The sequence below is a fragment of the Sphingomonas sp. LaA6.9 genome (assembly GCF_022601895.1).
GTDB lineage: Bacteria > Pseudomonadota > Alphaproteobacteria > Sphingomonadales > Sphingomonadaceae > Sphingobium_A.
This window is the reverse complement of sequence record NZ_JAKVIO010000024.1, coordinates 1-57,671: the sequence shown is the minus strand read 5'-3', so window position 1 is coordinate 57,671 and position 57,671 is coordinate 1. Positions and strand designations below refer to the sequence as shown.

45 protein-coding genes and 2 tRNA genes (1 of these 47 running past the window's edge) are annotated in these 57,671 nt (G+C 64.0%); 24 read left to right on the top strand and 23 right to left on the bottom strand.

The genetic code is table 11. The features are described 5' to 3' along the window. Positions 1-1,658, bottom strand: the 5' portion of a protein-coding gene (gene recQ, locus MKI88_RS13065) for a DNA helicase RecQ (RefSeq protein WP_241631826.1). It extends 100 nt beyond the left edge of the window; the window shows 1,658 of its 1,758 coding nt (coding positions 1-1,658); the start codon lies at positions 1,656-1,658; its stop codon lies beyond the left edge, outside the window. A gap of 45 nt (positions 1,659-1,703) precedes the next feature. Beyond that, positions 1,704-3,506 carry an ABC transporter ATP-binding protein/permease gene (locus MKI88_RS13060; protein WP_241631825.1) on the bottom strand — a complete coding sequence of 601 codons (1,803 nt, stop codon included), beginning with the start codon at positions 3,504-3,506 and terminating at the stop codon, positions 1,704-1,706. 740 nt (positions 3,507-4,246) lie between these two features. On the opposite strand from MKI88_RS13060, the gene MKI88_RS13055 reads away from it, so the two are divergent. Next, positions 4,247-5,989 (top strand): hypothetical protein, encoded by a 1,743-nt coding sequence (locus MKI88_RS13055; RefSeq protein WP_241631824.1) that lies wholly within the window; start codon positions 4,247-4,249, stop codon positions 5,987-5,989. A 45-nt stretch (positions 5,990-6,034) separates the two neighbouring features. Here MKI88_RS13055 and MKI88_RS13050 read toward each other — a convergent pair whose 3' ends face one another. The 5 genes from MKI88_RS13050 to MKI88_RS13030 form a co-directional block, all read right to left on the bottom strand. Next, positions 6,035-6,286 (bottom strand): GlsB/YeaQ/YmgE family stress response membrane protein, encoded by a 252-nt coding sequence (locus MKI88_RS13050; RefSeq protein WP_241631823.1) that lies wholly within the window; start codon positions 6,284-6,286, stop codon positions 6,035-6,037. A 225-nt stretch (positions 6,287-6,511) separates the two neighbouring features. After that, positions 6,512-7,714 (bottom strand): acetyl-CoA C-acyltransferase, encoded by a 1,203-nt coding sequence (locus MKI88_RS13045; RefSeq protein WP_241631840.1) that lies wholly within the window; start codon positions 7,712-7,714, stop codon positions 6,512-6,514. Between the two features lie 117 nt (positions 7,715-7,831). Continuing rightward, positions 7,832-9,895, bottom strand: a complete 2,064-nt coding sequence (locus tag MKI88_RS13040; protein ID WP_241631822.1) for a TonB-dependent siderophore receptor — start codon at positions 9,893-9,895, stop codon at positions 7,832-7,834. A gap of 197 nt (positions 9,896-10,092) precedes the next feature. Next, positions 10,093-11,043, bottom strand: coding sequence for an isopenicillin N synthase family oxygenase (locus tag MKI88_RS13035; protein ID WP_241631821.1), 951 nt, complete (start codon positions 11,041-11,043; stop codon positions 10,093-10,095). 222 nt (positions 11,044-11,265) lie between these two features. Then, positions 11,266-11,341, bottom strand: a tRNA-Ala gene (locus MKI88_RS13030). Between the two features lie 169 nt (positions 11,342-11,510). Between MKI88_RS13030 and MKI88_RS13025 the strand changes: the two genes are divergently transcribed. Further along, the gene (locus MKI88_RS13025) at positions 11,511-12,500 is read left to right on the top strand and encodes an NADP-dependent oxidoreductase (RefSeq protein WP_241631820.1); all 990 of its coding nucleotides are present in this window, start codon (positions 11,511-11,513) and stop codon (positions 12,498-12,500) included. Between the two features lie 28 nt (positions 12,501-12,528). On the opposite strand, the gene MKI88_RS13020 is transcribed toward MKI88_RS13025, so the two are convergent. Next, on the bottom strand, positions 12,529-13,395 hold the full coding sequence (locus MKI88_RS13020; RefSeq protein ID WP_241631819.1) for a neutral zinc metallopeptidase: 867 nt from the start codon (positions 13,393-13,395) through the stop codon (positions 12,529-12,531). A 104-nt stretch (positions 13,396-13,499) separates the two neighbouring features. Here MKI88_RS13020 and MKI88_RS13015 point away from each other — a divergent pair, with 104 nt between their 5' ends. The 4 genes from MKI88_RS13015 to MKI88_RS13000 all read left to right on the top strand — a co-directional run bounded on the left by MKI88_RS13015 (position 13,500) and on the right by MKI88_RS13000 (position 17,543). Then, positions 13,500-14,642 (top strand): patatin-like phospholipase family protein, encoded by a 1,143-nt coding sequence (locus tag MKI88_RS13015; protein WP_241631818.1) that lies wholly within the window; start codon positions 13,500-13,502, stop codon positions 14,640-14,642. 15 nt (positions 14,643-14,657) lie between these two features. Then, positions 14,658-15,443 carry a 3-hydroxybutyrate dehydrogenase gene (locus MKI88_RS13010; RefSeq protein WP_241631817.1) on the top strand — a complete coding sequence of 262 codons (786 nt, stop codon included), beginning with the start codon at positions 14,658-14,660 and terminating at the stop codon, positions 15,441-15,443. 130 nt (positions 15,444-15,573) lie between these two features. Continuing rightward, complete coding sequence (locus tag MKI88_RS13005; RefSeq protein WP_241631816.1) at positions 15,574-16,215, top strand: DUF4893 domain-containing protein; 642 nt, start codon at positions 15,574-15,576, stop codon at positions 16,213-16,215. Between the two features lie 17 nt (positions 16,216-16,232). Continuing rightward, positions 16,233-17,543 carry an amidohydrolase gene (locus tag MKI88_RS13000; protein ID WP_407073354.1) on the top strand — a complete coding sequence of 437 codons (1,311 nt, stop codon included), beginning with the start codon at positions 16,233-16,235 and terminating at the stop codon, positions 17,541-17,543. Here the strand turns inward: MKI88_RS13000 and MKI88_RS12995 are convergent. Both MKI88_RS12995 and MKI88_RS12990 read right to left on the bottom strand, forming a co-directional pair. Further along, on the bottom strand, positions 17,533-18,657 hold the full coding sequence (locus MKI88_RS12995) for a glycosyltransferase family 4 protein (protein ID WP_241631814.1): 1,125 nt from the start codon (positions 18,655-18,657) through the stop codon (positions 17,533-17,535). The two genes, MKI88_RS13000 and MKI88_RS12995, sit on opposite strands and share 11 nt — an antisense overlap. Positions 18,658-18,817: 160 nt before the next feature. Next, positions 18,818-19,603, bottom strand: a complete 786-nt coding sequence (locus MKI88_RS12990; protein ID WP_241631813.1) for a transglutaminase-like cysteine peptidase — start codon at positions 19,601-19,603, stop codon at positions 18,818-18,820. Positions 19,604-19,875: 272 nt separating this feature from the next. Here MKI88_RS12990 and MKI88_RS12985 point away from each other — a divergent pair, with 272 nt between their 5' ends. Next, positions 19,876-20,880, top strand: coding sequence for a DUF1254 domain-containing protein (locus MKI88_RS12985; protein WP_241631812.1), 1,005 nt, complete (start codon positions 19,876-19,878; stop codon positions 20,878-20,880). Between the two features lie 36 nt (positions 20,881-20,916). Here MKI88_RS12985 and MKI88_RS12980 read toward each other — a convergent pair whose 3' ends face one another. From MKI88_RS12980 to MKI88_RS12970, 3 genes are all read right to left on the bottom strand, one after another. Further along, positions 20,917-21,390: a hypothetical protein gene (locus MKI88_RS12980; protein WP_241631811.1), complete on the bottom strand. Its 474-nt coding sequence runs from the start codon at positions 21,388-21,390 to the stop codon at positions 20,917-20,919. Between the two features lie 136 nt (positions 21,391-21,526). Continuing rightward, positions 21,527-23,299, bottom strand: coding sequence for a tetratricopeptide repeat protein (locus tag MKI88_RS12975; RefSeq protein WP_241631810.1), 1,773 nt, complete (start codon positions 23,297-23,299; stop codon positions 21,527-21,529). Positions 23,300-23,564: 265 nt separating this feature from the next. Further along, a complete protein-coding gene (locus MKI88_RS12970) occupies positions 23,565-25,166 on the bottom strand; it encodes an isocitrate lyase (RefSeq protein WP_241631809.1) in 1,602 nt (533 codons plus the stop codon). A gap of 170 nt (positions 25,167-25,336) precedes the next feature. Here MKI88_RS12970 and MKI88_RS12965 point away from each other — a divergent pair, with 170 nt between their 5' ends. Continuing rightward, positions 25,337-26,722 (top strand): short-chain fatty acyl-CoA regulator family protein, encoded by a 1,386-nt coding sequence (locus MKI88_RS12965; protein WP_241631808.1) that lies wholly within the window; start codon positions 25,337-25,339, stop codon positions 26,720-26,722. Between the two features lie 57 nt (positions 26,723-26,779). Here the strand turns inward: MKI88_RS12965 and MKI88_RS12960 are convergent, their stop codons facing one another. Both MKI88_RS12960 and MKI88_RS12955 read right to left on the bottom strand, forming a co-directional pair. Beyond that, positions 26,780-27,733, bottom strand: coding sequence for an aldo/keto reductase (locus MKI88_RS12960; protein WP_241631807.1), 954 nt, complete (start codon positions 27,731-27,733; stop codon positions 26,780-26,782). Further along, entirely contained in the window at positions 27,730-28,794 is a 1,065-nt protein-coding gene (locus MKI88_RS12955) for a mannose-1-phosphate guanylyltransferase/mannose-6-phosphate isomerase (RefSeq protein WP_241631806.1), read from the bottom strand. The genes MKI88_RS12960 and MKI88_RS12955 overlap by 4 nt, the downstream gene beginning before the upstream one ends. 159 nt (positions 28,795-28,953) lie before the next feature. On the opposite strand from MKI88_RS12955, the gene MKI88_RS12950 reads away from it, so the two are divergent. From MKI88_RS12950 to MKI88_RS12900, 11 genes are all read left to right on the top strand, one after another. Then, positions 28,954-30,342: a TIGR03013 family XrtA/PEP-CTERM system glycosyltransferase gene (locus tag MKI88_RS12950; protein ID WP_241631805.1), complete on the top strand. Its 1,389-nt coding sequence runs from the start codon at positions 28,954-28,956 to the stop codon at positions 30,340-30,342. A gap of 11 nt (positions 30,343-30,353) precedes the next feature. Then, positions 30,354-32,438: an XrtA/PEP-CTERM system histidine kinase PrsK gene (gene prsK / locus MKI88_RS12945; protein ID WP_241631804.1), complete on the top strand. Its 2,085-nt coding sequence runs from the start codon at positions 30,354-30,356 to the stop codon at positions 32,436-32,438. Beyond that, positions 32,435-33,805, top strand: a complete 1,371-nt coding sequence (prsR, locus tag MKI88_RS12940) for a PEP-CTERM-box response regulator transcription factor (RefSeq protein WP_241631803.1) — start codon at positions 32,435-32,437, stop codon at positions 33,803-33,805. Before prsK ends, prsR begins: the two co-directional genes overlap by 4 nt. A gap of 31 nt (positions 33,806-33,836) precedes the next feature. Next, a complete protein-coding gene (locus MKI88_RS12935; RefSeq protein WP_241631802.1) occupies positions 33,837-34,658 on the top strand; it encodes an ATP-binding protein in 822 nt (273 codons plus the stop codon). Between the two features lie 81 nt (positions 34,659-34,739). Then, positions 34,740-34,958 (top strand): translation initiation factor IF-1, encoded by a 219-nt coding sequence (gene infA, locus MKI88_RS12930; RefSeq protein ID WP_003049127.1) that lies wholly within the window; start codon positions 34,740-34,742, stop codon positions 34,956-34,958. Between the two features lie 16 nt (positions 34,959-34,974). Continuing rightward, complete coding sequence (locus MKI88_RS12925; RefSeq protein ID WP_241631801.1) at positions 34,975-35,547, top strand: nucleoside triphosphate pyrophosphatase; 573 nt, start codon at positions 34,975-34,977, stop codon at positions 35,545-35,547. Then, positions 35,540-36,541 carry a ribonuclease gene (locus tag MKI88_RS12920; protein ID WP_241631800.1) on the top strand — a complete coding sequence of 334 codons (1,002 nt, stop codon included), beginning with the start codon at positions 35,540-35,542 and terminating at the stop codon, positions 36,539-36,541. The genes MKI88_RS12925 and MKI88_RS12920 overlap by 8 nt, the downstream gene beginning before the upstream one ends. Further along, positions 36,447-36,728 (top strand): DNA gyrase inhibitor YacG, encoded by a 282-nt coding sequence (locus tag MKI88_RS12915; protein ID WP_407073353.1) that lies wholly within the window; start codon positions 36,447-36,449, stop codon positions 36,726-36,728. The genes MKI88_RS12920 and MKI88_RS12915 overlap by 95 nt, the downstream gene beginning before the upstream one ends. A 39-nt stretch (positions 36,729-36,767) precedes the next feature. Next, positions 36,768-36,843: transfer RNA gene (locus tag MKI88_RS12910), tRNA-Phe, on the top strand. Positions 36,844-36,964: 121 nt separating this feature from the next. Next, complete coding sequence (locus tag MKI88_RS12905; protein WP_241631798.1) at positions 36,965-37,366, top strand: Arm DNA-binding domain-containing protein; 402 nt, start codon at positions 36,965-36,967, stop codon at positions 37,364-37,366. 2 nt (positions 37,367-37,368) lie between these two features. Then, positions 37,369-38,298: a HEPN domain-containing protein gene (locus MKI88_RS12900; protein ID WP_241631797.1), complete on the top strand. Its 930-nt coding sequence runs from the start codon at positions 37,369-37,371 to the stop codon at positions 38,296-38,298. A gap of 302 nt (positions 38,299-38,600) precedes the next feature. Here MKI88_RS12900 and MKI88_RS12895 read toward each other — a convergent pair whose 3' ends face one another. Next, positions 38,601-39,956 carry a globin-coupled sensor protein gene (locus tag MKI88_RS12895; protein ID WP_281063740.1) on the bottom strand — a complete coding sequence of 452 codons (1,356 nt, stop codon included), beginning with the start codon at positions 39,954-39,956 and terminating at the stop codon, positions 38,601-38,603. A gap of 554 nt (positions 39,957-40,510) precedes the next feature. Further along, positions 40,511-41,536, bottom strand: coding sequence for an IS110 family transposase (locus tag MKI88_RS12890; protein WP_241631795.1), 1,026 nt, complete (start codon positions 41,534-41,536; stop codon positions 40,511-40,513). Between the two features lie 373 nt (positions 41,537-41,909). On the opposite strand from MKI88_RS12890, the gene MKI88_RS12885 reads away from it, so the two are divergent. Next, positions 41,910-42,455 (top strand): Crp/Fnr family transcriptional regulator, encoded by a 546-nt coding sequence (locus MKI88_RS12885; protein WP_241631794.1) that lies wholly within the window; start codon positions 41,910-41,912, stop codon positions 42,453-42,455. Positions 42,456-42,665: 210 nt separating this feature from the next. Here MKI88_RS12885 and MKI88_RS12880 read toward each other — a convergent pair whose 3' ends face one another. Next, the gene (locus tag MKI88_RS12880; protein ID WP_241631793.1) at positions 42,666-44,837 is read right to left on the bottom strand and encodes an EAL domain-containing protein; all 2,172 of its coding nucleotides are present in this window, start codon (positions 44,835-44,837) and stop codon (positions 42,666-42,668) included. Between the two features lie 937 nt (positions 44,838-45,774). Next, positions 45,775-47,370 carry an AMP-binding protein gene (locus MKI88_RS12875; protein WP_241631792.1) on the bottom strand — a complete coding sequence of 532 codons (1,596 nt, stop codon included), beginning with the start codon at positions 47,368-47,370 and terminating at the stop codon, positions 45,775-45,777. A 245-nt stretch (positions 47,371-47,615) separates the two neighbouring features. On the opposite strand from MKI88_RS12875, the gene MKI88_RS12870 reads away from it, so the two are divergent. From MKI88_RS12870 to MKI88_RS12860, 3 genes are read left to right on the top strand one after another with little or no spacing between them, the layout of a single operon-like run. Continuing rightward, on the top strand, positions 47,616-48,635 hold the full coding sequence (locus MKI88_RS12870; RefSeq protein WP_241631791.1) for a VOC family protein: 1,020 nt from the start codon (positions 47,616-47,618) through the stop codon (positions 48,633-48,635). Beyond that, positions 48,632-49,471, top strand: coding sequence for a fumarylacetoacetate hydrolase family protein (locus MKI88_RS12865; protein ID WP_241631790.1), 840 nt, complete (start codon positions 48,632-48,634; stop codon positions 49,469-49,471). The genes MKI88_RS12870 and MKI88_RS12865 overlap by 4 nt, the downstream gene beginning before the upstream one ends. 1 nt (position 49,472) lies before the next feature. After that, complete coding sequence (locus MKI88_RS12860) at positions 49,473-50,978, top strand: bifunctional 3-(3-hydroxy-phenyl)propionate/3-hydroxycinnamic acid hydroxylase (protein WP_241631789.1); 1,506 nt, start codon at positions 49,473-49,475, stop codon at positions 50,976-50,978. A gap of 92 nt (positions 50,979-51,070) precedes the next feature. Here MKI88_RS12860 and MKI88_RS12855 read toward each other — a convergent pair whose 3' ends face one another. Further along, the gene (locus MKI88_RS12855) at positions 51,071-53,149 is read right to left on the bottom strand and encodes a TonB-dependent receptor (RefSeq protein ID WP_241631788.1); all 2,079 of its coding nucleotides are present in this window, start codon (positions 53,147-53,149) and stop codon (positions 51,071-51,073) included. Between the two features lie 308 nt (positions 53,150-53,457). Between MKI88_RS12855 and MKI88_RS12850 the strand changes: the two genes are divergently transcribed. Then, complete coding sequence (locus tag MKI88_RS12850; RefSeq protein ID WP_241631787.1) at positions 53,458-54,138, top strand: TetR/AcrR family transcriptional regulator; 681 nt, start codon at positions 53,458-53,460, stop codon at positions 54,136-54,138. A 483-nt stretch (positions 54,139-54,621) separates the two neighbouring features. Here MKI88_RS12850 and MKI88_RS12845 read toward each other — a convergent pair whose 3' ends face one another. From MKI88_RS12845 to MKI88_RS12835, 3 genes are all read right to left on the bottom strand, one after another. Further along, a complete protein-coding gene (locus MKI88_RS12845) occupies positions 54,622-55,248 on the bottom strand; it encodes a TetR/AcrR family transcriptional regulator (RefSeq protein ID WP_241631839.1) in 627 nt (208 codons plus the stop codon). 158 nt (positions 55,249-55,406) lie between these two features. Next, positions 55,407-55,961 carry a DUF4136 domain-containing protein gene (locus MKI88_RS12840; RefSeq protein WP_241631786.1) on the bottom strand — a complete coding sequence of 185 codons (555 nt, stop codon included), beginning with the start codon at positions 55,959-55,961 and terminating at the stop codon, positions 55,407-55,409. Between the two features lie 96 nt (positions 55,962-56,057). Continuing rightward, a complete protein-coding gene (locus tag MKI88_RS12835) occupies positions 56,058-57,608 on the bottom strand; it encodes a DHA2 family efflux MFS transporter permease subunit (protein ID WP_241631785.1) in 1,551 nt (516 codons plus the stop codon). Positions 57,609-57,671: the final 63 nt, after the last annotated feature.

The window sequence follows — 57,671 nt, the reverse complement described above, 5'->3', positions numbered from 1 at the left end:
GGGCGGACCTGCGCGATCTCGCGCAGGGTCGAATCGTGGAAGATCACATAGGGCGGCACATCCGCCTCCTGCGCGAGCTCGCGACGCTTCGTGCGCAGCGCCTCGAACAATGGATCGCCCACGGGATTGGCCTCCGCATAGCGCTTGCGCCGTTCGCGCCGCGGCGGCAGCACCAGCCGCACCGATGCGTCGCCCTTGAGCACCGAGCGCGCCTCCGGGCCAAGCTCAAGCCCGCCATGCTCGTTGGTCCTGAGCGCATCACGGACGAGGAGCGCGCGCGAGACGGGCTTGATCAGCGCCACCTCCTCGCCGTCGACGATGCCGAAGACCGAAAGCGCGTCATGTCCGCGCTGGCGCACCTTGTCGTTCGACTGGCCCGTCAGCACCGCCTCGATATGCCCGGCGCCGAAGCTCTGCCCCGTGCGATAGACCGCCGAGAGGAACTTGCGCGCGGTCTCGGTGGCGTCGATCGCATTGGGGGGCGTCAGGCAATGGTCGCAATTGCCGCAGCGTTCGGGGGGCTGCTCGCCGAAATGGCGGAGCAATATGTGGCGACGGCACCCCGCGGTCTCGACCAATGCGCCAAGTGCCGCGAGCCGCGTGCGCTCGCCGGGCTGGCGCTCGGGCTCCATCTCGTCGATGCGCTGGCGCTGGCGCACGAAATCCTCGGCGCCCCAGAAAAGGTGCGCCTGCGCGGGCTCGCCGTCGCGCCCCGCACGACCCGTCTCCTGATAATAGGCCTCGATCGATTTGGGCATCGCGGCGTGCGCGACGAAGCGGACATCGGGCTTGTCGATCCCCATGCCGAAGGCGATCGTCGCGACCATCACCATATCTTCGGAGGCCACGAAATCATGCTGGTTGCGCGCGCGTTCCTGCGCCGACAGCCCGGCATGATAGATGCGCACGGGCCGTCCGGTGCCGCCCAGCATCTCGGCGATCCGCTCGGTTCCGCTGCGCGTCGGCGCATAGACGATCCCCGGGCCCGGCTCGGCCGCCACAATCGCGGCGAGCTGCTGGCGCAGCCCCTGCCGCGGCGTCATCGCATAGCGGATATTCTCGCGGTCGAAGCCCGCGACGATCAGCCCGTCCTCGGGAATGCCGAGCTGGACGAGGATGTCAGCGCGCGTGTGCGCATCGGCGGTGGCGGTCAGCGCGAGCCGCGGCACCTCCGGAAAATCGTCGAGCATCGGCCGGAGCAGCCGGTAGTCGGGGCGGAAGTCATGTCCCCATTCGGAGACGCAATGCGCCTCGTCGATCGCGAACAGCGCGATCCTCGACTGGCGCAGCAGGCTGCGAAACCCCTCCCCCGAGGCGCGCTCGGGCGCGACATAGAGCAGGTCGAGCTCGCCGTTCCGGAATCGCGCGAGCGTCTCGGCGCGATTGTCATCGACCGAGGTCAGCGTCGCCGCGCGGATCCCCACCGCGGTCGCCGCGCGCAACTGGTCATGCATCAGCGCGATCAGCGGCGAGACGACGATGCACGTCCCCTCGAGCGCAAGCGCGGGCAACTGGTAGCACAGCGACTTGCCCGCCCCCGTCGGCATCACCGCGAGCGTCCGCGCGCCGCCGAGCACGCGATCGACCACCTGACGCTGCACGCCGCGAAACGCGGGAAAGCCGAAGGTCTGGTGAAGTATGGCTTCGGGGGAATTCATCGCGATCCCATAGCCCCTGGGCCGGGCTTGTCGAAGCCCTTTCGCTCAGGCCTCCTCCATCTCGCGCTCGGAAGCCTGCCGCGTCCACATCTCGGCGTAGAGCCCCTTCTTGCGGAGCAGTGCGCGATGCGTGCCGCGCTCGACGACGCGGCCGGCTTCGAGCACGACGATCTCGTCGGCATCGACCACGGTCGACAGCCGGTGCGCGATGACGATCGTCGTGCGCTTCGCCGCAACCGTGCTCAGGGTCGACTGGATCTCGGCCTCGGTACGGCTGTCGAGCGCGCTGGTCGCCTCGTCGAGGATCAGAATGGGCGGGTTCTTGAGCAAGGTGCGCGCGATCGCGACGCGCTGCTTTTCGCCACCCGAGAGCTTCAGGCCGCGCTCGCCGACCTTTGCGTCATAGCCGTCGGGCAGGCTTTCGATGAAATGCGCGATCGAGGCGCCCTTCGCCGCCGCCTCGATCTCGGGCTGCGTGGCGCCCTGACGGCCATAGCCGATATTGTAGCCGATCGTGTCGTTGAACAGCACGGTGTCCTGCGGGACGATGCCGATCGCGCCACGCAGCGAGGTCTGCGTGACTTTCGCGATATCCTGCCCGTCGATCAGGATACGCCCACCCGTGACATCGTAGAAACGGAAGATCAGGCGCGCGAGCGTCGACTTGCCCGCACCCGAGGGGCCGACCACCGCGAGCGTACCGCCGGGCGCGATCTCGAAGCTCACTCCTTTCAGGATCGGGCGCTCGGGATCATAGGCGAAACTGACATTGTCGAAGGCGAGGCGTCCCTCGGGAACGACCAGCACGGTCGCGCCGGGCGCATCGGTGACCTCGGCGGCGGTGTCGACCAGCGAGAACATCGCATCCATGTCGATCAGCCCCTGCCGCACGGTGCGATAGACCATGCCGAGCAGATCCAGCGGCCGGAAGAGCTGCGCGAGCAGCGTGTTGACGAGCACGACATCGCCCGTGGTGAAGCGTCCCGTGCTCCACCCCCAGACGGTATAGGCCATCGCGCCCGCCATCATCAGGTTGGTGATCAGCGACTGGCCGACATTGAGGATCGCGAGCGAACTCTCGTTCTTGACCGCAGCATTGGCATAGGCCTGCACCGCGCGGCCATAGCGCTGCGCTTCGAGCGCCTCGGCGTTGAAATATTTGACGGTCTCGTAGTTGAGCAGCGAGTCCACCGCGCGCGCGACCGCACCGGTGTCGAGGTCGTTCATCTGCTCGCGCAGCTTGGCGCGCCAGTCGGTCACCGCGCGCGTGAACCAGATATAGGCGACCACCATCAGCAAGGTCGCCGCGACGAGCCCGAAGCCGAACTTGACCTGAAAGATCACCGCGACCGCCGCCAGTTCGATCACCGTCGGCGCGATGTTGAAGAGCAGGAAATAGAGCATCACGTCGATGCTCTTGGTCCCGCGCTCGACGACCTTGGTCACCGCCCCGGTGCGGCGTTCGAGATGGAAGCGCAGCGACAGGCCGTGGAGATGCTCGAAGACGTTGGTCGACAGGCGCCGCGTCGCATCCTGGCCGACGCGTTCGAAGATCGCGTTGCGCAGATTGTCGAACAGCACGCCGCCGAAGCGCGCGGCGGCATAGGCGACGACGAGCGCGACCGCGAGCGCGACCGCAGGCTCCATCCCCGGGGTCATCCGGTCGACCGCGGCCTTGTAGGCGAAGGGCATGGCGAGCGTCGCGCCCTTGGCGACGAGCACGAGCGCCAGCGCCACGACGACGCGTATCCTCAGCGCATTGTCATGCTGGGGCCAGAGATAGGGAAGGAAGCGTCTCAGCGGCGCGAAGCCGGTGGTGGGAAGCGTACTGTCTGCAATCGGAGGCATGGTGCCAATCTAGTGGCCCGGGCGCGAAACGCCAACGCGCTACAACCAGCCATCATGGCATGCAGGAAAAAGAAGGCGATCTCCTGAACCGGCAGCGGAAAAATGTGGGGATTGCCACCGCCGGCTCAGGTACGATCGCGGCCACTCACTGCACATCGCCCTGTGGGGATCGGGCTTGGCATTGCAGTTCGCGAAACCACGCGCATCAGCATCGCGACCCACCCGCTGGGATGCAGACGTGACCAGAAACGTCTGCGACCGCTGACGCGCGGGAGTTCGATACCGGACCGAAGAAAATACGCCCTTCGACCGACCACGGTTTTTTCACATGGCGCCATGTGCCGGGAGTTTCAGACCGTCTCAAAGCGTTACGCGGGCGCAAAAGCGCGTGCAGGGGGCGGCCGATTGGGGCAACGAGCACCTTCGCCACCACGCGTTACATGCCAGCAGACGCACTGCGCGGCGGTCTTGCGATGATCATTGCCACCCCCGACATTTCGCCAAAAATCAGCGCCATTCCAGTATAATATGTCATATATCGAACGATGGAGGTGCGGGACGGTTTCCGACAACGATGTCGGAGGCGCGGGACATTGTTTAATATGGTTGCGATTCCGTTCGGCACGTCCTGTAACGCGTGATAAGGATCCCCATGTAACGTGGCATTGGGGAAGTCAGGTAACCGTTACATGAAGGAATGATCGGAGTTTTGTGGCTGCAGCGGGCCTTGGGGAACAGCCATGACGCTTGATGTCAAAGCATCAAGCGAGGGCATTGGCCATGGGCGCGTGCTTGCGGAGCTTGAGGCGATCTTCCAGTCCGCCGAGTTCGAACGGTCCCCCGTCATGCGCCGGCTGCTTGCCTTTCTTGTGCGCACGACATTAGCGGGCGGAGGCGACGAGCTGAAGGCCTATGCGGTCGCGGTTGACGGTCTGGGTCGCGATCCCGATTTCGATTCCCAGTCCGACAGCTATCCGCGTGTTCAGGTCGGGCGCCTGCGCAAGATGCTGGACAGCTATTATGCGCAGGCGCAATCGCGCGATGGCGTGAGGCTTCACATCAGGACGGGCGGCTATCGCGTACACTTCACGCAGGCGGATGGCGATAACGCTGCGAAGTCGCCATCGCACGCGACGGACGGCGCCGCGTCTCTGACTGCAATCGCGGCGCCGGCGGACGCATCGGCCGCCGCTGTCTCGTGGCGCTCCGGCCTGACACGGGTGCGGATGCTGTGGGGCATCGTGATACTGGCGTTGCTGGCGTTCGCCATCGCGCTGACGTGGTGGCTGGGCACGGACGCACCCAAAAGCACGCGGCCCGCCCCAGTTCTCGAAATCCGGCGAATATCCTCGGTCGGCAGCCCTGATGCCGCAGCGCTCGCACGGCGTGTCGAGGCATTGCTCAGCGTGGCCTTGCACCGATCATGGATCGTGCGCGTAACGACGCCGGAAACGAACGGTGTCGGCAAGTCGTCGCTGCCGCCCACCTATCGTCTGACCGGCCAGGTCAATGCCGGGCCGGGGTATAACGGCCGACGCTTGTTCCTCACGCTCTGGGATCTCGATCAGGGCGCGCAGCTCTGGTCGGAAACGGTGCAGCTTCCCGACGACGATAGCGGGCTTGGCGATTTGATGAGCCCCGTCGTCTCCACGCTGATCCGTCCATTCGGCGTGATCGCGACCGACCAGCGCGCCAAACGCCCCAGCGGCGAGCGATCAACCTATGCGTGTCTGCTCGACTATGATCGCTATTTCCGCGATCGCGACCCCGCGCTGCAGGAGCGCATCCGCAGCTGCGTTTCGGAAGCGCTCCAACGCGAGCCGCTGAATGCGTCAGCGCTCGCCGCGGCGTCGTTCCTGGAATTTGACTTTGCAATCGGCGGCGGCACGCCGGAGGCGCATCGGCGCGGTGCGGACCTTGCCCGGCGCGCGGTGGCGGCGGATCCCTATAATGCGGACGCGCAGGTCGCAGATGCGCGCGCGGCCTTCATTGCGGGTCAATGCGGCCGCGGGAAGGATATCGCCAATCGCGCAATCGCACTCAATCAATACGACCCTGACAATCTTGGCCTGCTCGGTTTCCTGCTGTTCCAGTGCGACGACCCTGAAGCGGAAACGCTGCTCGAGCGCGCGCGCGCGCTCGATAACGAATTGCCGCCCTTCTACACCGTCGCTCAGCTTCTGGCGCTCATAGAGAAGGGGCGTACCGACGAGGCGCTGCATATTGCCGAGACGATCCGTGCGCCGGGCGAGGGCATGTCGGGACAATATGAACTGGTAAGCGTGATCGCGGCGGCCGCGCGTGGCGACCCCGCCGCCGCGCGGCAGCATTGGCAAAGGATCGTTGCGGTCCGCAAGGTAAAGTCGGAGGATCCCGACGCGATATTGAGCCAGTATTTCTATTCGCCCAGGTTCCGCGCCAAGGTGCTCCGTTACTTCGAACAGCAAGGCGTCACCCAGCCAGCCGGGCCTCAGGCGCACTGACTCGGAATGCCGGCCCGTATGGACGACGTGATCCGCCGCGTCGGATCAGGCCGCGCCGCCCATGCTCATCCGCCAAACCGCGAGGACCAGGCCCGTCCCGATCGCCGCAAAGAAATAGGCGATCATCGTGCCCTGCGTGGCGATGCCGATTTGCGCTCCGATCCAGGTCGTCACCACCGCAGCGACCGCACCGACGAGCATCGTCAAAAGGATGCCTCCGCGCACCTTTCCCGGCATCGCGGCATAGGCGCCCGCTCCTATCAACAGTCCAATCAAAGCGATGACGGCCCACTCCATGCCTGCCTCCTATATCGGGTCGCTTACGGTCCGCCCTTTGCGCCGCGACGAGAAAAACCGACTAACGCAACCTTTCCAGAAAACAGGGCCTGTCCCATGGCATTGATGAGGCAGGCGACCCACCTGGCGTCAAACTCGATTGAGCATATCGAACCAGAGATGCGCCCACCATCGGGCAAAACCCTGAGTTGGATGCGCATAATCATGCTCGCCATGCAGCCGGCGTCAGTCGACCTCGAACAGCCCCGCCGCACCCATGCCGCCCGCCACGCACATCGAGACCACGACATATCTGACGCCGCGGCGCTTGCCCTCGATCAGCGCATGGCCGACCAGCCGCGAGCCGGTCATGCCGAAGGGATGGCCGATGGCAATGCCGCCGCCGTTGACGTTGAGCCTGTCGGGGTCGATGCCGAGCCTGTCGCGGCAATAGACCGCCTGGCTCGCAAAGGCCTCGTTGATCTCCCACAGTCCGATATCGTCGATCCTGAGGCCGGCGCGCGCGAGCAGCTTGGGGATGGCGAAGACGGGGCCGATACCCATTTCCTCGGCCTTGCACCCCGCGACCTGAAAGCCGCGATACACGCCGAGGATCGGCAGGCCTTCCTTCTCTGCAGTCGCGCGGTCCATCACGACCTGCGCCGAAGCGCCGTCCGAAAGCTGGCTGGCATTGCCCGCAGTGATATGGCGCCCCTCCTTGATGACGAGCCCGTCCCTGAACACCGGCTTCAGGCCGGCAAGCGCCTCGATCGTCGTGTTGCCGCGCACGCCTTCATCGTGCGCCAGCGTCACCTCTTCCCTGCCCGCCTCGTTGCCTTCCTTGTCGAACAGCGCCTTGTGAACCGTGATCGGCACGATCTCGTCTGCAAATTTGCCCGCGGCCTGCGCGGCGCCCGCGCGCTGCTGGCTGGTCACGGCAAACGCGTCCTGTGCCTCGCGACTGACATTATAGCGATCCGCCACCAGCTCGGCGGTCTCGATCATCGCCATATAGGCGTGAGGCTCGGCCGCCTTCACGAATTCGGATCGGTTACGGAACGACGGCGCGTGCTTGTTGACGGTCAGCGAGATGCTCTCGGCCCCGCCCGTCACGGCGATATCGATCTCGTCGGCGATGATTCCGCGCGCCGCGAGCGCGAGCGCATTGAGCCCCGACGAACATTTGCGATCGAAGGTGATGCCCCCGACCGTGTCGGGAAGCACCGAACCCTGCACGGTCAGGCGCGCGAGATTGTAGCTCTGCGTGTTCCACTGGTTGCCAACGCCCAGATAGACGTCGTCCACGCGCATCGGATCGATCCCCGCACGTTCGATGGCGGCGTTGACGACATGCGCCGTCAGCACCGGCGCCTCGGTATCGTTGAAAGCCCCACGATACGCCTTGCCGACTGCCGTGCGTGCGGTGGAGATGATCGCAGCTTCACGCATGCTCATTGTCCGTCCAATCCTTGAATGTTGGCGGGCCCGGAAAGGCACCCGTTCAGGCGTTCTCCCCTTTTTCGTTGAACTTGCAGGTGTCGGCAACCTTGATCTACCGGGCGATCTTCAGACGCTCCCGCGGATCGTGAAGCTGAAGATCGGCCCGATGCCGCGCGCGCGCTCCTCGTAAAAGGCGACGGGATCTGTGCGGCGTCCGGCATGGACGGTGCGGTACAGATACTCGATCGAATTGAGCATGTTGGATACCCCCGCGCGTACCGTCAGCCCCGCCACATCCTTATGTTCGACAAAGACACCCAGATCGCCGCGCGGCGTGTCGAATTGCGATACTTGGTCGAGGCGGACGCCTGCGGTCTGGCGAAAATGCCGGAACTCGACGCCCCAGGCCCAGTCGGTATCGGGCACGTCGTGGCGGAAATTGGCGATGAGCTCATGCGCCATATCGTCGCTTATCGGCAGCTTCTCGCCGGTCAGCGGATCGCGCAGCCGGCTGCGCCTGAAGGACAGGTCGAGATCGAGCTTCGCGCCCTTCCAGCCGAGCGGATCGAAATTGATGGTGCTGTTCCAGTCGAATCCGAGCACCGTCGCACTGTCGAGATTGCCCGGCGCCTCGCCGGTATCGCCGATCGGCACCTGCGCCACCACGTCGCTGATCAGCCGCACATAGCCGCGCGCCTTGATCGAGCCGAAATCGCCCAGATTGCGGTTCAGCTCAATCTCGGCATCCCAGCTCTGTGGTGGACGAAGATCGGGATTGGCATTGTTCTGGCTGCCCCCGCTGACATTCACCGACGCCGCGAAGTCGTAGAAATTGAGCTGCCCGACGACGCGCTCCAGCCGCGCGCTGACATCGAGCCTCGGGCTTGCCTTCCACGCGAGCGCAATAAAGCCCTTGGGCCGGTAGAAGGTGCGCGAGAGTCCGCCCGCCCCGCTCTGGACAAGCTGCGAATATTCGCCGCCGATCGAACCCTGCAACGTCAGCCCCGGTGCAATGCTGCGGCCATAGCTCAGCGCCACCTCGGCGCGCTCTTCCTCGATCTGCGTCGTGGCGCCCGGCAGCGGCACCGGCTGGAATACGCCTGACGCATCGAGTTCGGAGAGCGTGGCGGTGGTATCGAGCGTGTTGATCGCGCCCTCGGCCGAAACCTGCCAGTCGGCATTGCCGCCCTGCCAGCGATACTCGCCACGCAGGATCGATTCGCTTTCATCGGTATCGCGTTCATAAAGCGTGCCCGTATCGGGCCGGCCATCAGCATAGACGACAACCGCGCTCTGCCGCTGCGGACTGCGCTCGAAACGCCGCAACCCTATCAGCTTGAAACGCCCGCCGCCGAGCGTGAAGTCATAGTCGCCCCCGACCTCGTAATTCCATTCGCGCTCGCGATCATAAAAGTCGCGCTGGCGATCGACCACGCCCGGAAAGCTGCGCAGCGACTCCTCGTGCGCGGAAAAATAATAGCGCGCATAGGCGAGGTTGAGATTGGCGATCGACCCTCCGGGCGTTTCATATTTGAAGGTCGCAGCCGCGCGCGGCGTGTCCTGATACCAGTACAGCGTTTCGTCGCGCAGGTCCGCGAGCGTACCACTGCCATCGAGCGCGAATTCGGGTCCGTTGTTGCCGAGGCGCGCGGAAACATTGCTGAGGCTGAGCGAATAGTCGAGGTGACCGCTGCGTCCCGTGACGGCGATTTCACCGTCGAGCAGACGCGCCTCGGTATGGCGCGTGCGGAACTCGGGGCTCCAGCGGAAATTGCCGCTGAGCCCGTCCACCGAGGTAATGACATTGGCCACCTGCCCGGAAAGCCCGGGCACGTTGAGCGTCGCGCCATCGACGATCTCGATCTGTACGACGTCGCTTGCGTTGATCCGCCCCAGCGCCGCCTCGGCATCGTTGGCCTTGCCCGAAATTCGCTTGCCGTCGATCAGGATATTGCCCGACGCCTGACCGAAGCCGCGGCGATCATCATCGGCCGCCTGAATCGCAAACCCTGGAATTTCCCGCACCATATCGAGCGCCGATTTGGGCGCGAAGCGCGCAAAGTCGGCAGCGGCATAGACCTGCTTGCCATCGGCTGGCGCCGCAGACGGGGGCGCGGCATCGGCAGCCGCCTCCTGCGCCGACAATGCAGCCGGCATGAACAGCGTTGCGCTGCACAGGCACGCTGTCATCACGCGGCGCCCGACTTGACGACTATACGCTCTGCCCAAACTCGACCTCCCCGATACCGGGGTCGCTCATCGGCGCTGGTCGGTCATTGCGCCCGCGTCATTCGACGGGCGCGGGAATTCTGTCGACAAACACCGCTGACCGGAAATGAACATTCGCCGCGCCGTGCGGCTTGTGCCCGTCGGCGCCGCGCGCCCGTCTACTTCAACAGGCCGATCTCGCGCAGCCGCTGGAAGAGATATTCATCGGCCGTGATCGATTGCGGGTAGCGATCGGGGCGATCCGCGCTGACGCACCCGGGAAGCGTGCGGATCTCGAAGTCGGGCCGCAGGTGCAGGAAGAAGGGCATCGAATAGCGCGGCACGCCGCGGCGTTCGACGGGCGGGTTGACCACGCGGTGCGTGGTCGAGGGTAGCACATGGTTGGTCAGCCGCTGGAGCATGTCGCCGACATTGACGACCATCGCGCCCTGGGGGGGCGCGATGGGCAGCCAGCGCCCGTCGCGGTCGAGCAGTTCAAGCCCCGCTTCTTCGGCGCCAAGCAGCAGCGTGATCAGGTTGATGTCCTCATGCGCGCCCGCGCGCACGCCGGGCGCATGGGCCGAGATCGGCGGATAGTGGAGCAGGCGCAGCACGCTGTTTCCGTTCTCGACCGGATCGACGAACCAGTCGGCGGCAAGCCCCAGATGTCGCGCAATCGCGGAGAGCAGCCGCGCGCCCACGCGATCGAATTCCGCAAAGAGCGCGGTGAAGGTCTCGCGGAACCCCTCGGGCCGATCGGGCCACAGATTGTCGGGCATCGTCGCGCGATATGGATGCCCCGCCGGCAGGTCGCGCCCGACATGCCAGAACTCCTTGAGATCATGTTCGCTGGCATCCTTGGCGATCTCGAGCCCGAACGGCGTGTAGCCGCGCGCGCCGCCCTGACCGGGGACGTGAAACTGTTTCTTGTAGTCGAGCGACTGATCGAAGAACGCCCCGGTCAGCGCCCAGGCGCGGTCGATCAGCGCCTGGTCGATCCCGTGATCGGCGATGACCGCAAAACCAAAGCGTTCGAAAGAGGCACCGAACTCGCGCGCGAAACCGTCGGGATCCTGCTCGTCCTTCAGCAGCGAAAGCGGCGGGACTGCGGACACAGGACTATCAAGCATTGCGGACGACTCTCTTGTTCGAAAGCACGTCTTTAGCGCCCGCCGATCCGCGCGAACAGGGGATGCGCGTCCACCGCGCGTCGAAATCTTCAAAGTGGCAAGATTGCCGGTGGGAGCGAAAGTCCCCGCGGTGTCGGCATGCATTGCCCGACCAGGAGCCGGCATCACCGCCGCCAAGGCGGAGCAACGTCTTCAAGATGCCGGAAAAGCGCATTCAGGGGCTGGTGGAGCTGAGGGGAATCGAACCCCTGACCTCTGCAGTGCGATTGCAGCGCTCTCCCATCTGAGCTACAGCCCCGCCCCGGCCCGCGCCTGCGCGCGGGACGCTCCCAATAGCGATACTCCCGGCGTGATGCAACGGTTTCACGCGACTCTTTTGCACGGCTTGGCCGCTCGATCAGTTTCTGGTTAAAACCGATTATGATGGAGTCGCGATTCCGCGGCCCATGCAGATCATGGAGAGAGACATGGCCCGCGCCTGGCATCTGAAATCGCGCCCTACCGGAATGCCCACGCCCGACAATTTCGAGCTGAAGGATCTCCCCGCCACGCCACTCGGCGACGGGCAGATCCGCGTGCGCAATCTCTGGCTCTCTGTCGATCCGTACATGCGCGGTCGCATGAACGACGTGAAAAGCTATGTTCCCCCCTTCCAGCTCGACCAGCCCATGCAGGGTGGCGCGGTCGGCGAAGTGATCGAGAGCAACAATCCGGGTTTCGCCGTTGGCGACAAGGTGATGCACATGGCGGGCTGGCGCGACGAGGCGGTTATCGGCGCCGAATCGATGCCGCAAAAGCTCCCCGATCTCGGGGTGCCGCTGGAGACCTGGCTCGGCAATCTCGGGCTCACGGGCGCCACCGCCTATTTCGGACTGCTCAAGGTCGCCGAGGCCAAGGCGGGTGATGTCGTCTTCGTCTCGGCGGCGGCGGGCGCGGTCGGGTCGGCGGTCGTCCAGATCGCCAGGAACAAGGGCATGACGGTGATCGGCTCGGCGGGCGGCGCGGACAAATGCGCCTGGGTAAAGGAACTGGGGGCGGACGCGTGCATCGACTACAAGGCGGGCCCCGTCCTGCCCCAGCTCGCCAAGGCGGCCCCCGATGGCATCGACGTGTATTTCGACAATGTCGGCGGCGAGCATCTCGATGCGGCCTTCGCATTGGCGCGCGAATGGGCACGCTTCGCGATCTGCGGAATGATCGACGTCTATAACGACGGCAAGCCGCAGGAGATGAAATATATCATCCGCACCATCCCCGCGCGCATCCGCATGCAGGGCTTCATCTTCACCGATTACATCCAGCACATGGGCGAGTTCCAGCAGGAGATGGGCGGCTGGGTCGCGGGCGGAAAGATGCAGTCGCGCGAGACGGTGCATGAGGGGCTGGAGGCGATGCCCGATGCGTTCTTCGGCCTGTTCTCGGGCGCCAATACCGGCAAGATGCTTGTAAGAATCTGATCTCTCGTCGGGGTGACGCCAACCGGCGTTACCCCGCGAACGTGTCGCACCGCGCGGGGTCGCCGCTGTCGAGCCCGCGCTTGAGCCATGCCATGCGCTGCTCTGCGCTGCCATGGGTGAAGCTCTCGGGGACGGGGCGCTGGCCTGCGGCCTTTTGCAGCGTGTCGTCGCCGATCGCCTGTGCGGCGCGCAGACCTTCCTCGATATCGCCGGGTTCGAGCAGGTTGACGTCGTTCGCGGCCCAGACGCCCGCATAGCAATCTGCCTGGAGTTCCATCGCCACCTGGAGCGCATTGCCCTCGGCGCGGCCGGCGCGCCCTTGCGCCTGGCGGACCCGATCGGCGGTGCCGTCGATCGTCTGAATATGGTGCCCGACCTCATGCGCGATCACATAGGCCAGCGGGAAATCGCCCGGCGCGTCGAACCTCTGCTCGAGCTCCTGGAAGAACGTCGTGTCGATATAGATCTTGCGGTCGGCGGGGCAGTAGAATGGCCCCATCGCCGATTGCGCCGCGCCGCAGCCCGACATGCCGCTCTGGTCGTAAAAGACCATGGTCGGCGCGGGATAGCGCTGGCCGTGCTTCGCGAAAATTTCGGTCCAGCGTTTTTCGGTGGAGCCTAGCACCTTGGCGGAGACGCTCTGGATCGGCGTGAGATTGCCGGCCGTGCCGGGCGCGACCGGTGCATTCTGTTCGGTCGGCGCAAGCCCGCCCGTGCCCTCGATCAACTGCGTCGGATCGATCTTGAAAACGAACACCGCGATGAGCAGAATGACGATAGTCCCGCAGCCGATCTTGCCGCCGCCCAGGCGCAGTCCCCCGCCGGGCATCCCGAAGCCGCCGGAGCGGCCCTGGATTTCGATATTTTTGCTTTCTTCTTCGTCGTCGAGCCGCATCGCGTCGCTCCCGCCAATTGCACGCAAGTGATGGCGCAAATCGCGAAGCGCGGCAATCGAACGATTTATCTCCGACACGCATTCTGATACTGCACTGCACAATCATGGCGCGTTCCGATCCCACCCCCCGCCAGGCCAAGAACGCCGCCTTGCCGCTTCCGGGCGAGGTGGCGCTCGTGCTGCAGGGCGGCGGTGCGCTGGGCAGCTATCAGGCGGGCGTTTACGAATCGCTCGCCGAGACGGGGATCGAGATCGACTGGGTCGCGGGGATCTCGATCGGCGCCGTGAACGCGGCGCTGATCGCGGGCAATGCTCCCGAGCGCCGCGTCGAGCGGTTGCGCGCCTTCTGGAACACGGTCACCGCGACCTTGCCCAGCTTTCCCTTCTGGCAGAATGATCAGGTGCGCGAGTTCGTCCATGAATGGTCGGCGGGCTTCGTCGCGACCTTCGGAGTGCCGGGCTTCTTTGCGCCGCGTCCGATCCCGCCCATGCTCGCGATGCCGGGCACCTGTGAGGCGACGAGCTTTTACGACAGCGCGATGCTGCAAAAGACACTCGACGAGCTTGTCGACTGGGATCTGCTCAACGACGGGCCGACGCGCTTTTCGGTGGGCGCGGTCGAGGTCGAGAGCGGCAATTTCCATTATTTCGACAACCGGTCGGAACGCATCGACGCGCGCCACGTCATGGCCTCGGGCGCGTTGCCACCGGGGCTGCCCCCGGTCGAGATCGATGGCAAATGGTGGTGGGACGGAGGGCTCGTATCGAACACCCCGCTCGCGCATGTGCTCGACCATCAGGATGCGGACATGCTCGTCTTCCAGGTCGATCTCTTCTCCTCGGTCGATGAGCGCCCGCGCACGATCATGGACGTGATGGCACGCGAGAAGGAGATCCGCTTTTCCAGCCGCACGCGCCAGATCTCCGACCAGCTCATGAAGCTGCGCAAGGAGCGCGAAGTGATCCGCACTGTGCTCGAAAAGCTCTCGGGCGACCTGCTCGACGATCCCGACGTGCAAAAGCTCGCCGAACTGTCGCGCGAGCATGCGGTCAACCTCGTGCATCTCATCTACCGCGCCAACGCGTGGGAGGGTGGCGCGCGCGACTATGAATTCTCGGCGCGGACGATGGACGAACACTGGGCCGCGGGCCGGGCGGCGGTCTGCGGCGCAATCTCCAGGGCGGGGCTGCTCGCCACCAACATTCTCGACGGCAAGACCGCCGCTTTCGATCTCACACCCCGCTGAAGAAAGGCGTAACTGATGTTCCTCAAGGGCAAGACCGCGATCGTCACCGGCTCAACCTCGGGTATCGGGCTTGCCTATGCCAGGGCGCTCGCGGCCGAGGGCGCTGCTGTGATGATCAACGGCTTTGGCGATGCCGCCGAAATCGAGAAGGAACGCGCGGCGCTGGAGGGTATCAGCGGCGCCAGGGCGCTCTATTCGCCCGCCGACATGACTGATGGCGACGCGATCGCGGCAATGGTGCAGCAGTGCCATGACGAACTCGGCGGGCCCGATATCGTCATCAACAATGCGGGCATCCAGCATGTCGCGGCGATCGAGGATTTCCCGGTCGAGAAATGGAATGCGATCATCGCGATCAACCTCTCCTCGGCCTTCCACATCATGCACCATGCCGTGCCGCACATGAAGGCGAAGCGCTGGGGCCGGATCATCTCCACTGCGTCGGCGCATTCCTTCGTCGCCAGCCCCAACAAGTCGGCCTATGTCGCGGCCAAGCACGGCCTTGCCGGTCTCACCAAGACCGTCGCGCTCGAGGTCGCGACGCATGGCATCACCGTGAACGCGATCAGCCCCGGCTATGTCTGGACGCCGCTCGTCGAGAAGCAGATCCCCGACACGATGAAGACACGCGGCCTCACGCGCGAACAGGTCATCAACGACGTGCTGCTGGACGCGCAGCCGACCAAGCAGTTCGTGACGGTGGAGCAGGTCGCGGCGCTGGCGGTCTTTCTGTGCCGCGATGAAGCCGCAGGGATCACGGGCGCCAACCTCCCCGTCGATGGCGGCTGGACCGCGCAATAGCGCTTTCCAGTGATGGCGGCTGGACCGCGCAATAGCGCTTTCCAGTGATGGCGGCTGGACCGCGCAATAGCGCTTTCCAAGCAGCGCCGTCCTGCTATCGTCGCGACCCACACAAACAGAATGGTCGCGCATGGGCTGGGGACTGAGGGCATTTCTTTTCGCGCTTCCGCTTGCCGGCTGCGCATCGGGTGACGCATCGCCCAATCCGATCACGCTCTCCGCGCCCGCAACGGCCAACTGGCGCGTCGTCGCAACGCCCGAGGACCGCCGTCGCATCAATCAGTGGCGGACCGCCTTTACCGAGGCGCTCGGCCAGGCGCGCGCTGCCGGGCATTCGGCCGAGATCGCAGCCGAGGGCGCGCTTCTCAATCCCGATTCGGCGCTGCCGGGCGCGCGGTTGCCCAAGGGTGACTATCGCTGCCGCGTCATCAAGCTGGGCGCTGCGCGCGAGGGCATGGGTGCATTCACGCGCTACCCCGCCTTTGCCTGCCGCGTCGAGGATGAAGGTGAGGTTGCGAGCTTTGCCAAGATGAGCGGATCGCAGCGCCCTGTCGGGCTGATTTTCGACAATGACGCGCAGCGCCAGATCTTCCTCGGCACGCTGATGCTCGGCGATGAACGCCGCGCGATCGATTATGGCCGCGACGCCGATCGCGACATGGCGGGCGCGGTCGAGCGCATCGGCCCCGCACGCTGGCGTCTGATTCTGCCCTATCCCCGCTTCGAATCGGTGATGGACGTGATCGAGCTCGTTCCCGTTCCCGCCGCCTGAAAACCTCTCAAGGAGAAATGTTGATGCGTCGTCTGCTCGCCCTTGCGCCCCTGCTTTTCGCCACGCCCGCCGTCGCCGAGCCAGTGCGCGACGCAGTCGCGAGCGACATGACATCGCTGATGACGATCTACCGCGATCTCCACGCCAATCCCGAACTGAGCTTCGAGGAGGTGAAGTCGGCCGCCCGGCTCGCCACCGAGTTCAGGAAGCTCGGGTTCGTGGTCACCGAGAAGGTCGGGAGGACCGGCGTCGTCGCGGTGATGAAGAATGGTCCTGGTCCAGTGCTCGCGCTGCGCGCCGACATGGACGGGCTTCCGGTCCCCGAACAGACCGGCCTGCCCTTCGCCAGCAAGGCGACGGGCAAGACGCGCGAGGGGCTCGTGACGCCGATCATGCACGCCTGCGGCCACGATACCCACATGACCGCGCTCATCGGCACTGCGCGTCGGATGGCCGCGATGAAGGAGACGTGGTCGGGCACGCTCGTGCTCTACGCCCAGCCCGCCGAGGAGATCGGCTCGGGCGCGGCCGCGATGCTCGCCGACGGGCTCTATACGCGTTTCCCCAGACCGCAGACGGTGATCGGCTTCCACGACGCCGCGAGTATGCCCGCGGGCGTGATCGGCATCCGCTCGGGCTATGCGCTCGCCAATGTCGATTCGGTCGATATCGTCGTGAAGGGCGTAGGTGGCCACGGCGCCTATCCCAATACGACCAAGGACCCGATCGTGCTCGCCTCGCGCATCGTGACCGCGCTGCAGACGCTCGTCTCACGCGAACTCGATCCGCAGGATTCGGCGGTGGTGACCGTGGGCAGCTTCCAGGCCGGGGCCAAGCACAACATCATCCCCGACGAGGCGCGCTTGCTGCTCACCGTGCGCAGCTATTCGCCCGCAACGCGCCAGATGCTGCTCGACGGCATCGCACGTATCGCGAAGGGCGAGGCGATCGCCTCGGGCATGCCCGAGGACCGGATGCCCGTGGTGACCGTGAAGGACGAGTTTACTCCATCCACCTTCAACACCGAACCGCTCTCGGGCCAGATGAAGACGCTCTTCACCGAGCGTTTCGGCAAGGATCGCGTGATCGACACGCCCGCGGTGATGGGTGGCGAGGATTTCAGCCGCTACTATCTTGCCGACAAGAACATCCAGAGCCTGATCTTCTGGGTTGGGGGCGTATCGAAGGCACAATGGGACAAGGCGGGTGGCGACGCCGGCAAGCTGCCCTCGCTCCACTCACCCTTCTGGGCGCCCGAGGCCGAGGCGGTGATCGCGACCGCCACCGAGGCGATGACCGCCGCCGCACTCGAAACGCTCAAAAAATAGTCGGGCGCGGCCGGGCGTCCAGCGATGCTCGGCGCATGGCGACCGCGTCCACGATGATCGCTTCCCATGCCGCGACCACATCGTCGGCAGCGAATTTGTCGACCGACCGGCGTGCCGCGGCACCAAGGCGCGCGCGCAGCGCTGCATCGTGCATCAAGGCACTTATCCTCCCGGCGAGCGCGGCCACGTCCCCGGGCGCGACCAGCATCCCGTTGACGCCGTGGTCGATCATTTCGCGCGGCCCCCAGGGACAGTCGAACGCGATCGCAGGCATGCCAGCGCCGAGCGCCTCGAGCAGCACATTGCCCCACCCCTCGTAGCGCGAGGACATCACGAACAGATCGCCCTGCGCCGCCCAGCCCCCCGGACGCGCCGACAAGCCCGGCATGCGGACGCGCGCGGCGATGCCGAGCCGCAGCGCCGCGTTCTCCAGCACGGTGCGCTCGGGTCCCTCGCCCCAGATCACCAGTTCCCAGTCAGGATGCTCGCCCGCGATCCGCGCAAAGGCTTCGAGCAGCAGGTCGAAGCCCTTTTGAGGCACCAGTCGCCCTGCCGCCACGAGCCCCTTGGTTGCACCGCCGGCTACAGGCGCTTGCGCGGCGGTCACGGCGGGATTGGGGATTACCCAGTGTCGCGGCCGCAGAGCGGGCGGGAAGCAATCCATCGCACCCTGCGTCATCGTCACCAGTCCATATGCGCGGCGGTAAAGGCGCGATCGCAGCCAGCTCCACACCGGACCGAAATGCTGGAGCCGGGGGTTGTTGCGCTCGGAGACGATCACGGGCAACCCGGTGCCGATGGCGGCCAGCAGCGTCAGCACATTGGTGCGTGTCAGGAAACTGATGACGATGCCGGGCGCCGCTGTTGAAAGGGCACGGCGCAAGCGCCGCACGCGCCCCGCCGCGACAAAGGCTGCGATCGCGCGCATCTGGCGTCTGCGCGGCACTCCGAGCCGCAAAAGCGTCACCGCCTGCGCATAATCATAATAGGAAGCTTCGTCGGGATCGTCGAAAGTAACGACACTGACCCGCCAGCCGCGGGCAGCGAGCGCGTTCGCCACGATGTTGACGACGCGCTCCGCTCCGCCAGCGCCAAGCGCAGGCAGGACGAACATTACGCTGGTGCCGCGTGATGGGATGTTCCGCCCGCCAAACGCATTGCCTTTCAGAGCATCCTCTGCCCGGACGTTTCCGGCATGAACACTGGCCATGGCTCTTCGCACCCCGGTTTCGAGCATGTCACAATCGGGAGCTGACCGGTGCTATTCTTTGGAGCTACTGCGCTCCTTCTTTCGAGCGTTCAGCGGGACGTGAGGCGCGGTCGCCGCCGGGCGCGGAAAGGTGCTGCGCATAGCCATGCGTCCATGCGAATTCGGTGCTGTAGCTCAAAATCGGACGATAGCCTGCTACTTCCTCGGACCGCAGGATCCGGTCGGCCTTGCTGTCGAGCACGACGAGCCCCGCGCCCTCGCGCACCGCGAGCACCGCATGGTCGGCGCCGCGCGGCTCATCGCGGACGATCACCAGATACATGTCGTCACTCGGCAGGCCGAGGCTTTCGAGCAATTGCAGCTTGGCGATCGCGAAATCCTCGCAATCGCCGCGCCCGCGCGCGAAGGAGCGCGCCAGCGATGCCCAGTCGTCACGGTCGATGTCCTCGGCAAAGCCCAGCCGCGCGTTGACCCAGCCATTGACGAGCCGGAGCTGCGCAGCGCGCTCCTGCGCCGCGGCTTCGCGCAGCATCGGCGTCCATGGGCCATCGCCTGGGGGGCCGGCATCGCGCGCTGCGCGCCAGCGCGCATCGAGCGGTGTCGACGCCACGGCAAGTGCGGCCGAACCGAAGACGTCCGGGCCGGCGGGTCTTGGCGGCGGTTGCGGCGTCTCGTCGCAATCGCTCGCGGGAATCGCGATGACGAGCCCGCTGCCCGGCAATTGTGCCGTGGTTTCGGATATGGCGCTGGCGCAGAAGGATGGTTCCGCCGCCACGGGATCGACCGGCTCGCCGACGGCGCGCACAGGGACGGCAAGCAGCAGCGCTGCAATGACGAAAAAACGACCCAAACCGAAAGGTGCCCCGGGGCTATTTGCGACCTCTTGCGGGTTATGTTCCGCTCCCGCGCCCATCATCCAACATCGTTACGCGAGCGAAAGCCAGCGCCATTCGATGAAGTGGTGCAAATGCGAGTCGGGTGGTACTGGCTGTCGCCGCTTCGCCCATCGGCCGGAACCGCTGACGTTCCGGGGTCGGGGTTTTTGCCGATAGGCGCGCGCGCGTCCGCAACATAGATTTCCGCGCAGGTTATAACCCCCGATTTCGGCAATGGAGCAACCCGATGCGCACCGCGATTGCCATGATACTTCTCGCCGCCAGTACCCCGGCCTTGTCGCAGGACGCCAATGTGCAGACGGTGACGCTCGACAACTTCGTCCGCGCCGAAACCGACACCTATTTCGCCAGAATGGTCGAAGGCGTCGGAATCGGCAAGTTCGATCACATGCGCGAACTGACCCCGATCGACAAACAGACGGTCGTGCGCAGCAACCGCGATACGCTTTATTCCAGCGCGGTGTTCGATCTCGATGCCGGACCGGTCACGGTCACGCTGCCCGATGCCGGAGGACGGTTCAGGTCGTTGCTCGCGATCAACGAGGATCATTATGCGCTGCAGACGATATACGACGGGGGATCGCATCGCTTCACGCGCGAGGCCGCCGGCACGCGCTATCTGCTGCTGCTGGTGAGGACATTCGTCGACCCCAATAGTCCGGCCGACCTCAAAGCGGCCCATGCGCTGCAGGACGCCATCCGCGTCGAACAGCAGAGTCCGGGTCGTTTCGAGATTCCGAAATGGGACAAGGCTTCGCTCACCAAAACCCGTGATGCGATCAACGAAATGACAGACTTCGACATACGACGGGCCTTTGGCACGCGTGAAGAGGTCGATCCCAGGTCGCATCTTATCGGCACCGCGCGGGGCTGGGGCGGGAACCCGCCGAAGGACGCGACCTATGTTGCCGGCAAACCCGATGCGAATGACGGCAAGACGGTGTACCGCCTTACCGTGCGCGACGTGCCCGTGGACGGTTTCTGGTCGGTCAGCGTCTACGACGAAGATGGCTTCTTCGCGCCCAATCCGCAGAACGCCTATTCGCTCAACAATGTGACCGCGGCGAAAGATAGCGATGGTTCGTACGCGATCCAGTTCGGGGGCTGCGGCGGTGGCGTACGCAATTGTCTGCCGATCACCCCGGGCTGGAACTACACCGTCCGTCTCTATCGCCCGCGCGCCGAAGTGCTCGACGGCCGCTGGAAATTTCCCGAACCCCAGCCGCGCTGAGGTTTGAACCCTCCCCTCGTCGCAGGGGAAACCAGTTTATTGCACTGGCGTCAGCTCAGCGGGATAGAGCTGTCGAGCATCGAGCGCGGCTATCGTTGGCGCTGTCACCTTGCAGTATTTCGCCGACGTGCCGATCGTCTTCCTGAGGCGTTTTCCGATCGTCTTTGTATCGCCACTGGATGCCTTTTTCCCGACATCATATTCGTTCCAGGCCACGCTGCCACAGCCCCGGAAGCCAGCGACGATGCGCAGTTCTTTCTTGTTGCGCTCGACGCTCACGACGAGATCTCCCGAGGTGTAGCCCGCCTCGCACTGGTCAGCAGTGCAGGGTTCGTCGCCTTTCCACAGCTGTTTGGCGAACGCCCATATACCCGGCGCCAGCCTGAACAGATCTTCGGGCAGCGCCGGCGTTTCCGCGTCCGCCGTCCGCACCTCTTCGACCTGCTGCGCAGCCAAGGGCATCGCAGCGAGGAGAAAGGCCGCACTGAACGCAGGGAAAAGATATCTCATGCTCAACTGTCCGGCAGGCCCTGAACGACGATTGCGTCGCACGGTTTATTCATCAGCCATTTTCGTACCGGACAGCGCCAGATGCCATCGGGTAAAATCCTGAGGCGAGCGCGTCATTTGATGGCACAATGCGCCGCTACAGCCGGTCGATCGAAAGCCACGCACGGTCGCCGCGCCACCTGCGATCAAGCGCGGCGGTACTTGCGGCGGCGGCCTGCGTATCGCCCATCGACTGCTGTGTCGTCGCGAGCCCGTAAAGCACCCAGCCATTGTCGGGCGAGCGCGCCAGCGCATCAAGGAACGCCTGCCGCGCGCCTTCGCGGTCGCCCGCGCGGTAGAGCGCCGCGCCCAGCGACTGACGCACGGGATAATACCACCAGGGGGGCTCCATATAGGGGAGCTTGTCCTCGACCGCGATCGCTTCGCGGTAGTGCCTGGCCGCTTCGGCATAGCGGCCATGCGCATAGGCAAGCCGGCCTTGCGCGACGTGCTCGGCGATCTGCATCAGATCGGGTGCGGGCATGCCCTGCGCAACCTCGTTCGCGAAATTCGCGGTGGTACGCAGCTTCGCGATCGCCGCGATCTCGGCACCCGCGCGCGCATCGTCACGCTGCTGCGCATAGGCGACCGCGCGCGCATAATGCCGCATCGCGGTCACAAAGGGCAGGCGCGGATCGGGCGCGGGCAGCGCGAGGATTTCCGCAGGCGCGGCGAACTGCGCATAGGCCTGATAGGGCGCGGCATCGATCGCCTGGATCCACGCGATCGCCATCGAAACATCGGGTTCGAGCAGCGCGCGCAGCCGCTGTGCCTCGGCAATCGCGGTCTTCATGTCGCCCAGCATCTGCGCCGAGGCGACGAGGAAATGCACATTGTGCGGGTAATAGCCGTAGCGATAGATGCCCTTGTCGTCCGACGCCTTGAGCCACGCCTCATCGGCGCGCACCGCAGCCACATTGACGCGGATCGAGTCGTCGAAGCGGCCGAGCACGTAATAGATATGGCTTGGCATGTGGACGAGATGCCCCGCCGCGGGCGCAAGCGGCTTGGCCAGCCGGTCGGCCGCCGCCTCGGCGCGCTTCGCGTCGCTCGCCTCGACCAGATGGATATAGACATGCGCGGCCTGTGCGTGCTGCGGATTGCGCGCCATCACGCGCTCGATCAGCGTCACCGCCTCGCCGATCCTGCCCTTGGGCGTGCGCCCGTCGGCTTCCCAGTAGTTCCAGGGGCTCGTGTCCATCACCGCCTCGGCGGCGAGGATCGCGGCGTCGTCATGTTCGGGAAAGCGCGCCGCGACCTTGAGCATCGCCTCGGCATAGGCCATGTCGAGCGCGGCGCGATCTGCGGTTTTCGCGTCCGAATAGCGCGCGCCAAGCGCCTCGATCAGCGCCTGTTCGACGGGTGTCGCGCCCGCCTTCAGCGCGGTCGCGCGGCGCAGCGCCGTCATCGTCGGGGCAAGGCTCGCCGCGTCCATCGGCGCATTGATATTGGGGCCATAGGCGAGCGCCTCGCCCCAGAAACACATCGCGCATTGCGAATCGCGGCGCTGCGCCTCACGAAAGGCGCTGACCGCGCCGCGATGGTTGAAACCGTAGGCGAGCATCAGCCCCTGATCAAAATAGCGCTGCGCCATCGGATCGGCGGCGGTGATCTTGAAGCTCGTGCCGCCAAGCCCCGTCAGTAGCGGCACCGCACCGCTGCCCGGCTGCCCAGCCTGATAGGCCGCGGCAAAGCGGAGCCGCTGCCGCAGTGCGCTTCCCGCTGCCTTGCTACCGCACAGGCTACGCATCGTCCGCGTGGGATCGAGCAGTTCGAGCAGTTGCGGCGATGGCGGCGGTGCGGCGGGTGCGATCCCCATCAGCATGGTTGCGGCGGCAGCAAGCAATACCGGCTTTGCGAAACTGGTCATGACGCGTCTCCACCCTGGCGCGAGGCGGGGACTGTAGCACATAGCCGCGCGCGGTCGAAATGATTGCGCGCACAGAACAACGCCCGCCGGTGGTTTCCCACCGACGGGCGCGCTTTCCTCCCCAGGAAATCAAGGATCGGCCTCGGTCGATCCGCAGCCCCGGCGCAAGCCGGGGTCGGGCATTCAAAAAAAGGCGCATCACCGGCAGGGGGGGCGGGATGGGTCGGATCCCTCAGGGAACCGGTGATGCGCCGTCTCAGGCCTTTCAGGCTGCCTGACTGAACTGGTTCATCGTATTGTCCTTGCCGCCCGCCTTGAGCGCGGCTTCGCCGGCGAAATATTCCTTGTGGTCGTCGCCGATGTCGGACCCCGACATGTTCTGGTGCTTCACGCAGGCGATGCCCTGACGGATCTCCTTGCGCTGGACGCCCGCGACGTATCCCAGCATGCCCTGCTCGCCGAAATACTCCTTCGCGAGGTTGTCGGTGCTGAGCGCCGCGGTGTGATAGGTCGGCAGCGTGATCAGGTGGTGGAAGATGCCCGCGCGCTTCGCGGCGTCGCGCTGGAAGGTGCGGATCTTCTCGTCGGCCTCGGCGGAGAGTTCGCTCTCGTCATAGCTTGCCGCCATCAGATTGGCGCGGTCATAGCCCGAAAGGTCGCGGCCTTCCTTCTCCCACGCGTCATAGACCTGCTGGCGGAAGTTGAGCGTCCAGTTGAACGAGGGCGAGTTGTTGTAGACCAGCTTCGCATTGGGGATGACCTCGCGGATGCGGTCCATCATGCCCGCGATCTGCTCGATATGCGGCTTCTCGGTCTCGATCCACAGCAGGTCGGCGCCGTTCTGTAAGGACGTGATGCTGTCGAGAACGCAGCGGTCTTCGCCGGTGCCGGAGCGGAACTGGAACAGGTTTGACGGCAGCCGCTTGGGCCGCAGCAGCTTGCCATTGCGATTGATGATGACATCGCCGTTGCGTGCGGTCGCGGGGTCGATCTCCTCGCAGTCGAGGAAGCTGTTATACTGGTCGCCCAGATCGCCGGGCTCCTTGCTGACTGCGATCTGCTTGGTGAGGCCCGCGCCCAGCGAGTCGGTGCGCGTAACGATGATCCCGTCCTCGACGCCCAGTTCAAGAAAGGCATAGCGGCAGGCGCGGACCTTCTGGAGAAAGTCTTCGTGCGGCACGGTGACCTTGCCGTCCTGGTGGCCGCACTGCTTCTCGTCCGAAACCTGATTCTCGATCTGCAGCGCGCAGGCGCCCGCCTCGATCATCTTCTTGGCGAGCAGATAGGTTGCCTCGGCATTGCCGAAGCCCGCATCGATATCGGCGATGATCGGGACGACGTGCGTCTGGAAGTTCTCGATCCGCTCGAGGACATCCTTCTCCTTCGCCGCGTCGCCCTTGTCACGCGCGGCGTCGAGTTCGCGGAACAGCAGGTTGAGCTCGCGCGAATCGGCCTGGCGCAGGAAGGTGTAGAGCTCCTCGATCAGCGCGGGGACGCTCGTCTTCTCATGCATCGACTGGTCGGGCAGCGGCCCGAACTCGCTGCGCAGCGCCGCGACCATCCAGCCCGAGAGATAGAGATATTTGCGCTTGGTGGTCCCGAAATGCTTCTTGATCGAGATCACCTTCTGCTGCCCGATAAAGCCGTGCCAGCAGCCCAGCGACTGGGTGTAGTTGGCCGGATCCTTGTCATAGGCGGCCATGTCCTCGCGCATGATCTTCGCGGTGTAGCGCGCGATGTCGAGCCCGGTGCGGAAGCGGTTCTGCAGCCGCATGCGCGCCGCCGATTCCGCGCCAATGCCGTCCCAGGTCCCGTTCTTGGAACCGATCAGCTGCTGCAACTGGGTGATTTCGTCCTGGTACGCCATGTTCCGCTCTCTCATTGCCTTGGGTCGTGCAGCGATCGGTGCTGCGTCTGAACAAAAATTGACAATACGACGGCGCGCAGGCCAGCATATTTTGTCGTTTTTCGTGTGATGACGTGCGCGATGAGCATAATTTTCTTGTCATGTTGTACGTAAATTGACAAATCCGTTTCATGGCTGAACAGAAACTCTTTGCGGGCCATGCCATCAGGCGCCTCAGGCGCGGCGGCGGGCTCACCCAGGCCGCGATGGCCGAGATGCTCGACATTTCGGCGAGCTATCTCAACCTGATCGAGCGCAACCAGCGCCCCTTGTCGGCGACGCTGCTGCTGCGGCTCGCCGAGCAGTTCGATTTCGACCCGCGCACGCTCTCGGGCGATGAGCCGGGGGGTGGTGCCGCAGCGCTCCGCCGCCGGCTCGCCGACCCGATATTCGCCGATCTCGAGATCGATCGCGCCGAGGTCGATGAATGGCTCGCCGCTGCGCCTGCCACCGCCGAGGCCTTTGCGCGCGCCTTCGACCGGCTGCGTGCGGGCGAAGCCGCGGATGCGGGAGAGGCCGACAGCATCGCGCTCGTCCGCGGCGAGATCGCGCGCTGGCGCAACCATTTCCCCGATCTCGACGCGCAGGCCGAGTCGATCGCGGACGAACTTCGGCTGGGCGCGGGCGACCTTTACGGCGCGATCGCCGAGCGGCTGCGCACGCGCCACCAGCTCTCGATCCGCATCCTCCCCGTCGACGTCATGCCCGACCGGTTGCGCCGCCTCGACCTGCATGCGCGCCAGCTCCAGCTCTCAGAGATGCTCGATCCCGCCTCGCGCACCTTCGCCGCGGGGTTCCAGCTCGCGCAGAACGAGGCACGCGCCGAGATCGACGCACTCGTCAGGGGCGCCGGCTTCACCGATCGGGTCGCCGAGCGCCTCTATCGTCGCCATCTGCTCAGCTATTTCGCGGCCGCGCTGATGATGCCCTATGCGCGCTTCCTGCGCGCGTGCGAGGCGACGGGCTATGATGTCGAGCTGCTCCAGCGCCGCTTCGGCGCGGGCTTCGAACAGGTTGCGCACCGGCTCACCACGCTCCAGCGCGTCGGAGCGCGTGGCCTGCCCTTTTTCATGATACGCATCGACCGCGCAGGCCAGGTCTCCAAGCGTCATGAGGGTGCGAGCGCCGCGCCCATCGTCGAATCGGACGGGCGCTGCCCGCTCTGGGTGCTGCATGCTGCCTTCGACCGGCCGGGACGACTCATGCGTCAGCTTGTCGCGCTCGAGGATGAAACACGCTGGTTCACGCTCGCGCGCACCGTACAGCCGCAGGGTGGCCGCTATGGCGGCGTCACCGCCGAATTCGCGATTGGGCTCGGCGTCTCGGCGTCGCTTGCGAGCACGCTTGCGGTTGCGCGCGGCATCGACCTTGGCGGAGAGGCGACGCCGATCGGGCTCGGGTGCCGCGTCTGCACCCGCCAGGATTGCCCGCAGCGCTCGGCGCCGCCCGCGGGCCGCGCGATGCTCGTCAACGAGCGCGAGCGCGGGCTATCGCCCTTCAGCTTTGCGGGCGATTGATACGAGCGCTTCCCGAAAAAGTGGGCACCGGTTTTTCGGCCGAGAAGCGCGCCGACATTAGCTCTGTGAAGCCGCGTCCAGCCTTGCGAGCTGGTCCGCGCTGAGTTCGAGCGTCATCCCCTCCAGCAGTTCGTCGAGCTGCGCGACGCTCGTCGCGCTCGCGATCGGCGCGGTCACGCCGGGCTGCGCGGCATTCCACGCGAGCGCGATCTGCGCGAGCGTTGCGCCCGTCTCGACCGCCAGCGCATCCATCGCGCCCAGCACCCTGCCGCCCCGGTCGCCCAGATAGGGCTGGATGCGCGCGCCGCGCTGGCTTTTCACGAGGTCGCCGATGCCGCGATATTTTCCGGTCAGGAACCCGGCCGCCAGCCCGAAATACGGCAACACGCCCAGACCGGCCTCGATACAGAGCGCCTGCAGCGCTCCCTCGAACCGGTCGCGCGTCATGAGGTTGAATTCGGGCTGGACCACCGAATAGGCCGCAAGTCCGTGCTTCGCGCTGATATCGAGCGCGCTCGCAAGACGTTCTGCGGTAAAGTTCGACGCACCGAGCGCACGGACCTTGCCCGCCAGCACAAGCCTGTCGAATGCTTCGATCACGGCTTGCTGCGGCACGGCAGGATCGTCCTGATGCGCGTAGTAGAGATCGACATAGTCGGTATTGAGCCGCGTGAGCGAGGCTTCGGCGGCGGCCGCGATCCGCGCCGGGGCAAGCCCGCTCCCGCCCTCGCCCGGCATCATGCCCACCTTGGTTGCAATCAGAATATCGTCGCGGCGTCCGCGCTGCTTCAGCCAGCGCCCGATCACGGTTTCGGATTCGCCGCCCCGGTGCCCCGGAATCCACGCCGAATAGACATCGGCGGTGTCGATCATCGTCCCGCCCGCGGCAACGAAGCGGTCGAGCAGCTTGAAGCTCGTCGCCTCGCCCGCGGTCCACCCGAAGACGTTTCCTCCCAGCACCAGCCTGGGCGTCTTCAGCCCGCTGCGTCCCAGCGTCCGCATTTCGCTCATCGCGTGCGCTCCAGCTCCTGAGTGACCTTCTTCACATCCTGCGATTTTCCGCGCGGCAGGATCAGGATGTCGTTGCCGCTCGCGACCACGATCAGGTCGTCCACGCCGACCACCGCCACGCGCGGCCCGTCAGTGCGGATCAGGCAATTGTGGCTGTCGATGACGATCGCATTGCCATCGCAGGCATTGCCGTCGATATCGCAGCTGCTGATCGCATGCAGCGCATCCCAGGACCCCAGATCCGACCAGCCCATGGCAACGGGCACCACCGCCACGCGCTCGGCCTTTTCCATCACCGCATAGTCGATCGAGTCCGCCGGCGAGGCCGCAAAACTCGTTGTGTCGGGATGAATATGGCCCCTGCTGTCGTACGTCGCCGCGTCCATCGCACGCCGCGCTGCGGCAAGCATATCGGGCGCGTGGATAGCGAGCGTGTCGAGATAGGCGTCCGCCCTGAACAGGAAAATGCCCCCGTTCCAGACATGCCCCCCCTTCGCGATCATCTCCTCGGCCGCGCGCCGGCTGGGCTTCTCGATGAACCGGTCTACACGATGAACGCCGGGCGCGATTTCAGCGCCGATACGGATATAGCCATAGCCCGTCTCGGGTTTTTCGGGCGTGATCCCGAAGGTGGCCAGCCACCCCTCCTCGACCGTCGGCAATGCGCGCGCCACCGCGTCCAAAAATGCGTCGACATCGGCAATTACATGATCGCTTGGCATCACGAGCAAGGGCGCCTGCGGGTCGGGCGCGGCGAGCGCGGCGAGCGCGATCGCCGGCGCGGTGTTGCGCGCGACCGGTTCCAGGATCAGCGTTTGCGTCGTGATTCCCACCTTGCCGAGCTGCGCCTCGACGACGTCGGTGTGTACTTCGTTGGCGACGATCATCGGCGCTGCGAAACGCGGATCGCCATGCGTCCTTTGCGCGGTCAGTTGCAGCATGGTTTCCTCGGCGGTCAATGCAAGGAGCTGCTTGGGGCTTTCGGGCCTCGACATCGGCCAGAGCCGTGTCCCCGACCCGCCCGACAGGATTACCGGGATGATGCGATGCTGTTCGCTCATATGCGAAATCCTCCAGACCCGTTCCTAACGCAAAAATTCCCGCCGGAACCAAAAACTTTCACACGGTGGCGCTGCCTTCAGCCTTTCTTTGTAAATTTGAGCGACAGTCCATCTGTCGGAAATTTTTACGCTGCAGATGTGCTGGACGGAAAAGACGCGGTGATCAGGCTGTTCAAACATTACGTGCCGCACGCCGTGCTGTTCCTCGGACTGCTCGATTTCGCGCTGCTGATCGTCGCCGCCGAACTCGGCTGGGTGGTTCGCGCCGATCAGATCGGCATGGCCGTCGAGCCCGTTTCGACACGCGTTCCGCAGTTGCTCGCCTTCGCGATCGCGCTCGAGACGGCATTGGTCGCGGTCGGGGTCTATGGCAGCGAATCGCTCCAGTCGATGCGCTTCGCCGCTGCGCGGCTGCTGGTCGCGATCTCGCTCGGAATTCTCTTCCTTTCGACACTGTTCTTCTTCGTTCCGATGGTCAGCCTGTGGCGCTCCAACCTTATCTACGCGATGGGCTTTGCCGCGGCGCTGCTGTTCGCGCTGCGGCTCCTGCTCGGCAAGACGCTGGGCGGACAGGCGTTTCGCCGGCGCGTCGTCGTCCTCGGGGCGGGCGCGCGCGCCGAGCGGATCAAGGCACTTTCGCGCCGTCCGGGTTCGGGGTTCGCCGTCGTCGGCTTTGTCGGGATGAACGACGGGCCGCAGACGATCCCCGAAGCGATCAACCGCGACGCCATCTACAATCTTGCCGATCACGTCGTGCTGCTCAACACGAGCGAGGTCGTGCTTGCGCTCGAGGAGCGACGCAATGCACTCCCGCTTGCCGATCTCCTGCGCATCAAGACCACGGGCGTCCACGTCAACGAGATATCGACATTTCTCGAACGCGAAACGGGACGCGTCGATCTCGACAGCGTCAATCCGAGCTGGCTCATCTTTTCCGACGGCTTTTCGTCGGGACGCATGTTCTCGAGCATTGCCAAGCGGCTGTTCGACATCGTGGCGAGCGCGCTGCTGCTGCTGCTCGCCTGCCCGCTAATCCTCATCGGCGCGATCCTCGTGAAGCTCGAAAGCCGCGGGCCCGCCTTTTTCCGGCAAACGCGCGTCGGCCTGTTCGGTCAGGATTTCAGCATCATCAAACTTCGCTCGATGCACACCGATGCAGAGGGCGACGGCAAAGCGGTCTGGGCGCAGAAGGACGATCCGCGCGTCACGCGCATCGGTCGCATTCTCCGGATGACGCGGATCGACGAACTGCCCCAGGCCTGGAGTGTGCTCAAGGGCGAGATGAGCTTTGTCGGGCCACGTCCCGAACGCCCCGAATTCGTGTCCGATCTTGAACAGAAGCTGCCCTATTATGCCGAACGCCATATGGTGAAACCCGGCATTACCGGCTGGGCGCAGATCAACTATCCCTATGGCGCGAGCCTCGAGGACGCGCGGCACAAGCTCGAATACGACCTTTACTACGCCAAGAACTACACGCCCTTTCTCGATCTGCTCATCCTCCTCCAGACGCTCCGGGTCATCCTTTGGCCCGAGGGCGTTCGCTAGGTGGCGGCGCGATGATCGCGCTTTTCGGCGAATGGGTGCACGCGGCCGCGGCAATCCTGTTCGGCGCGCTGTGCGTGTGGCAATTGCGGCGCGGTGGCAGTACCGGCCCTCACCGCGCACTGGTCGCGGCGCTTGCGCTGTCGGCAGGCTGGGGCTTTACCGTGGCCGCCACCGGCGCGACCTCGATGAGCGCGGAGCTTACCGAGAATCTGCGCAATCTGGCGTGGCTGGGCTTCATGTTCCTGCTGCTGCGACAGGGGCGACGCGACCATCGCCGCCTGTCGGTCTCGATCCTCTATGCGGTGCTGTCGCTGATCGGGCTCGGCATGATCGCCATCGACCTCGCGCCACTGCTCGTTTCGATCGACGCCGCCGGGCTCGAAGCGGTCCGCCTCTCGCTGCTCGTGCTCCACATGATCATGGCCATTGGCGCACTCGTCCTCGTCCATAATCTCTACACCGCGGCGGCGCCCGAGGCGCGCTGGGGTATCCGCCTGCCCATGATCGCACTCGGCGTGATGTGGACCTATGATCTCAACCTCTACACGCTCGCCTGGCTGGCGCGCGACTGGCCGGTCGAACTGCTCGCGATGCGCGGCCTCGTCATGGCGATGCTTGCGCCGATCTTCGGGCTGGCGGCGCGGCGCAACGATCAGTGGCAGATGCGCCTGTCGCGCACTGTCGCCTTTCAGTCCTTCTCGCTCGCCGCGATCGGCGGCTATCTGGTCGCGGTGGTGCTCGTCACCAACGCGCTCAACTGGCTGGGCGGCGATTATGTCCGCATCATCCAGGTCGTGTTCGTCGTCGGCACCGCGGTGGCTGCACTCGTGCTGTTGCCCTCTGCACGCTTTCGGGCATGGTTCAACGTCAAGATCGCCAAGCATTTCTTCGCGCATCGCTACGATTATCGCGAAGAATGGCTGCGCTTTACCGACACGCTGGGTCGCCCCGCCGAACACGCCGCTCCACTCGACCAGCGCATCGTCAAGGCGGTGGCGGACATCACCGATTCGCCCGGCGGGATGCTCCTCGTTCCCGCCGATGATGGCGGAATGGTGCCGCAGGCCCGGATGAACTGGCGCACCGCCGAGGTCCCGCTGCGCGCGGCAGGCGCCGATCTTGTCCATCATCTCGAAACCACCGGACGGATCATCGAGCTCGACGCGTTGCGTCTCACGTCCGATGGCGATGACGCCGAAGCCGCGCTCGTCCCCGAATGGATGCTCGCCGAAACCGGGGCCTGGGCAATCGTCCCGCTGCTTCATTTCAATCGGCTCCAGGGCGCCGTGCTGCTCGAACGCTCGCGCGTCGCGCGCAAGCTCGACTGGGAAGATTTCGACCTGCTGCGTCTGGCCGGCCGCCAGGTCGCGAGCTATCTCGCCGAGGCGCGCGGCGAGGAAGCCCTCAACGATGCGCGTCGCTTCGACGAATTCAACCGTCGCTTCGCCTTCATCATGCACGACATCAAGAATCTGGTCAGCCAGCTGAGCCTCGTCGCGCGCAACGCGGAGCGCCATGCCGACAATCCCGAGTTCCGCGCGGACATGGTCGCAACGCTCCAGAGTTCGGTCGGCAAGATGAACGACCTCCTCGCCCGGCTGTCGCAGCACAACAAGGGGCGCCCCGAAGAACCGCGCCCCGTCTCCGCCGCGCGCATCGTCGAGGCGCTGGCGTCGGCGCGCCGATCGCAGCATCCCGTAGTCGCGATGGTATCGGGTGATCCGATGCTGCTCGCCGATCCGGCACGTCTCGAACAGGCGCTCGCCCACCTGCTCCAGAATGCGGTCGACGCGAGCCCACCCAATGAGCCCGTAACGCTCAAGGTGGTTGATCGCGGCGAAGAGGTCGCAATCGAGGTCAGGGACATGGGGACCGGCATGTCCGCCGAGTTCATCCGCGCCAATCTGTTCAAGCCCTTTGCTTCCACCAAGGAGGGCGGCTTCGGTGTCGGCGCCTTTGAAGCGCGCGCGCTTGTGACCGCGATGGGCGGGCGCGTCGATGTCGAAAGTCTGGAAGGTCAGGGCAGCGTTTTCACCGTGACTCTGCCCGCCGCCGCCGCACAGTCCAAACACCAAGAATTGCTGGAGACTCCATGACCGCGCCTAAGCCCAAATTGCTGATCGTCGAGGATGACGAGGGCCTGCTGCGCCAGCTTCGCTGGGCCTATGACGATTATGAGGTGATCGCGGCGGGCGACCGCGCGAGCGCGATCGCGTCACTGCGCGCAGAGGAGCCCACGGTCGTCACGCTCGATCTCGGCCTGCCGCCCGACCCCGACGGGACCAGCGAGGGCTTTGCCACGCTCGCCGAAATGCTCGCGATCAAGCCCGATCTCAAGGTCATCGTCGCCTCCGGGCACGGAGCACGCGAGAGCGCGCTGCGCGCGATCGCGGAGGGCGCCTATGATTTCTACCAGAAGCCCGTCGATATCGACGAGCTTGGCCTCATCGTCGGACGCGCCTTCCATGTCCAGCGACTTGAGGCGGAGAATCGCCGCCTCGCCGAATCGGGCGGCGAGGATGCGACGGTGCTCGGCGGAATGATCACCGCGGCGCCCGAGATGCTCAAGGTCGCGCGCACCATCGAGCGCGTTGCCAACGCCGACGTCTCGGTGATGCTGCTCGGCGCGAGTGGTACGGGCAAGGAACTGCTCGCGCGCGGCGTCCACCGCGCCAGCGGGCGGGCGCGTCACGGTTTCATCGCGATCAACTGCGCCGCGATCCCTGAAAACCTGCTGGAAGCCGAGCTGTTCGGTTATGAAAAGGGCGCGTTCACCGGCGCGGTCAAGACCACCGAGGGCAAGATCGAGCTCGCCGAAGGCGGCACGCTGTTCCTCGACGAGGTGGGTGATATCCCGCTGCCGCTCCAGGTGAAGTTGCTGCGCTTCCTCCAGGAACGCGTCATCGAGCGCATCGGCGGGCGCAGACCGATCCCGGTCGACACGCGCATCGTCTGCGCCACGCACCAGAATCTCGAGGCCATGATTGCCGACGGGCGCTTCCGCGAGGATCTTTACTATCGTCTGGCCGAGATCGTCGTCCGCATCCCGACGCTCGCCGAAAGGCCTGGTGACGCGGTCTTGCTGGCACGGCACTTCCTGCTGCGTTTTGCGCGCGAGATGAACCCGCAGGTCAAGGGGCTCGCCCCCGACGCGCTCGCGGCGATCGACGCCTGGGCGTGGCCGGGCAATGTGCGCGAGCTGGAGAACCGGATGAAGCGCGCGGTGATTATGGCCGACGCCAAGCTCGTCACTGCTGCAGATCTCGATCTGCCAGCACGAGTGGGAAGCGACGATGGCGGCGACGTCATCAACCTGAAAGCTGCACGCGAGGGCGCCGACCGCCGCGCGATCCGCCGCGCGCTCGCGCGCAGCGAAGGCAATATCTCCAATACCGCGCGTCTGCTCGGGATCAGCCGCCCCACGCTCTACGACCTGCTCAAGCAATATGACATGCATGCTTGAGCCCGCGCGGCACTGACCCTATCGGGGCATCATGACGGGGAATGATCGGGACATTGCGCGGATCGCCGACGCGCTCGAACGGCTCTCGCCGCCTCCGCCGGCGCCCGCCGACGCGACGGCGTACCCGGCCTATGTCTGGCGTGGAGGGACATTGGCCGCGGCGCGCGCCTTCGAACCGCTGCCACTCGACATATTGGGCGGGATCGACGCACAGAGGGCGGCCGTTGTCGAGAATGGACGACGCCTCGCCGCGGGCCATTCGGCGCACGATGTGCTGCTCTGGGGCGCGCGCGGAATGGGCAAGTCGGCGCTGGTCAAGAGCATGGTCGGCGCCCTCCAGGCCGACGGCGCCGACATTGCGCTCGTCGAGATCCCGGGTGACCGGCTCGCCGAACTGCCCGCGCTCTTTGCGCAGATTGCGGGTATCGGCCGCGCCTTCGTGCTGTTCATCGACGATCTCGGATTCGACGACAATGGCGGCGAGGCGCGACATCTGCGCTCGTTGCTCGAGGGCGGTGCCGAAGCGCGACCTGCCAATGCTCGGCTCCATGTGACTTCCAACCGCCGACACATCGTGCCGCGCGCGATGGAGGAGCAGCAGAGCGCGATCAATCCGCGCGACGTGATCGACGATCGCATGGCGCTGTCGGACCGCTTCGGGCTGAGCCTCGGCTTCCACAATTGCGATCAGGACACCTATCTGGGAATCGTCGAAACCTATGCGCGGCTGAACGATCTTGCCTTCGATCCAGCCGATGCGCTGCTCTGGGCGACGACGCGCGGGAGCCGCTCGGGCCGGGTCGCCTGGCACTATGCAGTCGAGCTTGCAGGGCGCGCAGGCAAGCATATCTAGCTATCTGACCGCGCCGCTTCCAATTTGGCGCCATTGGCGCTAAGGCGGCGCGATTTTTCCGCATCCAGCACAAGAGACTACATGGCGAAAGAAGAACTTCTGGAAATGCGCGGGCAGGTGGTGGAGCTTCTCCCCAATGCCATGTTCCGCGTCCGGCTCGAGAATGACCACGAAATTCTCGGTCACACCGCCGGCAAGATGCGCAAAAACCGCATCCGCGTACTCGTGGGCGACGAGGTGCTCGTTGAGCTCACGCCCTATGATCTGACCAAGGGTCGGATTACCTATCGCTTCAAGTAACACGGGGACGGGGCCCGTGCGCCTGATCCTCGCCTCCGCAAGCCCGCGCCGCGCCGACCTTCTCGCGCGGATCGGAGTCGTGCCCGATGCGATCGACCCCGCCGATGTCGACGAGACGCCCGGCAAGACCGAGCTTCCCGCGCCGCATGCAGAACGCCTCGCGGCCGAGAAAGCGGCCGCGGTGGCAGGGCGCCACCCGCACACACTCGTCCTCGCCGCCGATACCGTCGTCGCTGCGGGTCGCCGGATCCTGCCCAAGGCCGAGGACGAGACCACCGCACGGCAGTGCCTCGAGCTTCTGTCGGGCCGACGCCACCGTGTCCATTCCGCGGTCACGCTGATCGATGCCGAGGGCGTCGCGCGACACCGGCTTTCGACCAGCATCGTCACGTTCAAGCGTCTGGAGATGCGCGAGATCGCAGCCTATCTCGCGACCGGCGAATGGCACGGCAAGGCGGGCGGCTATGCGATCCAGGGGCATGCCGAAGCGTTTGTGCGCTTTCTCGGCGGGAGCCATTCCGGGGTCGTCGGCCTTCCGCTGTTCGAGACGCGCGCGCTGCTGGCGGCGGCGGGCTATCCCCTTGGCTGAATGGCTCTATGAGTGCGGCATTGGCGAGGCGCGCGCCGCGCTTGTCGAGAATGACACGATCCTTGAAGCGTACATCGAACGCGACAGCGCCAAAGCACGCGCGGGAGCGATCGTCCGCGGCCGGCTGACGCGCCTGCTCATACCCGGCCGGCGCGGCCTCGTGACGATCGAGGGTGGCGAGGAGGCGCTGCTCGAACCGATCCCTGCGGGCGTCACCGAAGGCGCGCTGCTCTCGGTCGAAATCCTGCGCGAATGCATCCCCGAGCCGGGCCGTGCCAAGCTCGCCAAGGCGCGCGGTGTTCCCGCCGACACCCCGCTGGTCATGGGCCCGACGCTCCACGAGCGCATCTCGCAAACCGGCCACGCTGTCCGCACGCTCTCGCCGACCGATCCCGATCTGCTCGAAGCCGCGGGCTGGGGCGAACTGCTTGAAGAGGCCACATGTGGCGAGATGCCATTTATCGGGGGCAATCTGCGACTGTCGCTCACGCCCGCCATGGCGCTCATCGACATCGACGGAACCCTCCCCCCCGACCAGCTCGCGATCGCAGGCGCAGCGGCGGCGGGACGCATGATTCGCCGCTTCGGCCTGGCGGGCTCGATCGGCATCGACCTACCAACCGTGCAGGGCAAGGCCGAGCGAATCGCCGCGGCTGAAGCGCTCGACGCAACGCTGCCCCAGCCCTTTGAGCGCACCGCGGTCAACGGCTTTGGCTTCCTGCAGGTCGTGCGGCGACGCACCCATGTGGCACTGCCCGAACTGCTCCAAGGCGATCGCACGCAAGCCGCCGCGGTGGCGCTTTTGCGACAGGCCGAACGCACGCGAGGGCATGGTGCGCGGACGCTGGCCGCGGCGTCGGCCGTCATCGCGCTGCTTGAATCGCGCGCAGACTGGGTCGATGCGCTCGAAAAGCGCATCGGCGCGCGCCTTGTCTTGCGCGCGGAGGCCTCGCTCGCCATATCGGCGGGGCATGTCAGCAGCGAACACCCCTAAGAGCCGGCGCGGCCAATGCCCGCTTTGCGGCAAGCCCGCCCAGGCCGAGCACACGCCCTTCTGCAGCCGCGGCTGCCGTGACCGCGACCTGCTGCAATGGCTCGGCGACGGCTATCGCATCCCCGGTCCGGCCGCCGATTCAACATTTCACGAAAACGACCAAAACGGGCTGGACAGGGAGGGCTGAGCCCCTCTATAGGCCCGGCTTCCGCAGCCGTCGGAATATGCCCGGGTAGCTCAGTTGGTAGAGCATGCGACTGAAAATCGCAGTGTCGGCGGTTCGACTCCGTCCCCGGGCACCATCCCTCCTTCCACAGACTTCCGCATACGTCCAAAGAAACGGCAGTTATTGGCCTTTTTGGCGGTACCTGATCCGCACCAAACCGGGCCGATCCGTTGCCAGTTTTTGATGAGGACGGTACATTGACGGTATCTGGAAACGGTACCGGGACAGATACCGTCACGCTCACCGATGCGGCCATTCGCAGAATCAAACCAGGGGACAAGTCTTTCAAGGTCAGCGACCTGTACGGGCTCTCTCCGCTCGTGCGGCCGGACGGCGCGCGCTACTGGCGGATGGATTATCGTCATGCAGGGATGCACAGGATCGATGACCTTCCTTATGGCGTCATCGCCGAACGGCTCGACATCACCAGCGCCGAGGTCGAGGCGCATATCGCGGCTGCATTGCTCCACCTGGCCCGCGCGCTTCACGATGAGGATGGTGACCCGAAAATCCACCCTCCCCCGGAACCGGGGAGGGTGGCATGCCTTCGAACATGCCAGCCTTGCCAAAGCGCTGACGCTCCACGAAAAGATCGCTGACCATGCGCAAGGACCTCGATCATCTTCCCGCCGCCAAACAGCGCGATCTCGAGCGTGTGCTCAAGATCATCTTCGAGGAATTCGAGGATGCAACCGCGCTTGGCACGCATGACTGGAAGAAGAAGGGACGCATCCTCAAGGTCATTCTCTACGGCAGCTATGCGCGCGGAAACTGGGTCGACGAGCCGCACACTGCCAAGGGCTACCAGTCCGATTTCGACCTGCTGATCATCGTCAACAATCAGCGCCTCACCGACCCGATCAAGTTCTGGGAGAAGGCCGAAGACCGCCTGATCCGCGAGTTCTCGATCACGCAGACGATCAGGACCCCGGTCAATTTCATCGTCCATACGCTGGGCGAAGTGAATGACGGCCTGGCCCATGGCCGGTACTTTTTCATGGACATCGCGAAGGACGGAATCGCGCTCTACGAGAGCGAGGACAGCGAGCTTCATACCCCCAAGCCCAAGACGCCCGAACAGGCGCTGGCGATGGCGAAGGAGTATTTCGACGAGTGGTTTCCCAACGCAATGAAGCGTTTCGAGGGAGCACAGTTTCACCTCGACAAAGGCTACACAAAACAGGCGGCCTTTGATCTCCATCAAACGGCCGAAGCCCTCTATCACGGGCTCCTACTCGTCAGGACATTCTACACCCCCCACGTTCACAATCTGGGCTTCCTGCGCACGCAGGCCGAGCGCCTCGACCGCCGCCTGATCGACGCCTGGCCGCGCGAGACCAAGCGCGACCGCGCGCGGTTTGAGAAGCTGAAGGACGCCTATGTGAAGGCAAGGTACTCGAAGCATTACCGCATCACCGAGGAAGAACTGACCTGGCTCGGCGAACGCGTCGAGGAACTCGGCCGCATCGTGCATATCATCTGCAGCGAGCGCCTCGCCGAACTCGAACAGGCCGCCTCGGCCAAGGCCTGACGCGGTCAAATCGAGTTCCCATCTGGCTCGGCGCGCGCCCTTGTCAGAGGACGCCGTATTTGAGGTTGACGCAGACTGATCAGAACACCGTAAGTCCTAGTTGCAAACGGGGCGGGCCATACGTTCTTTCAGGTTGGGCCTACCGCCGAATCTATGCCTGCTGCGTGGGACGTTTCCGACAGGCAGCACTATCGGCGGGCCGAGGCCAGCACGGTGGGCACTGACACCCGCCCCGCAAAACCACGTCATCGCCCCGTCATTAATTAGGAGAGGTTAGGCGCCGCCAGCGCACAATCGATTGGTTAATGCAGCACCTTGGAGTGGTTGCCCTCCCTCACGGTCGTTTCGACGCGTCCCGTCGCAGCGGTTTCCGCAAGCGACGAGATCTGCGTCATCAGATTGTCCGCAGCCGCCGAGGTCTCCTCGACCATCGCGGCATTCTGCTGCGTCGCACGATCCATCTCGTTCATCGCGCTCGCGATCTGCGTGACGGCGGTCGCCTGCGCCTGATTGTCCGCTGCCATTTCGGCCAGGAGCCCGTGGACCGTGGTAACATCGCCAGCGATGGCCTGAAGCGCGGCGTCGAGGCCTTCGACCGTCGTCACCGCGGCGGTGATATCGCCCTGCGTAACCGTAAGCAGGTCGCGCGCGCGCTTGGCTTCCTCCTCGGCGCGCATCGCCAACGCAGAAACGAGATCGGCCACGACTGCGAACCCCCGGCCCGCTTCCCCCGCCCGACCAGCCTCGACGGCCGCGTTCATCGCCAGCACGCGGGTCTGGAACGCGACCTTGTCGAGGCCCTCGATCACGCTGTCGATCCCCTTGGCGCTGTCCGCGACCCGAGCCATTGCCTGCATCGCTTCGTCAGCGCGGTGACGGCCTTGCGTGACTGTGTTGATCGCGTCGTCGGCACGCGCCGCGGTGCGCGCCGCCGACGCGGCGCTGTGCTGCAGCCGCGCGTCCATTTGTGCGACCTCCGCCGAGCTTTGTTCGATGCTTGCCGCTGCACATTCGGTGCGGCGCGCAAGGTCGTGCGAGGCCTGGGCGATCTCGTGGGAACCCGTCAGCACGGCCTGGGTCACTTCACTGATCGTATCGAGCAGCGCGCCGAGTTCGGCTTCGCGGGCGGCGGTGGCGGCCATGGCCTTGTCGCGCTCAACCTGAGCTTCCTCGAAATAGACCGAGATCGCGAGTTCCATGTCGATCATTGCCGCCTTGACCAGCGCGATCAGTTCCTCGGGGTTCACCGAGGAGGCAATGGCACGCCGTCCCCACTTGCCTCCGCCCTGACGGCCGTGCAACGCGCGAATTAGCCCTTCCAGTACGATGGCGTAGCTGCCGACATACCAGCGCGGCTCCAGGCCGATGCGTGCATGGACAGTGCCGATGCGGCGCACGCTGTCATAATAGTCCTTGTCGAAGCGACCGTTCCACAGACGTCGCCAATGTTCCTCCTGGAGTCCACGGGCGGCTTGCATGTGCCGTGAATCCTTGAAAAAATGGCTCGTGTGTTCCGTACGCGTTAATATGACGTATAGATTTTCAAGTGCGTCCGGCACAATTGGCAGCAATGCCTTGCCCACATCGACCAGGCTAGCGCGTTGTACTTCGTCCATGCCGACGAATTCCAGACGCGATAGTAATGTTGCGTGCTCCATTGATCATCCCCACTTTAATCCCTGCACACCAGAATTATAGTACGCATTCGGACGCAATCGCGTGCTTGATAAGCATTTATTTGACATAACGTACATTAGTGGCCGCATCGGGATCAAGCATCCAACACGGCTGTTAGCCAACCCCTTGCGCATGTCGCTCCCGCCACAGCCAAGGAATATCCCCGCGGCCCATCACAATTCCGCTCCCGAATTGAATGGGACAAGCGGCTCAAAGACAAGTTGATCCAATTTGCCTTCAGGTGCCCAAATACGACATCCGCTCCATGCTCATCTGTGGACACCCCTTCGGACGCAAGCCGGTTTTTTTGAGGAGGATATTGGGCACGTAGTCGGATGCTGCCATCTGTCCGGGCTCTGATGCAGCGATGTGAGCTGCGGCCCTGTATGGGAGTTCGCGGACCTGGTCCAAATCACATGCGCGCGCTTGGAAACGCTGTGAGCTTGTCTGGTTTCAAGGCCCCGTCTCGCCGACTGTTGTGCCATACCCTCCTTCGACCGACTACGTCTCCGACGCCTCAGGTTCGCAAGACAGCTTACGCCGCCGATACGACCGGAGCTCTGTAATCCTCTTTCTTGCTGAGCAAGGCCCAGACGATGCGCGCCATTTTGTTGGCGAGCGCGACCGTCACCAGCATGCGCGGTTTGCGCACCAGCATGCGCTGCAGCCAGGAGCCTTGGGGAGCACCACGCTTGGCGGCCTGAAGTACGACCGAGCTGCTGCCGATGATCAGCAATCGCCGAAGCGTTCGCTCGCCCATTTTGGAGGTCGCCCCCAGCTTCTGTTTGCCACCCGTTGATTTCTGCAAGGGCGTAAGCCCCAGCCAGGCAGCAAAGTCTCTAGCCTTGGTGAAACTCTCAATAGGCGGTGCCAAGGCCAAGATTGCGGTGGCGCTGATTGGTCCTATCCCCGGAATGGTCATGAGCCGTCTCGCCGCTTCGTCTTGACGAGCTCGTTGGGCAATCTCCTTGTCCAGCTCCGCGATCTTGCTGTCGAGAAAGGTCAGGCTTTCAAGCAAGGATTTGAGGATTGGGCGCGCGGCATCAGGTACGGTGCCTGTATCGTCAATCAGTTCGCCCAGGCTTGCCAGGTGAGCCGCTCCTTTCGGCGCGATCCAGCCAAATTCCGACATATGGCCGCGCAATGCGTTGACGATCTGGGTGCGCTGTCGAACAAAGAGGTCACGTGCTCGGAACACCGTCATGTTGGCCTGCTGCTCCTCGCTCTTCACCGCGACGAACCGCATGTTCGGACGCTGCACCGCCTCGCAAATAGCCTCCGCATCAATTGCGTCGATCTTTTGCCGCTTTACGAACGGCTTGACGTACGAAGGCGGAATCAGCCGGACTGTGTGGCCCAGCGTCATCAGCTCGCGCGCCCAATGGTGCGCGCCGCCACATGCTTCGAGTGCAACGAGACAGCGGGGCTGGGAAGCGAAGAACTCCAGCAGCTTCGCGCGATTAATCTTACGGCTGAAAATCTTCCGGCCACGCTCGTCTGCCCCATGGGCGTGAAAAACATGCTTGGCGATATCGAGCCCAATTGTGGTAACTTCCAACACGGACACCTCCTTCAAGTGATGATCAACAACCTCACTTTGGCACATCGATGCCGTCGGGGGGTGTCCACCCCATCACATGCTGAGCATTGCCGGATCAAGCGCGGCGAACGGGCTGGTTTTCCATGTGACGCGCGCGATCAATTCATGTTAGGCCAAGGCGGTTACTCATTGTAACCGAGGAGAGAAAATGAATTACTGCAATGTGGGGCAGTTTCCGATCCATAATCGCATTATCCTTTTCGCCCGACCGCAAGCACAGGATTTTCTGGCGGCACGGATGACGACCAGAGAAATGAAAGCTGGCGAGACGATCAGCGAGGCGGGCGCACCGTTCACCCATCTCATTTTTCCACACGAAGGTGTGATATCCTTGATGTCCAGGACGTCGGGCGGACGATTGGTCGAGGAGGCTTCGATCGGTCGAGAAGGATTTGTGGGTTTTCCGCTCATCATGGGTGGAAAGACCGCGATCAACAACACTGTCGTCCAGGTTTCGGGCTATGCATCCTGGCTGGCGATTTCTGATCTTGATGAGGCCATGGGCCTTTACGAATGCATCCGTAAGATCATGCTGAGCTATGCGCAGTCCTTGATTATCCAACTGATGCAATCGATCGCGTGTGTCAGCCTCCATTCGGCCGAACAGCGCATTTCGCGTCTGCTGCTGCACGCGCATGATCGCGTCACGGGCACGCAATTCCACGTTACTCAGGAAACGCTGGCCGACGCGCTGGGCCTTCGGCGCGCCACGGTGAGCGAGATATGCAATGAACTGGCGCGCAGGCGCATCATCAGTTATTCGCGCGGCTCGCTGACCATCGTCGATCGTCAAGGGCTCGAGCTTTGCGCCTGCGATTGCTATCGCCATATTCATGCCGCGTCATTCCTTGCGCGGACTGACGCGGACAATCAGTTCTAAAGCTGGGGCGGCCCTGGTACCCAACTTACTCGCTGGTCCTCATGTCGGGCCCCGGCCATACAAGATTGGAACATGAGAGGCGGGGACGCGCCGCGCGGAGACCTCGTTCATAACATCACGGCCGCCGAGATCGAACTGCTCGACTACACCATAACAAATTTCTTCCCGAGGCGCATAGAAAGCTCACATGTTTTCGTAAATGGCGCTTTGTTATTTGGAAATATTTGAAAGGTAAAAGTCTACGTCGTCGCCGACAAGCGGGCGACCGAGCAGATAGCCTTGGCCGAAGTCGCAACCGTACTGCTTGAGCACGTCCAATTGCTCACGCGTTTCGATGCCTTCGGCGACGACGTCCATATCCAGATTGTGCGCCAGGTGGATGATCGCGATCGCGATCGCCGAATCTCGCGGATTCAGGGTCATGTCTCCGACGAAGGACTGATCGATCTTCAATCGACTGACCGGGAACCGCTTTAAATGCGCAAGCGAGGCATAGCCCGTTCCGAAATCGTCAAGCGCTATCTTGAACCCGAGAGCGTGGAGATCGAACAATGTCTGTGTGATCCGGCTGGTCGCTTTATCGAACAGGACCTTTTCGGTCACTTCGATCTCTACATCGCAGGGATCGAGCCCGTTGCGGGCGAGCAGCAGAGTTAGGTGATCGACAAAGCCGTCAGCCTTGAGCTGTGCGGCGGAGACGTTGATCGCCATGAAGCCCGGTGCGAGCCCCTTGGTCCGGAGATCGCGCAGGCGACTGGCGGCCTTCTCAAGGATCAGATTGCCAAGCGGAACCATCAGCCCGCATTCCTCACCGACCGGAATGAATTCGTTGGGCGCGATGGATTGACCCCCATTCCGCCAGCGCGCGAGCACCTCGAAACCGACATGTCGGCCATCCGCCAGGTTGACTTGCGGCTGAAGCGCGATGTCCAACCCTTTGCCCGCAATTGCGGTCCGCAGTGCATCAGTGAGACTGTCGCGCCGCTTCAAATGAGCGCGCAGCGCCGGCTGGAAGAAACAATGGGCGTTTCGCCCACGTGCCTTCGCCTCATAAAGCGCGATGTCGGCATTCTTGAGCAGCACCTTGGGGCTCCTGCCGTCGCGCGGAAAGATCGCGATCCCAATGCTGCAGCTGATATTGACGATTTTTCGCGCCAAGCGGACCGGCTGGCAAAGGTCGGCCTGAATACGGCCAATGAGGCGGATCAGATCATCGCGGGATGCGACATTGGGCATGATAACCGCGAATTCGTCACCGCCGAGCCGAGCGACGACATCGCCACGTCGCAGACTGCGGCTAAGGCGCCGCCCGATCTCGACCAGAAGCGCGTCACCCGCATCATGCCCCAGCGTGTCGTTGACGTCCTTGAACTTGTCGAGATCGATCAACAGGATTGCACCCATTGTCGCCTTGCGGCGGTGGCGATCGAGCGCCTGTGTGAGCCGATGCTGAAAGACAGTGCGGTTTGCCAGGCCTGTCAGAGGGTCCTGTTCAGCCTGCCGCTTGATGAGCTGTTCGGTATCCTTGATTGAAGTGACATCGGTGGAGATGGTGACGAGCCGCCCGGCCATGGAGTATCGATCCTGCATCTGCAGCCACCGACCGTCGCTCAATTGCTGCAAGAGCGGCCTCTCGACTTGAAGCTTTGGATTTTGACGCCCGCTCCGCCAGGTGCGAATCCAGTCGGATGCGGCGACGCCCGTTGCGAACTGGCCGTGTTCGATCGCATACTCGATAATGCTGTCGTTGCTCGCGCCTTCCGAGATAGCCGGGGCCGCGATCGCGTAGAAATCGCGAAAGGCGCGATTGTACAGAACGAGCTTGCCAGCCCGATCAAAGGTGGCCACGCCGTCAGGAATAGCTTCTACGATATCGCGTAGCAGTGCCTCGGCTCCCCCGCGGCGTTCGGCCTCGGCGGTCAGCGCCGCTTCCACCGCCTTGCTCCTGGTGATATCGAAGCGGATTGAAACATAGCCTTGAATATGGCCTGCCAGACTGAACATGGGCGCGATAGTGGTGTCGACCCAATAATGTTCGCCGTTCTTGGCACGATTACAGATCTCGCCACGCCAGCGCCGCCCATGGGCGATCGTTCGCCACATGTCCTTGAAAAATTCGCGCGGATGATGCCCCGAATTGATCAGGCTGTGCTTTGCCCCGATCAGCTCGGATCGGTCGTAACCGCTAATGCGACAGAATTGATCGTTTACATAGGTTATGCGGCCAGACCTGTCGCACATCGCAACGATCGCGAGCTCTTCAAGCGCAGATTTATAGGCATTCAACTCCGAATGATGCGGAGGCGCGGCTAGGTAGGCATCGGCGACGCAGGGCGCTTGGGCCGATTTTGTTGACGCGTTAATTAAATTAACACTTTCCATGATTTCACCTGTCCGCTACATAAATACGATACCGTACACATGAGTACTATATTTATAGGACGGATATCATGGATATTAGACGACATGTAAAATTATATGCTCAAAAGGCGCGCAGCTTGCGCTCGGGAAATGGCTCACCCGCATTGCCGCCAAACGCTAACGCAGCCCGCACTCACCTTTTCCGCGCTTCAGTCCGACAAGTTGTCGCGGGCCGCAATCATATTTATTGAAATAGAAAAGGTGTCGCTCGTGGAATTAAAAACGTATGTCGCGATATCTACTGGACATGTGTGTGAAGACATCGCGGCATCGCTGGATGCAATATCAAGAGGTGAGGACGGGTTCGACGATTGGCGTGACCAAATAATATGTCATTCCAATGGCGAATATGGCTGGTGGCTACGTAAGAAAGCTCCCGCCATAGCGGCCAACTACGAACAATTTCCGGAATGTTTGAAGCGATGCCTGATGCTGGCACATGCGAACAATGCTGAATGGCTGCTTCTAGACTGTGACGCCGATCCTACACCCGGGCTCCCATTCCACGATTGGTCCGAGCCTGAATCTTCTACGTACCGCTGTTCACCACGCTCGTGCCGAGACTGAGGAAGACGGGATTGCCTCAACAGATACTGCTCAGCCACCGAGCGAATACCGGTCGATTGATCTGGCCAGCGTGGCGGGGCCGTGTGTCGGCCCCCGCCCGTTCCCTGGACTGTCAGGCCGACTTTGAGGAGAGGAGACAGCCGAAATTGCGGAAGTCCGTGGGCTCGAACCCCATCTCCGGAGTCTGCCATCTGTTTATTTTGGTTCGGAATGTCGGCTCGTACCGAAGCTCCGCTTGGGGAGAACCTTCTTCAAGCGGGTAGAGCGGGCAAGCACGTCTACAAGCATCCATAACAACCTGCGCGATCGTCGTCGGGAGAACGCGCAAGGATCAGGCGCCTGCCGGGGCAGGCCGCGCTGTATCTCGCTCGGCAATTAGCGCCGCGCGCAGCTCGGACTTGGCCACTTTTTCGAGCGTCGACCGGGGCAGGTTCTCCACGATGCGGACGAGTTTGGGTCGTTTGAAGCGCGCCAGCTTCGCGGCGCAGGCGTCCGCGACCCGCTCCGCCAGATCCGCGGCAGCCTCCGCGTTCGGAAGAACGAACGCTACGGGCACTTCATCAAGCATGGGATCGGGCATGGCGACCACGGCAACTTCGGCGACGCCCGGGACCGCGGCGATCACCTGCTCGATTTCCGAGGCCGCAACATTCTCGCCACCGACCTTGAGCATGTCCTTCGATCGATCGGCGAAATAGAGGAATCCGTCCTCACCGAGTCGGACACGGTCGCCGGTGATGAACAGCCCGTCCGGGCGAAACGCCGCCTGCGTAGCTTCGGGATCGCCCGCATATTCGAGGAAGAGCGTTACGCCGCGCTGGCCGCGGACGTAGAGATTTCCGACTTCGCCGGGACGGACGGGTTTCTCCTCGTCGTCGAGGACATGGATTTCATAGCCGGGTGCCGGACGGCCGAGAGACATGGATGTATTGGCGCGGTTCACCAGACCGACGATTCCGTGCGCAACGGTTTCGGTCATGCCCCACCAGCCAATCGTTCTGACCCGGAAGTGGCGATCGGTCGGCGGGTCGCAAACCGCATTGCCCCACAGTCGGTAGCTGTGCTGCTCGGGCAGCGGCTCACTCATCAGCGCCTTGAGGCAGAAGGGCACAAGCGATGTCCAGGTGGCGCCATGCTTGATCGAGACGGGCCAGAAGCGCGACGCGGAGAAGCGCGGCATGAGCACGACGGTTGCCCCCACCCACAGCGACGCCAGCACCGAATAGACCTGTGCGTTCGTGTGGAACAACGGGAGAAACGTCAGGTGCACATCCTCTGCGCGCAGATCTTCATGCCGCGCGCAGGCCATCGCACCCCAGAGCGCGTTGGCATGCGTCCAGAGCACCGCCTTGGGCCGCGCGGTGGTTCCCGATGTGTACTGGATGCCGAATGGGGCCCAGGGATCGTGTGGCCGTTCAGGCAAGCTCTCCGGGGAAGCGTCGATTGTATCGAATGGGTGAAAGCCCAGACCGGGCGCGGAAGCTGGCTCGCCATTGTCGGTCTCGGTGACCAGGCGCCACCGTACTTTCGGCGTCGCGGCGCGGACGATATCGGCAAAACCGGGCTGGGTGACCGCAGCCACCGCATCGCTATGGTGCGCGAAATAGGCGAGTTCGTCCTCAGTTGACCGGGCGTTGGTGGTGACGGGGACCACCCCGGCATAGGCGCAGCCGAGCCAGGCGATCAGACCCTCGGGACAATTGTCGAGATGAATGAGCACGCGGTCGCCCGCCTTGACGCCGCGCGCAACGATGCCCGCGGCGAAACGGCGCACACGGTCAGCGAATTCGCCATAGGTCCATTGCCGGCCGCCTTCGGCCGTGAACGGTTCCCAGACGAGAAACGGGTGCTCGCTCCGGGAGAGGGCAACCGAATCGAGCAGGCTTCGGATATCCATCCCTTCGAAAGGGGTTATGGGCTGCAGCATCTCACACTCTCCCGGATCTTTTCCTGTCGTAGATGCCTCGGCCGGGCATCTGGGCTTTCTGATAACCACATCAAGCTAGGCACGATCGAGGCGCATCACAGCGTGAAGACGATGCGCTGAGCCTTGCACCGAGCGCCTCACGCATCGTAACGCCCGATCATTTTAATTGACCATTAGTCCATTAACCTCTATCCAATCGAGGCGTCAAGCGCGGCGAACATCTTATCGCCGGGGAGAGGAGAGCAATGAGCCTGATACGCATCGAGGACATCGCGCATGTGCGCTTCGCAGCGCCCGATCTTGCACAAATGCGCGCTTTTCTCGAAGATTTCGGTCTGGTCAGCAGCGACGTGGACGGACGCCTTTATGCGCGTGGCACCGACGGTCGACCATTCGTCCATGTGACCGAAAAGGGATCGCCCGCATTTCTCGCGCTCGGGCTTCGTGCCCGCAATATTGCTGATCTCGAGACGCTCGCCGCGGTCGAAGGCGTGGAGGTCGAGGATCTTGGCGCGCCGGGCGGTGGCAAGGTTGTACGGCTGCTCGACCCGGACGGGTTTCTGGTCGAAGTCGTCGCCGGGCAGGCGCAACTGGAGGCGGCAGCGCCGCCGCCCGAGCCGCCGCGAAACTCGGTGAGCCGGCATGAGCGGTTGCGCAAACTGGTTCGTCTCACAGCGGGCCCAGCCCATGTCCACCGAATCGGCCACTGCGTCCTGAACGTCTCCGACTTTCGCAAGTCGGAGGCCTGGTACAAGGCGCGATTCGGATTCCTCACCTCGGACGAAATCGAAGCCGCGCCGGATGTCACGCTCGGCGCGTTCATGCGTTGCGATCGCGGTGACCGCCCGGCCGATCACCATACACTGTTCCTGGCCCAGCTGCCGCAGACGCCGTGCTTCCTCCATGCCGCATTTGAGGTCGCCAATTTCGACGACCTCCTGCTTGGCCACCAGTATCTCAAGGCCAGGAAGCGCACCGCTGCCTGGGGCGTCGGGCGCCACATCATGGGCAGCCAGATCTTCGACTACTGGAAGGACCCCTGGGGCCACGAACTCGAACACTGGACCGACGGCGACCTTCTGACCGCCGACGATCCCCCCAACAAGATGACGATGCAAGACCTGCTCGCCGTCCAATGGGGCACTCCCAATCCGATGTTCGAAGGCAAGGTCGCGCCTAGCCCCGGCCTGGTCGCTTTCGTCGCGGCGCTCAACCTGCGCATCCGCCGGCTGTTCCGGCGCAATCTGAAGGTAAAATCTGCATGAAACTTGCCACCTATCTTGCCGACGGCACCGCCCGGACCGGGATCATCGTCGGCGAAACGCTCATCGACACTGGTCTCGACGGAACGATGATTGACCTGATCGCGCGCTGGGACGAGCTGAAGCCCGATCTCGAAGCAAAGGCCGCTGCCGGCGGCGGCGTGCCGCTCGCCACCGTCAAGCTCTGCTCGCCGGTGCTGCGTCCGGGCAAGATCTTCGCCATCGGCCTCAACTACGCCGACCACGTCGCCGAATCGAAAATGGGCACGCCCGAGCGGCAGGTCTGGTTCACCAAGGCGCAGACCTCGGTCAACGGCCCGTTCGATCCGATCCTGATCGCCAAGACTACTACGACGGCCGACTATGAAGTAGAGATGGTCGCGGTGATCGGCAAGCGCGGCAAGCATATCCCTGCCCACCGGGCGCATGAGCACGTCTTCGGCTATTGCGTCGGCAACGACGTGACCGAGCGCCTGTGGCAGCACTCCACACCGCAATGGTCGCTGGGCAAGAGCTTCGACACCCACGCGCCGATGGGGCCGTGGCTGACGACAGCCGACGAAATCGCGGACCCGCATGCGATCGACATCCGTTGCTGGGTGAATGGCGAGCTGCGCCAGTCGTCGAACACGAAGCACCTTGTCTTTAACCTGTGGCAGCAGATCGAGCATCTGAGCGTAGGCATGACGCTCGAGCCGGGCGACGTGATCTTCACGGGCACGCCGGGGGGCATCGGCGCCGCGATGGATCCGCGGCGCTTCCTGGCGCCGGGCGACATCGTGCGCTGCGAGATCGAACAGCTCGGTGCCATCGAAGGCGCCATGGCGGCAGAGGGCTGACATGATGCGCAATGTGTTGGAATGCGACGTCGTCATCGTCGGCGGGGGGCCCGTCGGCGTTACCCTGGCGGTGCTGCTGGCGCAGCGGGGCGTGTCGGTGATCGTTGCCGAGAAGGCTCCGGAAATCCATCCCCTGCCCCGCGCAGCACATATCGACCATGAAGGGATGCGCGTTCTACAGGAGGCTGGTGTCGCGCAGCAGGCCATGCGCACCAGCCGCCGCGGCGACCGCTATGATTTCATCAACGCGAAGGGGGACGTGCTGCTGAGCTTCGAGGCCGGCGAGCGCATTGCGCCTGGCGGCTGGCCGAGCGGCAACATGATCCACCAGCCGTCGATCGAGGCCCATCTGCGCGAAGCATTGGCGAAGCGCGACCCGAGCGCGCTCCGCTCGCAATGGGAAGCGACCGGCTTTCAGGATACCGAAACCGGGGTAGTGGTGCAGGTCGCCACGCCGGAAGGCAACCGCGAGGTGCATGCGCGCTATCTGGTCGGCGCCGATGGCGCGCGCAGCACCGTCCGCAGGGCCCATGACATTGAGTTCGACGACCTTGGCTTTGAGGAGCAATGGCTGGTCGTGGACGCGATCGTCCATGACTTTGACCGGATGCCCAAGTTCATCATGCAGGTTTGCGATCCCGTGCGGCCGACGACCTGTTCGCTGATGGGCGAAGGCCGCCATCGCTGGGAGTTCATGATCAAGCCTGGCGAAACGGCGGAGGAATTGTCGGAGGACGAGTCCATCGCCGGCCTGCTCGAGCCGTGGAAGGTGGACGGCGCGGTCTCGCTCGAACGCAAAGCGGTGTATACCTTCCGGGCCCGCATCGCGCGCGAATGGCGCAAGGGGCACGTGCTGCTCATTGGCGATGCCGCGCACCAGACACCGCCCTTCGCCGGCCAGGGACTGTGTTCGGGTTTGCGCGACGCCGCTAATCTTGCGTGGAAGCTCACCGCGATCGTGCGGGACGGCGCGCCGGATTCGGTGCTCGACACCTACCAGCCCGAACGCGAGCCCAATGTACGCGCGACGATTGAGATGGCGATCATGATGGGTCGTACCGTCTGCATTACCGATCCGGTGGCCGCCGCCGAACGTGACCGCCAGATGATTGCAGCGCGCGCAGCGGGCCAGTCGCCCGATGGCAGCTTCAACTTTCCGCCGATCGACCGAGGCCTCATCCTCGCCGGCGCGCCGGGCGCCGGGCAATATTTCGCACAGCCATGCGCGGGCGAGAGCGGCTCGCTCAAGCTCGACGATGTGCTCGGTGCGGGGGCGTGGCTGATCACGCGCACGCCGGCCGCACCCGTCGACGGACTGGTCACGGTCACGCTCGACGATCCGCGCGTCGCCGCCTTCCGCGACGCGCTTGAACGCGAGCTTGCCATCCATAAGGCGGAAGCCGTGCTCGTGCGCCCCGACCGCTACATCTTCGGCACCGGCAATGCCGGCGAGCTGTCCAAGGCATGGTCAGCGCTGTTGACTCCTCAGGCGCGGGTCGCCGCCTGAGAGCGAAAGTGCCCGGACCGGATATCCGGTTCGGGCACTTTCGGTCACGCGATACAGTAGGAGGCAGGCTCGCCGCCTGCCTCCTGCTCCCCTCACATTTTCACCGAAACCTGCAGCGCGATCGTGCGGCTGCGCTCCGACATCACCGACTGCGTACCGATGATCGGCGTGGGAAACGCGAAGGCGATACCCTTTTTGTCAGTCAGGTTGCGTCCGATCAGCCGCACTTCCCAGTGCTCATTGCTGTCGGCGGCGGCAATGCTGAGATTGAAGGTCGTGAACGGATTGCCGATCTCGGCCGCGGCCGGATCCTGCTGGTAGGTGCGGCTCGAGCGATAGTCGATCGAGCCGTCCATGAGGAAATCGATCGCCCCCGTCACCGGCACGTTAAGCGAAAACCCGCCTGAACCGCTCCATTTGGGCGCAAGCGGGATATGTCCGTCGGTATTGCGGTCGCGCGCGTCGGCATAGGTGTTGTTGAGATAGACGCGCAGCGGTTCGACCGGGCGCCAGTTCGCCTGGAGCTCGACGCCGGTGCTGCGCAGATCGGTATTGAAGATGTTGAAGGTCACGCCGTTGAACGTGACTGTCTGGAAATTGCTCACCTTGGTGTCGAACACCGACAGATTGAGGAGCCAGCGGCGTCCGGCGTCCTGCGCCTTGATGCCGCCCTCGAGCGTCCGCGCGGTTTCGCTGTCGTATTCGGACTGGTCGAGGAACGTCGCCGACGAGGCAAAGCCGCCGCTCTTGGTACCCTTCCCGTAGGAGACATAGGTGGTGATGTCGGGGCTGATATCGTACTGGACGCCCGCCGAATAGTCGACCGGACCATCGGATCGCGACATGCGGAAGGGCGCATAGGGCGGGAAGATCACGACGCTGTAGAGCCCCGGCACCAGTACCTCGCGCCCAAGGTCGACGGTCTTCTTCTCATGGGTGTAACGCAGCCCGCCGATCAGCCGCAGCGCATCGGTCGCATGCACCGTCATTTGTCCGAACGCCGAGAAGGTTTCGGTCTTCTGGAAGAAATCGTTCCGGAAGCTCCCCGCGATGTTGACACCGGGGGCCGGGCCGAACGGATAGTTGGCAAAAAAGGTCGATGTGCTGTCGAGCTCGTTGTGAAGATAGAGCCCGCCCACGACATAATCGACCGTGCCGCCCGTGGGCGACACATAGCGCAGTTCCTGCGAGAACTGTTTCGAGCTTTCGTCGACTCCGCGTGTCGCCCATTCGCCTGGCAGGAAGTCCGTGTCGGACAGGTTGTCGTCGGTGTAGCGCGAATAACCGGTGACCGACGTCAGCGTGCCGCCGCCCAGATCGAAATTGACCGTGCCCGACAAGCGGTCGACCTTGAGCCGTTCGTGCTGCTCGGTGCCGGGGCCGAACAGGCTGGTCGCGTTGACATAGTCGAGACGGTCGTCGAGCGAGCCCGGCGCGCCGGCAAGCGCCGCGAGCTGCTCCGCGACCGGGCTGAGCGTCGCGAACTCGACCGAATTTCCCCGCTGTTTCGAGATATTGTGCTGCGCCACCAGCGTGACGTCGACGCCGCTGAGCGCCTCCCACGTCAAGACTGCGCGGATGGCATCGTCGCGGTTGCGCGGCGCCTTATGGCCCGCAACCGTGTCGCGCACCCAGCCATTGTCGTCGAGGCGCTGGCCCGAGACGCGGACCGCGAGCCCGTCGGCAAGCGGGACGTCGATGCCGCCGGCGAGCAGGGTCGATCCGAATTCGAATTGATAGGAACCACGCAGGTCGGCCGCGAGTTCGTCGCCGGGCTTGCGCGTGATCACGTTGATCGCGCCGAGGCTCGTGTTCTTGCCGAGCAGCGCTGCCTGTGTGCCCTTTATCACCTCGATGCGCTCGACATCGAATACCGAGGAGGCGAACTCGCGCGAACGTGGCGCGTAGATGCCGTCGACGAACAGGCTGACCGAACTGTCGAACGAGGGCGCGCCCGGCGCCGAACCCAGGCCGCGCACGGTTACGCCGATCTCGGCGCCGACCGGCGCCTTGGCGAGATTGAGCCCCGGGGCGATCGCTTCGAGCTGGAGCAGCGAGGCCGTGCCCGTAGTGGCGAGTGCCTTGTTGCTCACCACATCGATGGCGATGGGGATCTGCTGTACCGACTCGTCGCGCTTGCGGGCCGTAACGATGATATCCTGTTGGTCCAATTGATGATCGTCCGGTTGCGTTGCGCCCTCCACTCTGGGAGGCTCCGCGCGGGCTGCAGCCGTGATCGATGCGCTAGCACAAATGCCTGCGATTATCGCATATTTTGCTTTCACTACCTCTCCCTCCCATCGTTTGTTCCGGCCTGGGTTCCGGCCATCGGCGCGCAACACTCTACCGAGCTCACTTTTATTTGCCGATTAGTCTAATAAATATCCGCGGATGCATCATCTGGCAAGCTCGGCGCTGGGTTTGCTGATTATTGATGGACTGCTATGCTAAGGATGGTGGCGACCGGCAGGGTCGGATCATGGGAATCTTGTTCGGGGAGCGAACCATTCAAAGCGTGATCATAAAGGACAAGCGCTGGATCAAGACGCGCGAGCGTCTCATGCGGGCGGGGTTCGAGCTGCTCGGGCAGCAGGGCGCGGGTCCTTTCGGTGTCGAGGACATCGCGAGCCTTGCGGGCATCTCGAAGCAGACTTTCTACAACCACTTCATGGACCGCGAAGCGTATCTGAAGGAACTGCGCCGCCAATCGCGCCAGATCTTCGAGGAGATCGTCGCGCGCAACAACGCCGGCGTCGAAAATCCGGTCGATCGTCTATCGCAGGGGGTCGCAATTCACGCTCGGATGGCGATTATCGATCCCTTGCATGCCCGTTTCTTCTCGCAGTTTCATGTGGCCGCGCTCGACGAGGAAGCAGCGCTCAATGCCGATCTCGTTGCCGATCTGGAGGAAGGTCGAGAGAAGGGTCTGTTCCGGTTCACGACCATCGAGGCCGCGGTCAGCCTCACCGGCGCAGTCACACAGGCGCTTGTCGCGCGGCTGCTCGAACTCGAGCACAAGGCGATGGTGGTGCCCGTGACGCAGGAGATGCTGACCATGCTGCTCGCCGGACTCGGGCTGCCGCTCGAGGCGTCTGAACAAAAATCGGTGCGGATGACAAACGCCATCTTCATGCTGAAAGCGGATAAGCTGGCCGCGTAGTGCAGCTTAGCTGGCGCTATTTGGCTCACGGAAATGGCGATCAGCATTTCTCGTCTTCCAGCGGTGGGCATGCATAGACGCGGTCCGATGTTTCCCACTTTTTAGATTCGTCGGCTTGCGACCAGCGGAGCCGCCAACCAGCCAGCCAGGGTGATCAGCAGGACAAGTTCGAGCACAACTGCGCTCAGTGCGTCCCCTGTGATGACTTGCAGAACGGAGAAAGCGCCCAGGAGCATTGTCGTAATCACCGAAGAAAGAATAAGTGCTCGCATTGCCGGCGCTCCCCAAAATCCAGGCATTGCTGGCGCCATGGCCGCCGGCGAACCGCTGAGGTCAAATCGGAAGCGACAGGCGATGTCCGTAAGCGCGCAGTACCGCGTCCGTCTCGATGTCCGCATGGCTGTAGCCGCCGCGAGCATTCATCACAGCACACGGGTCGGTCGGATGCCCGGCGCGGTCGGTGCGAAAGTGGTGCCCAGACCATCATGGCCAACGCAATTCGCGATCAGCCTTTTGACCATAGATCTTCAGAAAGGCGTCCGCGGCATTGCCTGCGATCAATTCTATGTCTTCGGCGTCCGGTGGGGAGAGGTCGCCCAGCAACTGCCGCTCGCAGATGTCGTGCTCGTTGAGGCCCTTCCAGTGCATCGCCGCCGTCCAGGGGTCAGCGCGGACAAGCCAACCCTCGGCCATCAACCTTTCGAACCGATTGGCAAGCCGCTGCCAGGCGGGCCTCAGCACGCCTTGATAGAATTCCCTGCCGATCATCGAGCTGGGCGATTGCGCAGCTCCCATACGCAGGTGAGCGACGGCGGGGGACGCCAGCCGCCGGGTCAGGTAAGCAATGCCAAGCGCCGCCAGACCCTCCCGAAGATCGTCGCCGTCCAGGAACTCGTCCACGCGCTGGTCCGTCCAGCCGGTCAGATCGAAATCGAGCACGGCCCTGAGCAATTCGTCCTTGGAGCGAAAGTGATGGTAGAGCGTAGCTTTCGATCCGCCCATTCGTTGGACAATGGCATCCATGGAGGTTCCGCCGAAGCCGCGCTCCTCGAACAGCTCGGCTGCCGTCTTGACAATTTGCTGTCGCTTCTCCTGAGTCCTGGAACGCATCACTGATCCTTCGCATCGCACTATGTACATGGTCGGTCGGGTATGAGCTGGTGGCTGTCCTAATTGACAGCTGTTGAAGGCCCCGCTCCAAAGGCGCGCGCATCGATGCGTCGCTGATGCAAAGCCTTATCAGCCTCACGCCTTTGGGCGACGCGGCCTTAACGCAGGGGCAGCGACTTGGTCATCTCGCGCAGCAGCGCGGTGAGTTTTTTCTCCGACGCATCCTTGCCGGTGACGCGCTTCTTTGACGTGGCGCGCCACACCAGGCGCCCGGTTTCGCGCTCGATCAGATCGAGCACCAGGGTTCCCTGGGTATAGTGGCTGGTGTCGAGGCTGTAGTTGCTGGGTGCCGCGCACACCGGAAAGCTGCAACCCGCCCTGTCGGAGGTCAATTTTCCCTCGGTTTCGGGCTGCATGACGATGGTATAGGCGACGACCAGATCGGCATCGAGGGGATTGGCGATCTGCCGATAGCCCTTCGATGTCAGGGCGGATTCGGTGATGGTACGCAGCCGGTCCGCGGTGATCTCATTGGCGATCGCGGGATCGGGCACGCCCAGTCCGATGGCGCGCATGGAGGCCCAGGCGAATGTGGAGCCTTGGGCAAGCGCGGGGGAGGATGACTGGACCACCTCCACCTTGGCCGCGGCCGGAACGCCGCCGGCGACACTAACCAGAGCCGCGCCTGCGGCAAACCATTTGAATAGAGTCATTGCATTTCCTTCTTGTAGCGAGGGGGGGAGGAGTGGACCGGCTTTCCGGTCCCTCGAAGCGCATCTGACGGCGCTTCGAGGGCGGTGCCGGCAGTTTTAGTGAGCGCCGCTGGTGTCGATCGGGCCCTTGGGTTTGGGCACAAGCCAGATGAGAGTTGCGGCGAAGCCCAGGCAGACGGCGATCACGCCGAACATGTTGAGCGTCGCCAACATCACGCTTTGACCTTCCACGACATGCGCAAGCAGTGTCGCAGCAGAGCCCTGGGACATGCCCTGCGCGGTCATGGTGTCTACGGCCGCCTGGCCATGCTGCATCGCGTTGGTCAGCTCGGTATTGTTCGTACGCGTCGCGTCCGACCAGCCGCTCTGGATGAGCGAGGTGGCAAAGGCACCGGCGAGCGTGCGCATGAAGTTCGACAGGCCCGCGGCGTCCGCCTGTTCGTGCGGCTCGACACTCGCCATGGCGAGGCCCGTCACCGGCACGAAGAACATCACCATGAACGTGCCAGTCAGGAGCGTCGGCCAGGCCATTTGCAGGAAGGTGACGTCATTGCTGAAGGTCAGCATGCGCCAGACCATGATCAGGCCAAGCCCGACGATTCCAATGCAGACGATCAGTCGAGGGTCGAACTTGTCGACCGCCTTTCCCACCAGCGGCGAGCAAAGAACCGCGAGGATTCCCATGATCCCGGTCGCATAGCCCGCCCAGGTCGCGGTGTAGCCCATGTTGGACTGCAGCCAGAGCGGCAGGATGACGATGCTGGCGAAGAAGGCGCCAAAGCCGACCGAGTAGGTCGTGGCGGCTCCGACGAAGCCTCGGTGCCGGAAGACCTTGAGGTTGACGATCGGATTCTTCTCGGTCAGCTCCCAGATCAGGAAGGCGACAAAGCCGATGGCGGCGATGATGCCCAGGGTCTGGATCTCGTGGCTGGCGAACCAGTCGTGGTTGCGGCCCTCGTCGAGCATGATCTGCAGCGAGCCGACCCAGATGACGAGCAGCGCCAGACCGACCTTGTCGATCGTCGCCTGGAACTTCGGATCCGCCTGGCCGCGCATCAGCATGAACAGCACGAGCCCCGCCACCGCGGCAACGGGCACCTTGATGAAGAAGATCCATTCCCAGCCGTAATTGTCGCAGATGATCCCGCCGAGGATCGGCCCGGCGACGGGCCCGATCAGCGTCGTCATCGCCCAGATGACCGTGGCAAGCGTCGCTTTCTCCTTGGGGAAGATGCGCAGCAGCAGCATCTGCGAGAGCGGCATGATCGGCCCGCCGAACAGGCCGAGCAGCACGCGCATGCCGAGCAGCATGCCGAGCGAGCCTGCCAGACCGCACAGCAGCGAAATCGCCGCGAATGCCAGATAGCAGACGATGAAGGTACGTTGTGCTCCGTACTTCCTCGCCAGAAAGCCGGTGAGCGGGACGGTGATCGCCTCCGCCACCGCATAGGAGGTGATCACCCAGGTGCCCTGGCTCGCGGATACCCCGAGCGACCCCGCGATGGTGTTGATCGACACATTGGCGATCGTGGTGTCGAGCACGACGAGGAAGTTGCCGAGACCGATCAGGATGGCCGCGGCATAGAGTTTGACGCCGGTGAGCGGCGGCGCCTCTCGGGCCGCCGCAAAGGCTTTCGTGATGGACATGAGCGTGCCCCTTTTGTGGTGGCTTAGTCGGCGATCTTGACGTCGACGTTCATCGAGAGGCCT

What these genes read in the sequence shown, in the direction of transcription:
- MKI88_RS13060 (WP_241631825.1), bottom strand. Translation starts at nt 3,506, where the DNA reads ATGCCTCCGATTGCAGACAGTACGCTTCCCACCACCGGCTTCGCGCCG.
- MKI88_RS13055 (WP_241631824.1), top strand. Translation starts at nt 4,247, where the DNA reads ATGACGCTTGATGTCAAAGCATCAAGCGAGGGCATTGGCCATGGGCGC.
- MKI88_RS13050 (WP_241631823.1), bottom strand. Translation starts at nt 6,286, where the DNA reads ATGGAGTGGGCCGTCATCGCTTTGATTGGACTGTTGATAGGAGCGGGC.
- MKI88_RS13045 (WP_241631840.1), bottom strand. Translation starts at nt 7,714, where the DNA reads ATGCGTGAAGCTGCGATCATCTCCACCGCACGCACGGCAGTCGGCAAG.
- MKI88_RS13040 (WP_241631822.1), bottom strand. Translation starts at nt 9,895, where the DNA reads ATGACAGCGTGCCTGTGCAGCGCAACGCTGTTCATGCCGGCTGCATTG.
- MKI88_RS13035 (WP_241631821.1), bottom strand. Translation starts at nt 11,043, where the DNA reads ATGCTTGATAGTCCTGTGTCCGCAGTCCCGCCGCTTTCGCTGCTGAAG.
- MKI88_RS13025 (WP_241631820.1), top strand. Translation starts at nt 11,511, where the DNA reads ATGGCCCGCGCCTGGCATCTGAAATCGCGCCCTACCGGAATGCCCACG.
- MKI88_RS13020 (WP_241631819.1), bottom strand. Translation starts at nt 13,395, where the DNA reads ATGCGGCTCGACGACGAAGAAGAAAGCAAAAATATCGAAATCCAGGGC.
- MKI88_RS13015 (WP_241631818.1), top strand. Translation starts at nt 13,500, where the DNA reads ATGGCGCGTTCCGATCCCACCCCCCGCCAGGCCAAGAACGCCGCCTTG.
- MKI88_RS13010 (WP_241631817.1), top strand. Translation starts at nt 14,658, where the DNA reads ATGTTCCTCAAGGGCAAGACCGCGATCGTCACCGGCTCAACCTCGGGT.
- MKI88_RS13005 (WP_241631816.1), top strand. Translation starts at nt 15,574, where the DNA reads ATGGGCTGGGGACTGAGGGCATTTCTTTTCGCGCTTCCGCTTGCCGGC.
- MKI88_RS13000 (WP_407073354.1), top strand. Translation starts at nt 16,233, where the DNA reads ATGTTGATGCGTCGTCTGCTCGCCCTTGCGCCCCTGCTTTTCGCCACG.
- MKI88_RS12995 (WP_241631814.1), bottom strand. Translation starts at nt 18,657, where the DNA reads ATGTTCGTCCTGCCTGCGCTTGGCGCTGGCGGAGCGGAGCGCGTCGTC.
- MKI88_RS12985 (WP_241631812.1), top strand. Translation starts at nt 19,876, where the DNA reads ATGCGCACCGCGATTGCCATGATACTTCTCGCCGCCAGTACCCCGGCC.
- MKI88_RS12980 (WP_241631811.1), bottom strand. Translation starts at nt 21,390, where the DNA reads ATGAGATATCTTTTCCCTGCGTTCAGTGCGGCCTTTCTCCTCGCTGCG.
- MKI88_RS12975 (WP_241631810.1), bottom strand. Translation starts at nt 23,299, where the DNA reads ATGACCAGTTTCGCAAAGCCGGTATTGCTTGCTGCCGCCGCAACCATG.
- MKI88_RS12970 (WP_241631809.1), bottom strand. Translation starts at nt 25,166, where the DNA reads ATGGCGTACCAGGACGAAATCACCCAGTTGCAGCAGCTGATCGGTTCC.
- MKI88_RS12965 (WP_241631808.1), top strand. Translation starts at nt 25,337, where the DNA reads ATGGCTGAACAGAAACTCTTTGCGGGCCATGCCATCAGGCGCCTCAGG.
- MKI88_RS12960 (WP_241631807.1), bottom strand. Translation starts at nt 27,733, where the DNA reads ATGAGCGAAATGCGGACGCTGGGACGCAGCGGGCTGAAGACGCCCAGG.
- MKI88_RS12955 (WP_241631806.1), bottom strand. Translation starts at nt 28,794, where the DNA reads ATGAGCGAACAGCATCGCATCATCCCGGTAATCCTGTCGGGCGGGTCG.
- prsK (WP_241631804.1), top strand. Translation starts at nt 30,354, where the DNA reads ATGATCGCGCTTTTCGGCGAATGGGTGCACGCGGCCGCGGCAATCCTG.
- prsR (WP_241631803.1), top strand. Translation starts at nt 32,435, where the DNA reads ATGACCGCGCCTAAGCCCAAATTGCTGATCGTCGAGGATGACGAGGGC.
- MKI88_RS12935 (WP_241631802.1), top strand. Translation starts at nt 33,837, where the DNA reads ATGACGGGGAATGATCGGGACATTGCGCGGATCGCCGACGCGCTCGAA.
- infA (WP_003049127.1), top strand. Translation starts at nt 34,740, where the DNA reads ATGGCGAAAGAAGAACTTCTGGAAATGCGCGGGCAGGTGGTGGAGCTT.
- MKI88_RS12915 (WP_407073353.1), top strand. Translation starts at nt 36,447, where the DNA reads ATGCGCTCGAAAAGCGCATCGGCGCGCGCCTTGTCTTGCGCGCGGAGG.
- MKI88_RS12900 (WP_241631797.1), top strand. Translation starts at nt 37,369, where the DNA reads ATGCGCAAGGACCTCGATCATCTTCCCGCCGCCAAACAGCGCGATCTC.
- MKI88_RS12895 (WP_281063740.1), bottom strand. Translation starts at nt 39,956, where the DNA reads ATGGAGCACGCAACATTACTATCGCGTCTGGAATTCGTCGGCATGGAC.
- MKI88_RS12885 (WP_241631794.1), top strand. Translation starts at nt 41,910, where the DNA reads ATGTCCAGGACGTCGGGCGGACGATTGGTCGAGGAGGCTTCGATCGGT.
- MKI88_RS12880 (WP_241631793.1), bottom strand. Translation starts at nt 44,837, where the DNA reads ATGGAAAGTGTTAATTTAATTAACGCGTCAACAAAATCGGCCCAAGCG.
- MKI88_RS12875 (WP_241631792.1), bottom strand. Translation starts at nt 47,370, where the DNA reads ATGCTGCAGCCCATAACCCCTTTCGAAGGGATGGATATCCGAAGCCTG.
- MKI88_RS12870 (WP_241631791.1), top strand. Translation starts at nt 47,616, where the DNA reads ATGAGCCTGATACGCATCGAGGACATCGCGCATGTGCGCTTCGCAGCG.
- MKI88_RS12865 (WP_241631790.1), top strand. Translation starts at nt 48,632, where the DNA reads ATGAAACTTGCCACCTATCTTGCCGACGGCACCGCCCGGACCGGGATC.
- MKI88_RS12860 (WP_241631789.1), top strand. Translation starts at nt 49,473, where the DNA reads ATGATGCGCAATGTGTTGGAATGCGACGTCGTCATCGTCGGCGGGGGG.
- MKI88_RS12850 (WP_241631787.1), top strand. Translation starts at nt 53,458, where the DNA reads ATGGGAATCTTGTTCGGGGAGCGAACCATTCAAAGCGTGATCATAAAG.
- MKI88_RS12845 (WP_241631839.1), bottom strand. Translation starts at nt 55,248, where the DNA reads ATGCGTTCCAGGACTCAGGAGAAGCGACAGCAAATTGTCAAGACGGCA.
- MKI88_RS12840 (WP_241631786.1), bottom strand. Translation starts at nt 55,961, where the DNA reads ATGACTCTATTCAAATGGTTTGCCGCAGGCGCGGCTCTGGTTAGTGTC.
- MKI88_RS12835 (WP_241631785.1), bottom strand. Translation starts at nt 57,608, where the DNA reads ATGTCCATCACGAAAGCCTTTGCGGCGGCCCGAGAGGCGCCGCCGCTC.